Annotated in this window: 51 protein-coding genes and 2 tRNA genes (2 of these 53 cut by a window edge); 29 read left to right on the top strand and 24 right to left on the bottom strand. The window is 72.1% G+C overall.

The genetic code is table 11. The features are described 5' to 3' along the window. From araA to HHX33_RS23965, 5 genes are all read left to right on the top strand, one after another. Window positions 1–1033, top strand: partial view of an L-arabinose isomerase gene (gene araA / locus HHX33_RS23985; RefSeq protein WP_182876589.1) — the 3' portion only. 449 nt of this gene lie to the left of the window's left edge; the window shows 1033 of its 1482 coding nt (coding positions 450–1482); its start codon lies beyond the left edge, outside the window; its stop codon occupies window positions 1031–1033. 97 nt (window positions 1034–1130) lie between these two features. Continuing rightward, window positions 1131–1203, top strand: a tRNA-Ala gene (locus HHX33_RS23980). A gap of 248 nt (window positions 1204–1451) precedes the next feature. Next, entirely contained in the window at window positions 1452–2120 is a 669-nt protein-coding gene (locus tag HHX33_RS23975; RefSeq protein WP_220502137.1) for a class I SAM-dependent methyltransferase, read from the top strand. Between the two features lie 39 nt (window positions 2121–2159). After that, window positions 2160–3608, top strand: a complete 1449-nt coding sequence (locus HHX33_RS23970) for an ATP-binding SpoIIE family protein phosphatase (protein WP_182876587.1) — start codon at window positions 2160–2162, stop codon at window positions 3606–3608. Between the two features lie 66 nt (window positions 3609–3674). Continuing rightward, a tRNA-Ala gene (locus HHX33_RS23965) sits at window positions 3675–3747 on the top strand. 64 nt (window positions 3748–3811) lie between these two features. Here HHX33_RS23965 and HHX33_RS23960 read toward each other — a convergent pair. Further along, window positions 3812–4264, bottom strand: coding sequence for a winged helix-turn-helix transcriptional regulator (locus HHX33_RS23960; RefSeq protein ID WP_182876586.1), 453 nt, complete (start codon window positions 4262–4264; stop codon window positions 3812–3814). Window positions 4265–4380: 116 nt separating this feature from the next. On the opposite strand from HHX33_RS23960, the gene HHX33_RS23955 reads away from it, so the two are divergent. Continuing rightward, window positions 4381–5085: an SDR family oxidoreductase gene (locus HHX33_RS23955; protein WP_182876585.1), complete on the top strand. Its 705-nt coding sequence runs from the start codon at window positions 4381–4383 to the stop codon at window positions 5083–5085. A 45-nt stretch (window positions 5086–5130) separates the two neighbouring features. Beyond that, entirely contained in the window at window positions 5131–5337 is a 207-nt protein-coding gene (locus HHX33_RS23950; RefSeq protein ID WP_111697915.1) for a DUF6203 family protein, read from the top strand. Between the two features lie 18 nt (window positions 5338–5355). On the opposite strand, the gene HHX33_RS23945 is transcribed toward HHX33_RS23950, so the two are convergent. Further along, window positions 5356–6354 (bottom strand): GlxA family transcriptional regulator, encoded by a 999-nt coding sequence (locus tag HHX33_RS23945; protein WP_182876584.1) that lies wholly within the window; start codon window positions 6352–6354, stop codon window positions 5356–5358. Between the two features lie 84 nt (window positions 6355–6438). On the opposite strand from HHX33_RS23945, the gene HHX33_RS23940 reads away from it, so the two are divergent. The 3 genes from HHX33_RS23940 to HHX33_RS23930 are packed head-to-tail and all read left to right on the top strand — an operon-like array spanning window position 6439 to window position 9426. Then, window positions 6439–7698: an MFS transporter gene (locus HHX33_RS23940; RefSeq protein ID WP_220502136.1), complete on the top strand. Its 1260-nt coding sequence runs from the start codon at window positions 6439–6441 to the stop codon at window positions 7696–7698. Further along, a complete protein-coding gene (locus HHX33_RS23935) occupies window positions 7695–8357 on the top strand; it encodes a peptidyl-tRNA hydrolase (protein ID WP_310741498.1) in 663 nt (220 codons plus the stop codon). Before HHX33_RS23940 ends, HHX33_RS23935 begins: the two co-directional genes overlap by 4 nt. Before the next feature lie 46 nt (window positions 8358–8403). Next, window positions 8404–9426: a hypothetical protein gene (locus HHX33_RS23930; RefSeq protein WP_182876581.1), complete on the top strand. Its 1023-nt coding sequence runs from the start codon at window positions 8404–8406 to the stop codon at window positions 9424–9426. Between the two features lies 1 nt (window position 9427). On the opposite strand, the gene HHX33_RS23925 is transcribed toward HHX33_RS23930, so the two are convergent. After that, the gene (locus tag HHX33_RS23925; RefSeq protein WP_182876580.1) at window positions 9428–10327 is read right to left on the bottom strand and encodes a CPBP family intramembrane glutamic endopeptidase; all 900 of its coding nucleotides are present in this window, start codon (window positions 10325–10327) and stop codon (window positions 9428–9430) included. A gap of 145 nt (window positions 10328–10472) precedes the next feature. Here HHX33_RS23925 and HHX33_RS23920 point away from each other — a divergent pair, with 145 nt between their 5' ends. Both HHX33_RS23920 and HHX33_RS23915 read left to right on the top strand, forming a co-directional pair. Next, entirely contained in the window at window positions 10473–12446 is a 1974-nt protein-coding gene (locus HHX33_RS23920) for a sensor histidine kinase (RefSeq protein ID WP_182876579.1), read from the top strand. Next, entirely contained in the window at window positions 12446–13111 is a 666-nt protein-coding gene (locus HHX33_RS23915) for a response regulator transcription factor (RefSeq protein WP_182876607.1), read from the top strand. Before HHX33_RS23920 ends, HHX33_RS23915 begins: the two co-directional genes overlap by 1 nt. 19 nt (window positions 13112–13130) lie before the next feature. On the opposite strand, the gene HHX33_RS23910 is transcribed toward HHX33_RS23915, so the two are convergent. Next, complete coding sequence (locus HHX33_RS23910; protein WP_182876578.1) at window positions 13131–14996, bottom strand: CASTOR/POLLUX-related putative ion channel; 1866 nt, start codon at window positions 14994–14996, stop codon at window positions 13131–13133. A 62-nt stretch (window positions 14997–15058) separates the two neighbouring features. On the opposite strand from HHX33_RS23910, the gene HHX33_RS23905 reads away from it, so the two are divergent. Together HHX33_RS23905 and HHX33_RS23900 are read left to right on the top strand one after the other, a co-directional pair. Continuing rightward, entirely contained in the window at window positions 15059–15646 is a 588-nt protein-coding gene (locus HHX33_RS23905) for a Maf family protein (RefSeq protein WP_111697921.1), read from the top strand. A gap of 10 nt (window positions 15647–15656) precedes the next feature. Beyond that, complete coding sequence (locus HHX33_RS23900; protein ID WP_182876577.1) at window positions 15657–16493, top strand: EI24 domain-containing protein; 837 nt, start codon at window positions 15657–15659, stop codon at window positions 16491–16493. Here the strand turns inward: HHX33_RS23900 and HHX33_RS23895 are convergent. Next, window positions 16466–18058, bottom strand: a complete 1593-nt coding sequence (locus HHX33_RS23895; protein WP_182876576.1) for an ABC-F family ATP-binding cassette domain-containing protein — start codon at window positions 18056–18058, stop codon at window positions 16466–16468. The two genes, HHX33_RS23900 and HHX33_RS23895, sit on opposite strands and share 28 nt — an antisense overlap. A 218-nt stretch (window positions 18059–18276) precedes the next feature. Between HHX33_RS23895 and HHX33_RS23890 the strand changes: the two genes are divergently transcribed. Further along, a complete protein-coding gene (locus tag HHX33_RS23890) occupies window positions 18277–19368 on the top strand; it encodes a DUF4192 domain-containing protein (protein WP_182876575.1) in 1092 nt (363 codons plus the stop codon). Here the strand turns inward: HHX33_RS23890 and HHX33_RS23885 are convergent. Further along, window positions 19347–19697 carry a hypothetical protein gene (locus HHX33_RS23885; protein ID WP_138462612.1) on the bottom strand — a complete coding sequence of 117 codons (351 nt, stop codon included), beginning with the start codon at window positions 19695–19697 and terminating at the stop codon, window positions 19347–19349. The two genes, HHX33_RS23890 and HHX33_RS23885, sit on opposite strands and share 22 nt — an antisense overlap. Window positions 19698–19921: 224 nt before the next feature. On the opposite strand from HHX33_RS23885, the gene HHX33_RS23880 reads away from it, so the two are divergent. Then, window positions 19922–20446 (top strand): DUF1707 and DUF4870 domain-containing protein, encoded by a 525-nt coding sequence (locus HHX33_RS23880; RefSeq protein ID WP_244302322.1) that lies wholly within the window; start codon window positions 19922–19924, stop codon window positions 20444–20446. A gap of 8 nt (window positions 20447–20454) precedes the next feature. Here HHX33_RS23880 and HHX33_RS23875 read toward each other — a convergent pair whose 3' ends face one another. From HHX33_RS23875 to HHX33_RS23855, 5 genes are all read right to left on the bottom strand, one after another. Next, window positions 20455–22017, bottom strand: a complete 1563-nt coding sequence (locus HHX33_RS23875; protein ID WP_182876574.1) for an ATP-dependent DNA ligase — start codon at window positions 22015–22017, stop codon at window positions 20455–20457. A 74-nt stretch (window positions 22018–22091) separates the two neighbouring features. Continuing rightward, window positions 22092–23696: a glycosyltransferase family 39 protein gene (locus HHX33_RS37360; protein WP_182876573.1), complete on the bottom strand. Its 1605-nt coding sequence runs from the start codon at window positions 23694–23696 to the stop codon at window positions 22092–22094. 301 nt (window positions 23697–23997) lie between these two features. Next, window positions 23998–24372, bottom strand: a complete 375-nt coding sequence (locus HHX33_RS23865; protein ID WP_138462609.1) for an FKBP-type peptidyl-prolyl cis-trans isomerase — start codon at window positions 24370–24372, stop codon at window positions 23998–24000. 207 nt (window positions 24373–24579) lie between these two features. Beyond that, window positions 24580–25290: a YrzE family protein gene (locus tag HHX33_RS23860; RefSeq protein ID WP_220502134.1), complete on the bottom strand. Its 711-nt coding sequence runs from the start codon at window positions 25288–25290 to the stop codon at window positions 24580–24582. Between the two features lie 84 nt (window positions 25291–25374). Continuing rightward, on the bottom strand, window positions 25375–26814 hold the full coding sequence (locus HHX33_RS23855) for a GuaB1 family IMP dehydrogenase-related protein (protein WP_182876572.1): 1440 nt from the start codon (window positions 26812–26814) through the stop codon (window positions 25375–25377). A gap of 104 nt (window positions 26815–26918) precedes the next feature. Here HHX33_RS23855 and HHX33_RS23850 point away from each other — a divergent pair, with 104 nt between their 5' ends. Beyond that, complete coding sequence (locus HHX33_RS23850) at window positions 26919–27428, top strand: GyrI-like domain-containing protein (RefSeq protein WP_111697930.1); 510 nt, start codon at window positions 26919–26921, stop codon at window positions 27426–27428. Between the two features lie 80 nt (window positions 27429–27508). On the opposite strand, the gene HHX33_RS23845 is transcribed toward HHX33_RS23850, so the two are convergent. Next, complete coding sequence (locus tag HHX33_RS23845; RefSeq protein WP_182876571.1) at window positions 27509–28627, bottom strand: CaiB/BaiF CoA transferase family protein; 1119 nt, start codon at window positions 28625–28627, stop codon at window positions 27509–27511. A 276-nt stretch (window positions 28628–28903) separates the two neighbouring features. On the opposite strand from HHX33_RS23845, the gene HHX33_RS23840 reads away from it, so the two are divergent. After that, window positions 28904–30274, top strand: a complete 1371-nt coding sequence (locus HHX33_RS23840; RefSeq protein ID WP_111697932.1) for an FAD-binding oxidoreductase — start codon at window positions 28904–28906, stop codon at window positions 30272–30274. A gap of 29 nt (window positions 30275–30303) precedes the next feature. Further along, the gene (locus HHX33_RS23835) at window positions 30304–31560 is read left to right on the top strand and encodes a class I SAM-dependent methyltransferase (RefSeq protein WP_182876570.1); all 1257 of its coding nucleotides are present in this window, start codon (window positions 30304–30306) and stop codon (window positions 31558–31560) included. A gap of 6 nt (window positions 31561–31566) precedes the next feature. On the opposite strand, the gene HHX33_RS23830 is transcribed toward HHX33_RS23835, so the two are convergent. Both HHX33_RS23830 and HHX33_RS23825 read right to left on the bottom strand, forming a co-directional pair. Next, entirely contained in the window at window positions 31567–33102 is a 1536-nt protein-coding gene (locus tag HHX33_RS23830; protein WP_182876569.1) for a long-chain-fatty-acid--CoA ligase, read from the bottom strand. 116 nt (window positions 33103–33218) lie between these two features. Continuing rightward, the gene (locus tag HHX33_RS23825; protein WP_220502132.1) at window positions 33219–33653 is read right to left on the bottom strand and encodes a hypothetical protein; all 435 of its coding nucleotides are present in this window, start codon (window positions 33651–33653) and stop codon (window positions 33219–33221) included. Between the two features lie 98 nt (window positions 33654–33751). Here HHX33_RS23825 and HHX33_RS23820 point away from each other — a divergent pair, with 98 nt between their 5' ends. Beyond that, window positions 33752–34735, top strand: a complete 984-nt coding sequence (locus tag HHX33_RS23820) for a GlxA family transcriptional regulator (RefSeq protein ID WP_310741497.1) — start codon at window positions 33752–33754, stop codon at window positions 34733–34735. Window positions 34736–34798: 63 nt separating this feature from the next. Further along, a complete protein-coding gene (locus HHX33_RS23815; protein ID WP_182876568.1) occupies window positions 34799–36073 on the top strand; it encodes a cytochrome P450 in 1275 nt (424 codons plus the stop codon). A gap of 16 nt (window positions 36074–36089) precedes the next feature. Here the strand turns inward: HHX33_RS23815 and HHX33_RS23810 are convergent, their stop codons facing one another. Then, complete coding sequence (locus HHX33_RS23810; RefSeq protein WP_182876567.1) at window positions 36090–37355, bottom strand: hypothetical protein; 1266 nt, start codon at window positions 37353–37355, stop codon at window positions 36090–36092. A 472-nt stretch (window positions 37356–37827) separates the two neighbouring features. Between HHX33_RS23810 and leuS the strand changes: the two genes are divergently transcribed. Both leuS and HHX33_RS36420 read left to right on the top strand, forming a co-directional pair. Then, complete coding sequence (leuS, locus tag HHX33_RS23805; RefSeq protein ID WP_182876566.1) at window positions 37828–40290, top strand: leucine--tRNA ligase; 2463 nt, start codon at window positions 37828–37830, stop codon at window positions 40288–40290. 179 nt (window positions 40291–40469) lie between these two features. Further along, on the top strand, window positions 40470–42116 hold the full coding sequence (locus tag HHX33_RS36420; protein WP_259402804.1) for a cellulase family glycosylhydrolase: 1647 nt from the start codon (window positions 40470–40472) through the stop codon (window positions 42114–42116). A 9-nt stretch (window positions 42117–42125) separates the two neighbouring features. Here HHX33_RS36420 and HHX33_RS23795 read toward each other — a convergent pair whose 3' ends face one another. Together HHX33_RS23795 and lexA are read right to left on the bottom strand one after the other, a co-directional pair. After that, a complete protein-coding gene (locus HHX33_RS23795; protein ID WP_310741496.1) occupies window positions 42126–43223 on the bottom strand; it encodes a MalY/PatB family protein in 1098 nt (365 codons plus the stop codon). 98 nt (window positions 43224–43321) lie between these two features. Next, window positions 43322–44035 (bottom strand): transcriptional repressor LexA, encoded by a 714-nt coding sequence (gene lexA / locus HHX33_RS23790; RefSeq protein WP_373868689.1) that lies wholly within the window; start codon window positions 44033–44035, stop codon window positions 43322–43324. A 430-nt stretch (window positions 44036–44465) separates the two neighbouring features. On the opposite strand from lexA, the gene nrdR reads away from it, so the two are divergent. From nrdR to HHX33_RS23775, 3 genes are all read left to right on the top strand, one after another. Further along, entirely contained in the window at window positions 44466–44924 is a 459-nt protein-coding gene (nrdR, locus tag HHX33_RS23785; RefSeq protein ID WP_111697938.1) for a transcriptional regulator NrdR, read from the top strand. Window positions 44925–45034: 110 nt separating this feature from the next. After that, a complete protein-coding gene (locus tag HHX33_RS23780) occupies window positions 45035–47905 on the top strand; it encodes a vitamin B12-dependent ribonucleotide reductase (RefSeq protein WP_182876565.1) in 2871 nt (956 codons plus the stop codon). A gap of 125 nt (window positions 47906–48030) precedes the next feature. Beyond that, window positions 48031–48657 (top strand): NADPH-dependent F420 reductase, encoded by a 627-nt coding sequence (locus HHX33_RS23775; protein WP_111697940.1) that lies wholly within the window; start codon window positions 48031–48033, stop codon window positions 48655–48657. Window positions 48658–48661: 4 nt separating this feature from the next. On the opposite strand, the gene HHX33_RS23770 is transcribed toward HHX33_RS23775, so the two are convergent. After that, on the bottom strand, window positions 48662–49771 hold the full coding sequence (locus tag HHX33_RS23770) for a Gfo/Idh/MocA family protein (protein ID WP_182876564.1): 1110 nt from the start codon (window positions 49769–49771) through the stop codon (window positions 48662–48664). Between the two features lie 90 nt (window positions 49772–49861). Here HHX33_RS23770 and HHX33_RS23765 point away from each other — a divergent pair, with 90 nt between their 5' ends. Next, window positions 49862–50497, top strand: coding sequence for a TetR/AcrR family transcriptional regulator (locus HHX33_RS23765; RefSeq protein WP_182876563.1), 636 nt, complete (start codon window positions 49862–49864; stop codon window positions 50495–50497). Window positions 50498–50739: 242 nt separating this feature from the next. Continuing rightward, window positions 50740–52212 (top strand): M48 family metallopeptidase, encoded by a 1473-nt coding sequence (locus HHX33_RS37355; protein ID WP_182876562.1) that lies wholly within the window; start codon window positions 50740–50742, stop codon window positions 52210–52212. A gap of 37 nt (window positions 52213–52249) precedes the next feature. Here the strand turns inward: HHX33_RS37355 and HHX33_RS23755 are convergent, their stop codons facing one another. The 3 genes from HHX33_RS23755 to HHX33_RS23745 form a co-directional block, all read right to left on the bottom strand. Further along, window positions 52250–52684 carry a YbjN domain-containing protein gene (locus HHX33_RS23755; RefSeq protein WP_182876561.1) on the bottom strand — a complete coding sequence of 145 codons (435 nt, stop codon included), beginning with the start codon at window positions 52682–52684 and terminating at the stop codon, window positions 52250–52252. A gap of 102 nt (window positions 52685–52786) precedes the next feature. Then, window positions 52787–53284 (bottom strand): hypothetical protein, encoded by a 498-nt coding sequence (locus HHX33_RS23750; RefSeq protein WP_182876560.1) that lies wholly within the window; start codon window positions 53282–53284, stop codon window positions 52787–52789. Between the two features lie 59 nt (window positions 53285–53343). After that, window positions 53344–54162: an SDR family oxidoreductase gene (locus HHX33_RS23745; protein WP_182876559.1), complete on the bottom strand. Its 819-nt coding sequence runs from the start codon at window positions 54160–54162 to the stop codon at window positions 53344–53346. A gap of 66 nt (window positions 54163–54228) precedes the next feature. Between HHX33_RS23745 and HHX33_RS23740 the strand changes: the two genes are divergently transcribed. Next, window positions 54229–54567 carry a winged helix-turn-helix transcriptional regulator gene (locus HHX33_RS23740; RefSeq protein WP_138462595.1) on the top strand — a complete coding sequence of 113 codons (339 nt, stop codon included), beginning with the start codon at window positions 54229–54231 and terminating at the stop codon, window positions 54565–54567. Window positions 54568–54831: 264 nt separating this feature from the next. On the opposite strand, the gene HHX33_RS23735 is transcribed toward HHX33_RS23740, so the two are convergent. The 3 genes from HHX33_RS23735 to sigJ all read right to left on the bottom strand — a co-directional run. Then, window positions 54832–55455 carry a pyridoxamine 5'-phosphate oxidase family protein gene (locus tag HHX33_RS23735; protein ID WP_182876558.1) on the bottom strand — a complete coding sequence of 208 codons (624 nt, stop codon included), beginning with the start codon at window positions 55453–55455 and terminating at the stop codon, window positions 54832–54834. Window positions 55456–56023: 568 nt separating this feature from the next. Then, on the bottom strand, window positions 56024–56476 hold the full coding sequence (locus HHX33_RS23730) for a carboxymuconolactone decarboxylase family protein (protein ID WP_182876557.1): 453 nt from the start codon (window positions 56474–56476) through the stop codon (window positions 56024–56026). After that, window positions 56473–56677: the final stretch of an RNA polymerase sigma factor SigJ gene (gene sigJ, locus HHX33_RS23725; RefSeq protein WP_310741495.1), read on the bottom strand. It continues 734 nt past the right edge of the window; 205 of the gene's 939 nt are visible here — the last part of the coding sequence; the start codon falls outside the window, past its right edge; the stop codon is at window positions 56473–56475. Before sigJ ends, HHX33_RS23730 begins: the two co-directional genes overlap by 4 nt.

Below are 56677 nucleotides of genomic sequence, written 5' to 3'. Positions count from 1 at the left end.
GCGGATCGGCACCTGGGCGCGGGCGGCGGCCGGCCGCGCCGAGGTCGGGTCGCTGCGCCTGGCCCGTTTCGGCGACAACATGCGCGACGTTGCGGTGACCGAGGGCGACAAGGTCGAGGCGCAGCTGCGCTTCGGGGTGTCGGTGAACACCTACGGGGTCAACGAGCTGGTCGAGGCCGTGGACGCCGCCGCGGACGCCGACGTCTCCGCGCTGGTCAAGGAGTACGACGACCTCTACCGGATGGCGCCGGAGCTGCGCGTCGGCGGCGACCGGCACGAGTCGCTGCGTTACGCGGCGCGCATCGAGCTGGGCCTGCGCCAGTTCCTGGAGGGCGGCGGCTTCAAGGCGTTCACCACCAACTTCGAGGACCTCGGCGGGCTGCGTCAGCTTCCCGGCCTGGCCGTGCAGCGGCTGATGGCCGACGGCTACGGCTTCGGCGGCGAGGGCGACTGGAAGACCTCGGTGCTGCTGCGCACGCTGAAGGTGATGTCGGCGGGCCTGCCCGGCGGCACCTCCTTCATGGAGGACTACACCTATCACCTCACTCCCGGCGAGGAGGTCATCCTCGGCGCGCACATGCTGGAGGTCTGCCCGACGATCGCGTCGGACACCCCCTCCTGCCAGATCCACCCGCTCAGCATCGGCGGGCGCGAGGACCCGGTCCGGCTCGTGTTCGACGCGGCACCCGGCCCCGCCGTGGTGGTCGGCCTGTCCGACATGGGCGAGCGGTTCCGGCTGGTGGCCAACGAGATCGACGTGGTCGCCCCGCCCGAGCCGCTGCCGGCCCTGCCGGTCGCGCGGGCCGTCTGGCGGCCCCGGCCCGACCTGCGCACCTCCGCCGAGTCCTGGATCACGGCGGGCGCCCCGCACCACACCGTGCTGTCCTCGGCCCTCGGCGCCGAGGAGCTGACCGACTTCGCCGACATGCTGGGCGTCGAACTGCTCGTCATCGACGAGGCGACCACTCCCCGGCAGTTCGCGAAGGAACTGCGGTGGAACCAGGCCTACTACCGGCTCGCGCAGGGATTCTGATCGTCCGGACGGGCCCCTCCCCCGGCTTCCCGGGGGAGGGGCCCGTCCGCCGGTTACCCGCCTCCGCGCCGACTCCTATACACTGGCTGCGTCGCACGGGGCTATAGCGCAGCTGGTAGCGCACCTCCATGGCATGGAGGGGGTCTGGGGTTCGAGTCCCCATAGCTCCACAGACAGCTTCACAAGTAGTTTCACAAGCAGGATCGTCGAAGGGCGGTCGGACGGCGCGTCGCGCGGTCCGGCCGCCCTTCGTCGTCGTTCCCGGGCTCGGCGGGCGCGCCGACGGCATAAGGGTTGACAATGATCATTGACTCGTTTTCCTGCTGAAAAGCCTAAATAGCTTCGGTATGTCTTGACTTGATCGGGCGAAGCCCCCTATCTAGAAGAAAGCAAATACAGCTGATCACCAATGGCGGCCATGATGACAATCGAGTCAGGACCGGACAATCCGCGTCGGGAGTACCGGGCCATGCAGGCCGAGGCGTTCAATCGCATCGGAGCCCGGTACGACGAGGCGTTCCCACACAAGGAGGGACAGGTCGCCGCCGGTGAATGGTTGATCAAGCAGCTCCAGCCGGGAGCGCGGGTCCTCGACGTGGGCTGCGGCACCGGCGCTCCCACCGCGCAGCAGTTCGCCGAGGCGGGCTGCGAGGTCACCGGCATCGACATCTCCCCGGTCATGCTCGACCTGGCCAGGAAGAACGTGCCGGTCGGCACGTTCTTCGAGACCGACGTGCTCGACCTCGACGCCTCGCTCGGCACGTTCGACGCCGTGACGGCCTTCTTCAGCCTCCTCATGCTGCCCCGGCCCCAGATCGAGCGGGCGCTCGGCCGGATCCACGCCGTGCTCGCGCCCGGCGGCCTCTTCTCGCTGAGCATGGTGGAGATCGACCTCGACGACGTGCCCTTCCAGTTCCTCGGCGCTCCCGTGCGGGTGACGGGGTATCTGCGCGACGAGTTGCGCGAGGTCGTCGAGGCCGCGGGATTCACCGTGCTGTCGGAGAACCACCTCTCGTACGCGCCGGCGACCACGCAGGCGCCGCCGGAGATCCAGCTCTTCGTCAACTGCCGGCGTGACCATCGCTGAACGGCCGCATCCGTGTCGGGAGGCGGGGAGCCGTCGACCATGCTGCACGATGTCAGCGCGATCGTCCGGGCCGTGGGCGACAGCCCCGGCCCGGAGGAGGCCACCAGGGCCCTGTGTGAGGCGGCGGTGCCGGGGCTGGCCGACGCCGCCGCGGTCTACGTGGACGGCGCCGCCTGGCACCGGGTCGATCCCGGCGGGCGGCTGCCGCCGCACTGGGCCGGCGACGAGGCCGGTGAGACCGGTGAGACCGCCCTGCTCGACGGGCGCCTGCTCGCCGTGCCGCTCCGGGCGTACGGAACGGTCGTCGGCTGCGCGCTCCTCGCGCGCGACGCCGGGCGGCCGCCGTTCGGCCCGGCGGACCTGTTCACCGCGGGACAGTTCGCCGTGCCCGCCGCGCTCACGATCTTCCACGGCCGGCGGGACCGCCGCCAGGTCGAGATCGTCGAGACGCTGGAGCGCGACATGCGCCCGGGCGCTCCGCCCGACCTGCCCGGGCTGGAGATCTCCTACCGGTACCGGCCGGCGGCCGAGCGGGTGGGCGGCGACTGGTACGACGTGATCCCGCTGCCGGGCAGCAGGGTGGCCCTGGTCGTCGGTGACGTGATGGGTCACGGGCCGGCCGCCGCGGCCGTGATGGGCCGGCTGCGCACGGTCGTGCAGACCCTGGCCGCGCTCGACCTCCCGGCCGAGCAGGTGCTCCACTCGCTCGACGAGGTGGCGCAGCGGCTGGCCGAGCAGACCATCACGACCTGCGTCTACTGCGTGTACGACCCGGTGCTGCGCCGGTGCACGATCGCGAGCGCGGGCCACCTGCCGCCGATCCTCGTGGGCGCGGACGGCCGGGCGGAGGTGCTGGCGCCGCCCCAGTGCCCGCCGATCGGGCTGGGCCGCACCCCCTTCGAGACGACGGAGATCGCGGCGGAGGACGGCAGCATGCTCGTCCTCTACACCGACGGGCTCGTGGAGGAACGCGGGGAGGACATCGGCCAGCAGGTGGAGGACCTGCGCCGCCGGCTCTCGGACGGCACCTCGATCGAGGACCTGAGCGACGCCGTGCTGTCGGCCGCCCGGGCCGACGACGTCACGATGCTGGCCATCCGCTTCCGCGGCATCCCGAGCGAGCACGTCGCCCAGTGGATGATGGAGCCGCAGCCGATGACGCCGTCGCGTGTCCGCGGCCTGGTCCGCCGTACGCTCGACGCGTGGGGTCTCGCCTCGATGACCCCGGTGGCCGAGCTGCTCGCGTCGGAGCTCGTCACCAACGCCGTACGGCAGACGTCGCGGCCCGTCACCATCAGGCTGCTGCGCACCGATCACCTGCTGTGCGAGGTCAGCGATGACAACCACCGCCTGCCGATGCAGCGCGAGCCCGGACCCCTCGACGAGGACGGCAGAGGGCTGTACGTCGTCTCCCGGCTCGCCGAGCGCTGGGGGGCGAGCCGGGTCGCGGGAGGCAAGACGGTCTGGTTCTCCCTGGCGATCCCCTGACGCGGGTTACGCTCACGCCGCCGAAGTCCTATACACTGGCGGGGCGCCGCCGACGCGGCGTGGCAAGGGGCTATAGCGCAGCTGGTAGCGCACTTCCATGGCATGGAAGGGGTCTGGGGTTCGAGTCCCCATAGCTCCACCGTCGCCGAATCATCTCAGGAGCCGTCCTCCGTCCGGAGGGCGGCTCTCGGCGTTCCGGCCGGTCAGTGGCCGGTGCGTACGAAGGCGACCGCGTCCAGCGGGACGGTGCGCCCCTCCGGGTCGGTGAAGGACACGTCCAGCCGCGCCCCGGTCCGCCGATCGCGGCGTTCGAACGTCGGTCCCGCGAGCCGGGGCGCGTGACGGTCCCCCCACTGCTGCAGCGCTCCGAGGATCACGAGTGCGTCGCGGCCCGAATCGGTCAGGTGGTACTCGTACCGGGTGCGGGCTCCGGTGTCGCGGTAGGGCCGCTTCTCGACGACGCCCGCGCCGGCGAGCGTCGCCAGCCGGGTGGTCAGCAGATTCGTGGCGATCCCCAGGCGCTGCTGGATGTCGGCGAAGCGGACGACTCCCGTGTGCAGCTCCCGCAGGATCAGCGGCGTCCACCGCTCTCCGAGGAGGGTCACCGCCCGCTCGATGGAGCACGTCATCGAGTCGGGGAGTTCGGTGGTCGTCATCGCACGCCTCGCTCGCTCGTCGCCGGTGGGATCCAGGCTAGCCCGGAAAAGCTAACTTGCAATTTTAAAGTCAGCTCTCTACCGTGGACGCCAGGACGTCGACGGATGGAGACACGATGAGGATCGAAGGATCGGTCGCGCTGGTCACGGGCGCGAACCGCGGGCTGGGACGGCGCTTCGCGGCCGCGCTGCTGGACCGTGGCGCCGCCAAGGTGTACGCGGCGGCGCGCAGGCCGGAGACGGTCGACCTGCCGGGCGTGGTGCCGCTCGCCCTGGACATCACCGACCCCGCGTCCGTCCGGGCCGCCGCCGAGCGGGCCCGCGACGTGAACCTGCTGATCAACAACGCGGGGATCTCCACGGGCTCGTCGTTCCTCGCCGGTACGCTCGACGACATCCGCCTGGAGATGGAGACGCACTACTTCGGCACGCTCGCCATGGCTCGTGAGTTCGCCCCGGTCCTGGGCCGCAACGGAGGCGGCGCGATCCTCAACGTGCTGTCGGTGCTGTCGTGGTTCACCGCACCGCAGGTGGCCGGCTACTCCGCGGCCAAGGCCGCCGCGCTGCAGCTCACCAACAGCCTCCGCCTCGAACTGAAGGAGCAGGGCACGCTCGTCACGGCGCTGCACGTCGGATACATGGACACCGACATGGCCGCCCACGTCGACGGCCCGAAGATCGACCCGGCGGAGGTCGCCGCCCAGGCCCTGCAGGGGATCGAGCAGGGGCGCTTCGAGGTGGTCGCCGACGACACGAGCCGCCAGGTGCGGGCCATGCTGTCCGGCGACGTGGCCGGCCTGTATCCGCAGCTGGTGTCCTGAACGGCGGGCACATGATCACACGCCTGCCGGGTAGGGGCGAGTGCCATGAAGAGAATCCTTCAGCTCGTCGTCACCCGCTGGCTGGCCCGTACGCCGATCGGGATGGTCGTGCTCGGCCTCGGCTGGCTCTTCATGCGCAAGCGGCGCTCGGACCAGCGGCAGCAGGCGCAGACCCAGGTGCGCCGCGCGCCGGGACGCCGGTCGGACGACGCGTACGGCCGGCGGAGGCCGGTCGCGGGCGGCCGCCGCTGACCGGCCGCCGGTCGCCCGTCAGGAGAGCGCAGCGGGGGTGCGGAACGTCTGCCGGTAGGCGAGCGGGGACACCCCGACGGCGGCGTTCAGGTGCTGCCGGAGCGAGACCGCGCTGCCGAACCCCGCCTTCCTGGCGATCGCGTCCACCGGCAGGTCGGTGGTCTCCAGCAGGCGCCGGGCGTGCGCGACTCGCTGCCCGGCGAGCCACCTGGCCGGGCTGAGGCCGGTCTCCTCCCGGAACCTCCGGGTGAAGGTCCGCACGCTCATGCGGGCGTGCGCGGCCAGGGCCGTCAGGTTGACCGGTTCCTCCAGGTGTTCCAGCATCCAGGTCCGGGTGGGGGCGGTGGTCGTCCCCGCCGGGTCGGGCAGCGGCCGCTCGATGTACTGGGCCTGGCCGCCCTCGCGGAACGGCGGCGTCACGCACCGGCGGGCGGTGCGGTTGGCCACATCGGCGCCGTGGTCGCGCCGGACCACGTGCAGGCACAGGTCGATGCCCGCCGCCACCCCGGCCGAGGTCAGCACGTCGCCGTCGTCGATGAACAGCACGTCCGGGTCGAGCCGTACGCGGGGGAAGAGGGCGCGGAAGGCCGCGGCGTTGCGCCAGTGGGTCGTCGCGGGCCGCCCGTCCAGCAGGCCGGCGGCGGCGAGAACGAAGGCGCCGGTGCAGATCGAGATCAGCCGGGCCCGTGGGGCGGCCGCCCGCAGCGCCTCCCGCACCTCCTCGTCGAGCGTGCCGTCCGTCAGCGCGCGCCCGTCGTATATGCCCGGCACCACCACCGTGTGCGCCGTCGCGAGCACGTCCAGGTCGTGGTCGGGCAGGACGCGGTAGCCCGCCCGGGTCCGCACCGGCCGGCCTCCCGGGCTGCAGGTGACGACCTCGTACAGTGCCCCGCGGTTGCGGGCGGCCAGGAACACCTGCCCGGGGATGCCCAGGTCGAGTGACGCGAAGTGGTCCAGGGCCAGTACGGCGACCCGGTGCGGGGCGGGGTGCACGGCGGGGTGCACGGCGGGAAGCATGGCCGGAAGCATGGCCGGATTCTTTCACAGGTTGACCCCCCGGCCACTGTCTCCCCCAAGGGGCGCGACGGGAGGATGCTCGCCATGAAGTCGCTACACCGTGCCTGGACAGTGGCCGCCGTCGCCTTCGTCGCGATCATCGGGGCGGCCGGCTTCCGGGCGACGCCCGGCGTGCTGATCATGCCGTTGCAGGACGAGTTCGGCTGGACGAGGGGCACCATCTCGCTGGCGGTGTCGGTCAACCTCATGCTCTACGGGCTGTGCGCGCCGTTCGCCGCGGCCCTGATGGACCGCTTCGGCATGCGCCGGGTGGTCGCCTGCGCCCTGCTTCTGGTGGCCGTCGGCAGCGGCCTCACCGTGTTCATGACCGCGAGCTGGCAGCTCGTCGCGCTCTGGGGCGTCGTGGTCGGGGCGGGCACCGGCTCGATGGCGCTCGTCTTCGCCGCCACGCTGACCGACCGCTGGTTCGTCCGGCACCGTGGCCTGGTCACGGGCGTGCTCACGGCGGGCGGCGCCACGGGGCAACTGGTCTTCCTCCCGCTGCTCGCCCACCTCGTGGAGGCGCAGGGCTGGCGCCCGGCCTCGCTCACGGTGGCCGGAGCCGCGCTCGCCGTCGTCCCCCTCGTGTGGTTCCTGCTGAGGGACACCCCCGAGGAGATCGGCCTGACCGCCTTGGGGGCCGACGCGCCGGTCGTCCGTACGCCGGGAGGCGGCGCCGCCGCGCGGGCCGTACGGGTGCTGCGGGACGCGGCGCGCACCCGGTACTTCTGGTATCTCGCCGGGGGCTTCGCCATCTGCGGCGCGAGCACCAACGGCCTGGTCGGCACCCACTTCATCCCGGCCGCCCACGACCACGGCATGCCCGAGACCGTCGCGGCCTCGCTGCTGGCCGTCATCGGGGTGTTCGACATCGCCGGCACGATCTTCTCCGGGTGGCTGAGCGACCGCGTGGACGCGCGGCTCCTGCTCGTCGTCTACTACGGCCTGCGCGGGCTGTCGCTGCTGGTCCTGCCGCAGCTCTTCGCCGCCACGACCGAGCCGAGCATGCTGGTGTTCATCGTGTTCTACGGCCTCGACTGGGTGGCCACCGTGCCGCCGACCGTCGCCCTGTGCCGCAAGATCTTCGGCGCGGACGGCGCGGTGGTGTTCGGCTGGGTCTTCGCCTCCCACCAGGTCGGCGCGGCCGTCGTCGCCACCGTGGCCGGCGTCACCCGAGACCACCTGGGGAACTACGACCTGGCGTGGTACGGCGCGGGGGTTCTGTGCCTGTTCGCGGCGCTCATGTCGTCCCGTGTCGTCACGCGTGTCCGGGACCAGCGCGAAGCTGCGATCCTTGTCGGGTGACCGAGCGCGTTCTTCCCCTGGTCGTACGTATCGAGCGGGCGGCGCCGCCGCGCCGCACCGACGCGCTGGAGGCGGCGGCGACCGCCGTGCCGCGACTGCTCGACCACGCCGAGAACGCGGACGAGTGGGGCGAGGAGATCGCCGAGTGGCAGGACGGCCGGATCAGGAAGGTGGTCAGGCGGGCCCGCGGGGCCGAGTGGCGGCGGGCGCTCGCCCTGCCCGGGATCACCGTCACGGTGCGCACGGCCGAGGTGCGGGTGCATCCGCCGGTGCCGCTGGACGACTGGCCGCGTGACCTCGCCCGGCTCCAGGTGTCGGGCACCGATCTGGCGGACGACGCCGTTCCGCCGGAGCCCGACCCGGATGACGTGGTGCTCTGGGTCAACCCCCGGCTGACGATGACGGCGGGCAAGGCGATGGCCCAGGCGGGCCACGGCGCGCAGTTCGCGTGGTGGGGCGCGGGCGAGGCGGACAGGGCGGCCTGGCGCGGCCGCGGCTTCGCCGTACGCGTCCGCACGGCGGGCCCGGACCGGTGGGACGCGCTGGCCGGGAGCGGCCTGCCGGTGGTCCGGGACGCCGGGTTCACGGAGATCGAACCCGGCTCGGCGACGGTCGTCGCGGACGCCCCCTGGCTGCGGGCGGGCGTTCCCGAAGTGTGATGGGGAAGGCACCCGAAAAACCGGGATATGCCGTACGCTCCCGATCGTGTCACCTGGGGACTATGGGACGAAGGCCGTGCCCTCCTACATAGCGGCCGAGGCCGAGACCACGCCACTGCCGAAGATCACGGTCCCGCCGCCGCCGGCGCCGGCGACGAACTCCGGAAAGAGCCTCGGGGACCTGCCGATGCGGGTGGTCTACCGGGCGGTCGCCGTGGCCGCGGGGGTCGGCATCCTGGGCGCGAGCGTCGCCTTCGCCGTGCTCGGCCGGGGCACTCCCGCCCCGGCCGCCGTACGCGCCCCGGCCGCCCAGGGAGTCACTCAGCAGGCGGCGGCGGCAAGCGGTGTGGCAGGCGGCGCCGCGATCGGCACGGCGACCAGCGCGGCGACCGGCGTGGCGACCGGCGCGGTGGCCACGCCCGGCCTGAGCCCGCTGCCCAGTGCCAGTTCGCTCAGTGCCAGCCCACTCAGCGCCAGCCCGGAGCCCTCGTCCGGCCCGGTCGACACCGCGATGGCGGCGGCCCTGCACGACCCCCGGGTGCCGACCCTGCCGGCGAACGAGCGCAAGCTGCGCCGCCTGCACGGTCATCCGGCTCACATCCGCGGCCTGGTCAAGGACCGGCGTTCCGGCGTCGCCCTGCCGCGCTTCACCAAGTCGTGGACGCTCGCCAAGGCGAGCCCGTTCGCCTCCCGGCAGGTGCTGCCGAAGGTCAAGGGCATGTCGTACCGGGGCCTGCTGGTCTCCTGCCCGGTGCCGATCCCGCAGCAGGAGACGCTGCGCGACACGGCCTTCCTGGCCGCGCGGTGGACGCTCAACCACCATCCGTCCGGCGCGACGATCACCTGGACGGCCTCCCAGCCGATGAAGGCGGGCAAGCGGAAGGGCTGGCTGCTGGGCTACACCGTGCACTACACGGTGAAGGGCAAGAAGCGGACCTCCGCGGCGGCGCTGGCCCTCGTGGACGTTCCGGACAGGAAGCCCGCCGTCGTGTTCGTCACGATCCCCGACAGCCAGAAGAAGCGCTGGCGCGACATCAACGCGGTGATGTCCTCCGTGAAGGCGCTCTGACTCAGCGGGAGCGCGGGCGCCGCCACAGGCGGCCGGTCAGGAGCACGGCCACCGCCAGCCCGGCCGTGGTGAGAGCGCCGCCCTCGCCGACCATCCAGGCCGACCTGTCGTGCGTCGAGGTCATCGCCTCGGCCACGAAGTACAGCGACGCGTTCACCGTGGCATGGAACACCAGGACGGGCCAGATGCTCCGGGTGCGCAGCCGCAGCCACACGAGCGGGAAGGCCAGCGTGACCGTCTGGAGCGTGAACATCAGCATCGCGTACGGCACCGCCACGCCCTCTTCCACCGCCCCCGGCACGAACAGCATCAGCGGGTAGTGGAAGGCGGCCCAGGCCAGGCCGAGGATCACCGCCGTCGTGGCCGGGCTCCTGCGCGCGGCGAGCCTCATGACCAGCAGGGAGCTCCAGCCGAGCTGCTCGCCGAGCGCCAGGGCGACGAACGGCACCACACCGGGAACGAGGCCGAGCAGCACGCCGAGCGCCGGATGCAGCCCGGTGGACGCGGCGAGGTTACCCGGGTCGAAGCGGGCGGCGCCGGTCAGCCAGGCCGTGCCGTACGCGAGGCCGACGCCGAGGACGGGAACGGCCCAGGCGGCGGCGAGCGTGCGCCAGGGCACCCGGTGGAAACCCCAGTCCACGGCGCGGACACCCCCGGCGGCCAGGCACGCGACGAGCGCGGCGAGCGCGGGCATGAACGCCTGGCCGTACATGGCGATCTGGGTCCCGATGGGAGCGTCGCCGATCCTGTCGAGGTCGGCGCCCTGCGATACGGCGAGGGCGACGACGGGCAGCACGAGGGCGGCCAGGGTGAGGCCGTAGACCCCGAGCCGCGGCTCGCGGGCGGCGGGAGCGGCGGTCTCGGTGCCGGTGCCGATGACGGTTGACGTGTTCGTTCGCATGGGCCGATTCCAGCGTCCCGGCGGTCCCGCCCGCCTGAGGGTGAGGTCCCGTTCCGTCCCGTGCGACGGACCTGGGCGGGGTCCCGGATGGGACGGGACCCGGGTCCCATTCCCCTCCGTGCGCATAATGTCCAATGATGTCCTGATGCGAAGCGGTGCGTGGCCCCGAGGGCTCTGGGCGATTCCTGTCCTGTGCGGGGCGGCCGTCGTCGCCGGCGTCGCGCTGACCGCGGCCGCGCCCGCGCCGGACACCACCTATCTGGTGCTCGACGCGGTCGCCGGCCTGACCTGCCCGGCGGTGGGCGTGCTGATCCTCTCGCGGTGGCGGCGGCATCCCGTCGGCCGGCTGTTCTGTCTCAGTGGCGCCGGGCTGGCCCTCCAGGCACTTTCCGGGGGATACGCCGCGTACGCCCAGCCGCACGGGCTGCCCGGCGCCCTGGCAGCCGCGTGGGTGACGAACTGGGTGTTCTTCACCGGCTTCGGGCCGCTCCTGCTGCTGCCCATGCTGCTGCCCGACGGACGGCTGCCGTCGCCGCGCTGGCGACCGGTCCTGGTCGCGGCCGTCGCCGGGATGGCGGTGCTCCAGGTCATGCTCATGCTCCGGGACCGCATCTGGGTCTGGGGGCGGGAGGTGCCCAGCTCGTTCGGGTTCGTCCCCACGAAGCCCGCGGCGGAGGTCGCGTTCGGCGTGGTGGCGCTCGGGCTGGCCGCGTCGGGGATGGCGGCGCTGGCCACACGGGTCACCCGATCCGACGACAGGCGACGTCTCCTGCCGGTGTTCGCGGCCGTCGTCGCGGTGGGGCTCGCGGTGGCCGCCGACACGCTGCTGCCGCCGGATCCCCCCGTGGGCGTGTGGCTGCTGGCCGTGGCACTGCCGCTGTTCCCCGCGGCCACGGCGGTCTCGATCTTCCGCTACCGGTTGTTCGACATCGAGGTGCTGATCCGGCGCACCGTCGTGTACGCGCTGGTCACGGTCACGCTGCTGGGGGCTTACCTGGTCACCGTGGCCACGATCGGCACGCTCCTGCGGGCCGGGACCGGGGTGGTCGAGCCGCTGGCCGCCACCGCCGTCGTCGCGGTGGCGTTCGCACCTGCTCGGGACGCCGCGCAGCGGGCCGTCGGCCGTCTGCTGTTCGGCAACCGGGGCGACCCCGCGGCCGCGTTGTCCCTGCTCGGCCAGCGCCTCGAGTCGTCGGCCGACCCGACGCGGCTGCTCGAACGTGCGGCGGAGACCGTGGCGCACACCCTGCGGCTGCCCGCGGTCGCCGTGCTCGCCGCCGACGGCACACCGGTCTGCGCGGAGGGCGGTGTGCCCGGCGACGGCGTACGGCTGCCGCTCGTGGTGGGCGGACGCGTGGAGGGGGAGCTGCGCGCGGCTCCCCGGTCGCCGGGCGAGGCCCTGTCGGCGGCGGACCTGGCGGTGCTCGACGACCTCGCCCGCCAGCTCGCGGTCGCCCTCGCGGCCGTTCGGCTCGCCAGGGAGGTGCAGGCGTCGCGGGAGCGGCTGGTCATCGCCAGGGAGGAGGAACGGCGCAGGCTCCGCCGTGACCTCCACGACGGTCTCGGGCCCGGCCTCGCCGCCATCGGCGTACGGCTCGACGTGATAGAGGCCACCGCCGCGGGGGTGTCGCCGGCCGTGCGGTCGTCGCTGGCGGAGGTCGGGCAGCTCGTCCGGGGGCTCGTCGGGGACGTGCGGAGGATCGTCCACGACCTGCGCCCGCCGGCGCTCGACGAGCTCGGGCTGGCCGGAGCCCTGGAGGACCTGGCCCTGGAGACGGAGGAGACCGCGCAGGGCGGCCCCGCGGTCAGGGTCCGGGTGCCGGAGCCGCTTCCCGAGCTGCGGGCCGCCGTCGAGGTGGCGGCCTACCGCATCGCCCAGGAGGCGCTGGCCAACGCACTGCGGCACGCGCAGGCCCGGACCATCGAGATCGTCGCGCGGATCGAGCGGGGCGGGCTGCTCCTGCGGGTCCGTGACGACGGCCGGGGGCTGCCCGAACCGCTCGTCGAGGGCGTGGGGTCGGGCAGCATGAGGGAGCGCGCCGTGGAACTCGGCGGCGTGCTGCGCAGGACGTCCGCCTCCGGGGCGGGCACGACAGTGGAGGCGGTGCTGCCGCTGTGATGAACTCCGAGGCCGATCCGGAGACCGCCGAGCCGATACGCGTCCTGCTGGTGGACGACCACCCGCTGCTGCGGCACGGCCTGCGGACGCTGCTGGAACAGGTCGGCGGCGCCGAGGTGGTGGGCGAAGCCGGGGACGGCGAGGAGGCCGTCGCCCTCGCCCTGTCGCTGCGCCCCGACGTGGTCGTGATGGACCTGGTGATGCCGGGCACCTCGGGGATCGAGGCCACCCGCCGGCTGATCGACCGCGAGCCCGCCCTCGGCGTGCTCGTGCTGACGATGAGCGAGGACGACGCGTCGGTGTTCGCCGCCCTGCGGGCGGGCGCGCGCGGCTACGTCCTGAAGGGCACGGGCGGGGCGGAGTTCATCGCCGCCGTGCGGTCCGTCGCCCGGGGGGAGGCCGTGTACGGCCCCGCCGTGGCCCGGCGCATCCGCAGGTTCCTGGCGTCCGGCCCGGACGTCACGCCCTTCCCCGAGCTGACCGCCAGGGAACGCGGTGTTCTCGACCTGCTCGCGTCCGGCAAGTCGAACGCGGAGATCGCCCGCGCCCTGTTCCTCAGCCAGAAGACCGTGAAGAACCACCTGACGTCCGTCTTCGCCAAGCTCCAGGTGGCCGACCGGGCGCAGGCCGTGGTGCGCGCCCGCCGCGCGGGCCTCGGCGAGTGAGCGGTGGGGACGGCCGGGCTCAGCATTCGGCGAGGACGATCACGGAGTCACCCGGGGTGAACGTCACCGCCCGGGACCGGTCCGGGTTGAGCACGACGCCGTAGTGGGGCGGCTCCCCGGACTTCGCCGCCACGCGGTAGCCGATCGCGGTCTCGCCACGGCGCAGGGCCGACTCCACGATCGTGCGGAAGGCGACGGGCCGGCCGGTCGTCACGTAGTCCTCCACGGGCCGGGGATAGACCTCCGAGCCCGCGGCGTCGAAGAGGTAGCCGAAGACCTCGGCGAGGTGCGGGCTCTCGGCGAGCTGAGCGAGCAGCAGGCCGATGACGGTGTCGCTGATCACGATGTCGTCGGCCTCGGTGACCTCGGCGAGCGCCCGGTTGTTCTCGTCGTGCATCTCGCTCACGATCGAGTACTTCTCCCCGAGGGTCGCCTGCATGTCCCGCAGCTGCAGCAGCGTCATCAGCGTCCGGTTGTCGGCGTGGCGGGGATCGTACCGGTCGTCGGAGAGCACGATGACGTGCTGGTAGACACCGACGCCGAGGGACTCCAGGGCGTACCTGTCGGTGCCGTCGCACTCCTTGACGTTCACCGTGAGGTTGCGCAGGTCCGCCAGGCCGGCGCCGGCGTCCGGATGGTCGCCGGCGACGTCGAGCACCGACCCGCGGGTCACGTAGCCGTCCAGGTAGCGGATGATCCGCTCGGCCCGGCCGTTCCAGCCGAGCATCAGGGTCCGCTCGGGGGCCGGCTCCGGGGCCGTCGCGGGGACGATGTGCCGTTCGTCCGCGGGAGCCGTTCCGTTCGCCAGGCGGATGAGCGAGTCGTCCTGGGCGAGCACGATGATCTCGTCGGACGTCCCGATCACCGTGTCCGGCGGCGGGTTGAGCACCACACCGCCGGGCGCGCGCAGGCCGAGGACGGTCGCGGTCGCGTACGCGTCGAGGGCCTGGCCGTACGACCTGCCGGCGAGGGCGGGATCGCGGCGCAGGTAGATCTCACCGCCGTCGAAGTTCAGCAGATCCATGCAGACGACGGACACGCCGGACTGCCGGGACGACTGCACGATCAGCCGCGCGGCGATGTCGTCGCTGTCGACCAGGTGGACGCCGGGCCCTCCGGCCAGCCGGGCGGCGGCCATGTTCCGAGAGGAGGCGATGGCGGCGACCACCGGAGGATGCTCGCCCGCCCGCTTGGCCAGCGCGAGCAGGGTCTTGATGACGTGCGCGTCCGGGTCTTCCGTCTCGGGGGACAGCACCACGATCGTTCGCGCGGTGCTCAGGCTCAGCAGGTCGAGGTCGGCCGGCTCGGTGGGCCGGCCGGTGCGGCACACCAGGCGCGTCCTGCCCGTGTCGCCCACCCGGGCCCGGATCGCGTCCTCCATGGCCGGCTTGTCCCTGTCGGCCAGGATCGCGATGACCGAGCCGTGCTGGCTGGCGTGCGCCTTCGTGAGTTCGGAGACGATCGTGTAGAGCTGCTCGGACCAGCCGAGGATGACGGTGTGGCCGCTCTCGATGACGCGGGAGCGGCCCTTGCGCAGCTCCTCGATCTTGCCGCGTAGACCGGCGGAGAGCACGCCCACGAGGATGCTCACGATGAAGATGCCGCCGAGGGACGCGCCCAGCATGATCGCGAGGAAGGGCGCGGTGCCGGCGTCTCCGGCGATCTTGCCCGGGCTGAGGGCGTGCATGAGCGACAGCCACAGCACCCCGGGCCAGCCGTCGTGCCGGAGTGCCTCGTCGGGGACGAGCCACATCGTCAGCGCGCTGACCACCACGATGAGCGCCAGCGACACCAGGGCCAGCCAGCCGATGAGGGCGGTCGTGCCCTTGGACATGGTGTTGTCGAACCAGTAGCGCGCACGCTCTTTGACCGTGGCTTTTGACACCGGCATCCCCCGCATGTGATCGGTAAACGTCAGACATAGTAGAAGCGACTAGGCTTCGTCGTGTGACGGAACTGGTGCTCGCCTCGGCCTCGCCCGCCCGCCTCGGTGTGCTGAGGGCGGCCGGACTGGACCCGAAGGTCATCGTCAGCGGGGTCGACGAGGACGCGATCACGGCCGCCACTCCCGAGGAGCTCTGCCTGAAGCTGGCCGTGGCCAAGGCCGTCGCGGTGTCGCTGACCCTCGGCGACGGCATCGTGATCGGCTGCGACTCGGTGCTCGAACTCGACGGCGTCGCGTACGGCAAGCCGGGGACGCCGGAGGAGGCGGTGCGCCGCTGGCACATGATGCGGGGCAGGACCGGCCGGCTGCTGACCGGCCACTGCGTCAAGGACGTGGCCGCGGGACGCACGCGGTCCGAGGTGGCCGCGACCGTGGTGCGGTTCGGCACGCCGTCGGACGAGGAGATCGGCACGTACGTCGCGAGCGGTGAGCCGCTGCGGGTGGCGGGGGCGTTCACCCTCGACGGACTGGGCGGCTGGTTCGTGGAGGGCATCGAGGGCGACCACGGCAACGTGCTCGGCATCTCGCTTCCGCTGATCCGCCGCCTGCTCGCCGATCTCGGCGTGCCGGTGACGAGCCTTTGGCGCTAGCCTGCCCGCCATGAGTGGCAACGAGCGGCCCGCCGGGCGGCGTGGCGTCGGCGGTTTCGCCGAGGGGATCGGCTTCTGCTTCCGTGGGCTCGGATGGGTGGCCCGGCATCCCGGCTGGTGGTTGTTCGGGCTGATCCCGGCCCTGATCGCGCTCGCGCTCTACATCGTGGCGCTGGTGTGGCTGGGCACGCACGCCACCGATGTCGCGGCCTGGGTGACGCCGTTCGCCGACGACTGGGGCTGGCGGGACACGTTCCGCGCGCTGGTCGGCTTCATGATCTTCGTGGTGGGGCTCGCGCTCTCCGTGCTGACGTTCACCGCCGTCACCCTCGTGATCGGCGACCCGTTCTACGAGAAGCTCTCGGAGAAGGTCGAGGAGGACCTGGGCGGGCTTCCTGGGGGCGACCTGCCCTTCTGGTCGTCGCTGTTCCGGTCGGTCCGCGACAGCCTCGTGACGCTGTGGTACGTCCTGCTGTTCACGGTGCCGCTGTTCGTGCTCGGGTTCGTGCCGGTCGTGGGCCAGACCGTGGTGCCCGTGGTCGGCGCGTTCGTCTCCGGGTTCTTCCTCACGGTCGAGCTGACCGCCCTCGCCATGGAGCGGCGGGGCCTGCGGCGCAAGGAGCGCTTCGCCCTGCTCCGCGCGAACCTGCCGGTCACGCTCGGGTTCGGCGTGCCGCTCTTCCTCTCGTTCATGGTGCCGCTCGTGAGCGTGGTCGCGATGCCGGGCGCCGTCGCCGGCGCCGCCATGCTCGTCCGCCTCCGGCTCGCGCCGGCGCCCGCACCGGAAGACCAGGCATCAGGAGGTCGGGTGCCGGGAGGTCAGGCCAGGGACACGAGACCGGCGTAGCCGGCGTTCCACATGTCCTCGGCCCCGTCGGGCAGCAGCAGGACGCGGTCGGGACGCAGGGCCTCCACGGCCTTCTCGTCGTGGGTCACCATCACGACGGCGCCCTGGTAGGAGGCGACCGCCGCCAGCACCTCGTCCCGTGACGCCGGGTCGAGGTTGTTGGTGGGCTCGTCGAGCAGCAGCACGTTGGCCTGCGAGCTGACCAGGGTGGCGAGCGCCAGACGGGTCTTCTCGCCGCCGGACAGCACGCCCGCGGGCTTACCCGCGTCGTCCCCCGCGAACAGGAACGAGCCGAGGATCCGGCGCACCTCGCCGTCGCCCAGGTGCGGCGCGGCGGCGGCGAGGTTCTGGGCGACGGTGCGCGCCGGGTCGAGGGTGTCGTGCTCCTGCGCGAAGTAGCCCAGCCGCAGACCGGGCCCGTGCACCACGCGGCCTGAGTCGGGGCGCTCCCGCCCGGCCAGGATTTTCAGCAGCGTGGTCTTGCCCGCGCCGTTGAGACCGAGCACGACGAGCCGGCTGCCCCGGTCCACGGCCAGGTCCACGCCGGTCAGCACCCGCAGGTCGCCGTACGCCTTGGCCAGGCTGATCGCGCCGAGCGGGGTGCGGCCGCAGGGGGCGGGCTCGGGCAGCCGGATGCGGGCGACCTTCTCGGCGCGGCGGACCGGCTCCACCGCGGCCAGCATGCGGTCGGCCCGGCGCGCCATCTCCTTGGCCCGCACGGCCGTCGACTTGCCGGCGCGCATCCTGTCGGCCTGGGCGTGCAGCGCGGCGGCCTTGCGTTCTGCGACCGCCCGCTGCCGGGCGCGCCCGCGCTCGGCGGCGTCACGGTCGGCCAGATAGGTGCGCCAGCCGGTGTTGTGCACCTCCAGCGCGGCCCGGTCGGCGTCGAGGCGCCAGATCCTGTTCACGGTGTCGTCGAGCAGCGCGGTGTCATGGCTGATCAGGACCAGCCCGCCGGTCCGGCTCGCGAGGAACGACCGCAGCCAGGCCACGGAGTCGGCGTCCAGGTGGTTGGTGGGCTCGTCGAGCAGCAGCGTGCCCTGCCCGGCGAACAGGGTGCGGGCGAGTTCGACGCGGCGGCGCTGCCCGCCGGACAGGGTGCCGACCGGCTGGGTCATGACCCGGTCGGGCAGGCCGAGCCCGGCGGCGATGCGGGCGGCCTCGGCCTGCGCGGCGTATCCGCCGCGGGCCTCGAACTCCGCCTCGGCCCGGACGTACCGCCGCATCGCCCGCTTCTGGTCGGCGGGGTCGGCCAGGGCCGCCCCGGCGGCGCGCAGCGCGCGCTCGGCCTCGTCGAGGCCGCGGGCCGACAGGATGCGGGCGGCGACGGAGAGGGACGGATCGGCGGTCGCGGGATCCTGCGGGAGATAGCCGACCTCCCCGGTCCGGGTGATGGTGCCCGCGACCGGCTGCAGTTCGCCGGCCAGGGTCTTCAGCAGGGTGGTCTTGCCCGCGCCGTTGCGGCCGACCAGGCCGACGCGGTCGCCGGGGGCGACGTGGGCGCTGACGTCCGACAGCAGGAGACGGGCGCCGACGCGCACGTCGACACCGCGAAGGGTGATCATTTGTTGACGCTCCGGAGAAACTCGAGGACACACGGGTGGCGTGGAAGCGGGTGTCCGAGCTAAGAGATCCGGGGCAGAGACATGGCGCCGAGCGTAGGCCGAGTGCCCGGCCCGGTGCCAACGGTTTTCCGGCTGCCGGGTTGTCCACAGGGGACGGCTGTCCCCAGAACGCGCTTCGGCCGTCTTGGGGGCGCGACGGTCCGGAGAGGCTGTCCGCCATGACGACTCCGAAGCTCGTGCTCTCGACCCCGGCGGACATCCTCTCCGCCGTGCCCTACCTCGTCGGTTTCCACCCGTCCGACAGCCTCGTGGTGACCGGGTCCACCGGCCCGGAGGTGCGGCTGACGACGCGGTGGGACCTCCCGGCCGATCCCCGGGACATCGACCGGCTGGTCCCGCTGCTCCGCCGTGAGGCGGTGACCTCCGCGTTCCTCGTCGGGTACGGCCCGGGCGCCCTCGTGACCCCCGTCGTCGACGAGGTGACCCGGCTCCTGCGGGCCGGGGACATCCGGGTGACGGAGAGCCTGCGCGCCGAGGGCGGGCGCTACTGGTCCTACTCCTGCACGGGCGCGGCCTGCTGCCCCGCGGAGGGCACGCCGTACGACACCGGCGGCAGCCGGGTGGCGGCCACGGCCGTGATGCACGGGCTGGTCGCGCTGCCCGACCGGGGCAGCCTGCGCCGCTCCGTCCAGCCGTCCGGCGGGACGCGGATGCGGCAGGCCACGCTCCGCGTCACGGCGGCCCTGCGCACGCGCCTCGCGGCCCTCGATGCGGCGACTGCGGCGGAGAGCGAGGCGGCGACGGACCTGGATGAGGAGGCCGCGCGGTTCGTCGGCGACGCGCTGGAGCGGGTGCGCGCCGCGATCGGCCTGTACGCCTCGGGGGGCAGGCTGGGCGACGAGGAGGCCGCGCGGCTCGGGCTGGACCTCGCCGTGGTCCGGGTGCGGGACGAGGCGTGGGCGCTGATCGACGACCGGGACGCGCATCTGGCGTTGTGGCGTGACCTCACCCGGCGGCTGGAGCCGGGCCACGCCGCTCCCGCGGCCTCGCTGCTGGCGGCGGCCGCGTGGCAGCGGGGGGAGTGCGCGCTGGCCGGCATGGCGCTGGAGCGGGCCCTCGACGCCGATCCGGGCTACTCGATGGCGCTCCTGCTGCGGCAGGCGCTGACACACATGATGTCCCCCGCCATGCTCCGCGACCGCATGCCCACTCCCGAGGAACTCGACGACGAGATGGGCGCCCCGAGAGCGGTCTGGCTCGCGCCGCTGCGCGCGCTGCTGGCCCCGGCTCAGACCGGGTCGCTGTCCTGAGCCTGACGACGGCGCTCGTTGTAGGCGCGCATCCGCGCGGGATACCCGGTGAGCTGCACGTCGTAGACCGGCAGGGCGAGATCTCTGGCGACCTTGGCGATGACGGCGGGCGACCCGACGCGGCGGCGGGTCCACTCCCCGTCGTGGGCCACGGCCACCGCCGTGGTGTCGGTGGCGAAGGTCTCGGGCTCGACGTAGAACTCCACGCCACGGCGGGTCTTGGCGAACTCGATGAGCGCCTCGATGTCGGCGTCGGTCGCCTCGCGGTCGAACTTGGCCACGCGGAGGCCGCGCCGCCGCCGGAGCCCGTAACGATCTCGCCATCTCATAGTGCTTGTATACCGCGTCGCAGATCACGATGGCGTTAAGGGAACGGTCTCGGGGCCATGTCGGGGATGTCCCTGATGCCGGGGCCGCCTCTCCGGAGCAGGATGGAGGCAGACTTGAGACAAGCCGAGCAGGCCGTCGACGGAAGGCGATGTTTGTGATGCCCGCGACAGCGACACCACCGTGGCAGGGCCGCCCGGCCCCGATGCCGCACCCTCAGTTGCGCGTGACGAACCAGGACCGTGAGCAGGTGGTCGAGCACGTCAAGGCGGCCTACGCCGAGGGCAGGCTCGACAAGCACGAGATGGACGAGCGGCTGGACCGGGCGATGACCGCCCGCACCCACGCCGACCTCGCGCCGATCATGAACGACCTGTACGGCGCCCGGCCGGCGTACGTGCCCCGGCCGCCCGCGTACACCGGCCGCGCCTCCGCCCTGGAGGGGGGCGACCGGGCCGGAGCGGCGGCCTCGCACCTGTTCGCGCTGGCGGGCTTCTTCGTCATCGGCCCGCTGCTGATGATGGTGACGGCGGGCCGCACGTCCCCCTACATCAGGCGGCACGCGGTGGAGGCGCTCAACTTCCACCTCACCGTGCTCGGCGCGACCGTCCTGCTGCCGTTCACCGTCATCGGGGTCGTGCTGGTGCCGGTGGTCTGGGTCCTCGGGCTGGTCCTGTCCGTCGTCGGCGGGGTGTCGGCCATCGCCGACACCGAGTTCCGCTATCCCCTGACGGTCCGCCTCGTCAAGTAGGCGGGCGGCTAGGGCATGATCGCGCGGACGGTGGCGACGGTGTCGGCCTCCTCCGGCCGCTTGTCCGGGCGGTAGCGCAGCACCCGGGCGAACCGCAGCGCCATGCCCCCGGGGTAGCGGCTGGACCGTTGCACTCCGTCGAAGGCGATCTCCACGACCAGCGTGGGCGTGAGCGTGACGACGTGGCCGTCCCCAGGGCTCTCGGCAGGGCCATCGGCAGGGCCGTCCGCAGGGCTCTCCGCGATCCGCAGGAACTGCTCGGTCTGCCAGGTCAGCAGTTCGTCGGTGAGGCCCTTGAACGTCTTGCCGAGCATCACGAAGCCGCCCGTCTCCGGGTCGTAGGCGCCGAGGTGCAGGTTCGACAGCCAGCCCCGGCGTCGTCCGCTGCCCCACTCGGCGGCCAGCACGACCAGATCCAGGGTGTGCCGGGGCTTCACCTTGATCCAGCCCGCCCCCCGCCTGCCCGCGGCGTACGGCGTGCCCAGCGACTTCACGACGACGCCCTCGTGCCCGCGGCGTACCGCGTCGCCGAAGAAGGCCTCGGCCTCCTCGGCGTCCGCGGTGACCAGGCGCGGGGTGATCAACCCGGCCGGCACCGCCGTCTCCAGCGCGGCGTGCCGCTCCTGGTCGGGCAGGTCGAGCAGGTCGGCCCCGCCCACCCGCAGGGCGTCGAAGAAGAAGACGGTCAGCGGCACGGTCTCCCGCAGCGACGCGACGCCGGTCCTGCTGGCCACCCGGCCCGAGGTGACCTGGAACGGCTCGGGACGGCCGTCGGGGCGCAACGCCAGGACCTCGCCGTCCAGGACCAGGTCGGTGCCCGGCAGGCCCAGCACCGCCTCCACCAGCTCAGGCACCTGACCGGTGATGTCGTCGAGCGTACGGGTGAAGACGGCGACGTCGTCGCCCGACCGGTGGGCCTGGACCCGAACGCCGTCGAGCTTCCACTCGACCGCGGCGGGAGCGCCGGCCTTCTCCAGCGCGGCGGTCACGCTGGCCGCGCTCTGCGCGAGCATCGGCGCGACGGCCCGCCCGACCTCCAGATGGAACGCCTTGAGCTCCGCCACCCCGCCGCGCAGCGCCGCCGCGCCGACGGCGGGCAGCGAGCCGCGCAGGGTCAGGGCCCGGCGCACCTCGGCGGAGGGCACGTCCGCCGCCCTGGCGATCGCCTCGATCATCACGCCGTCGAGCGCCCCCTGGCGTAGCTCGCCCGTCAGCAGCCGGTGCAGGAACGACTGCTCCTGCCGTGTCACGGCGCCGAACAGCTGACCGAGCAACTCCCGGCGCGCGGCCTGCGAACCCGTCCCCGTCTGGGCCTTGATGCGTTCGAGTAGCGCGTCGACCTGGCCGAGGGTCGCCGTGGCGATCTGGCGCGGCTCGGGGAGGTCGGAAAGGCTCCGCCAGCCCACGCCGATCTGACGCTGCGGCAGTTCCCCCGACAGGTAGGCGATGGCGATCTCGGCCTCGTCCGGGCCCACCCTGCCGAGCAGCTCGGCCAGGTGCCTGATCTTGGCCAGCCGCGCCGAGTCCGCCGCCACGGCCGCGGACGTCCGGGCAAGGTCGATCAGCAACACAACGTAATCCTGCCTTACCGGATGGGCACCTGCCCAGGCAGGGGGGCGAGTCGCCGTCAGATGCAGTGTCGCCGTCAGCTGTAGTGGCGCGCGAGCGGCCACAGATCGCGCCAGGGCCGGAGGGGATCGCGGCAGACCGTGATCGGCACGCCCTGCTCCTCGCCCGGCATCCCGGTCACCGTGCCCGCGACGGAGCAGTCGGCGAAGACCGTGCGGAGACGGCCGGGCGGATAGCCGACGGAGACCGCCACCCGGGTCCCCTCCGGCGGCGGGCCCCACCACCACAGCTCGTTGTGGCCGCTGTAGACGGCGGGCAGGCCGAAGTCGCCCGCCCAGCGGCGCAGCGCGCCGGCCTCGCCGTAGTTCCCGGCGAGCAGCACCGCCCCCGCCCGCTCATCGGCGGGCAGCGTGCCCACCACCTGTCCGACCTGCGCCGCCAGGTCCCGCATGCCCACCGACTCGCGGGCGACCTCGTTGATCGCCGCGACCGGCGTCCCCGCGAGCGACGCGGCCGGGACGACCGGCAGCGCCAGGACCACCGCGACCACGGCGTTGGCCGCCAGCGCCACGACCAGCACGGTCCGCCTCCGCCATCCGGCGGCCGTCACGCACCCGGCCGCGAACAGGTAGAGCAGGAAGGCGCCGGTGTAGTCGGGGCGGCCCCCCGAGAGCAGGACCAGCGCGCAGGCCACGGGGTAGGCCAGGGCGAGCGAGCGGACCCGCCGGTCCCGCCAGAGCCGCAGCCAGCCCGCCACGCACACCACCGCCTGCGGGGGACCCAGCAGCAGGATCTGCAGGGGGACGAAGGCGATGCGGTTGTCCGCTCCCTCGTCGGCGCGCAGAGCCTCGGCCATCTGCAGTTGCGGCCAGTCATGGGTGACCTGGTAGACCAGGTTGGGCGAGGCGATCGCCAGGGCCAGGAGTGCCCCGAGCCACAGGCGCCTGTCCCGCAGCACCTCGCGCGGACCGGTGACGAGGAGGCCCAGCCCGGCGCAGGCGAGCAGCAGCACGATGAGGTCGCGGTTGTAGGACGCGATCCCGGCCAGCAGGCCCGTCCAGAGCCAGTAACGGCCGTCGCCCCGCAGCAGCACCCGGAGCAGGCACAGCGTGACCGCGAGCCACAGCACGAGATCGGGAGTGAGGGTCAGCAGCGAGTGCCCCGCGATCAGGGGCAGCACCGCGCCCGCCGTGCCGGCCGCGGCGAGGACCTGCGCGGCCCGGCCCGCGTCGAGATCCCGGGTGCTCAACTCCCGGGTGCTCAGCTCCCGGGCGATCAGTGCGGCGAGCAGAACCAGCGTCCCGGCGCACAGGGCGGGGACGATCCGGAGCGCGACGACGGTGTCCCCGAAGACCGCCGTCGACAGCCGGGCGATCATCGGGGTGAGCGGCGGAGTGTCGAAGTATCCGAGCCGGGGGCGTTCGCCCAGCATGCGGAAGTACAGTTCGTCGCGGTGGTAGCCGTACCAGGGGCTCACCGCGAGCAGCACGGCCACGACCGCGCCGGCGAGCGCGATCACCGCCCGGGGCAGCCCGATGGAAGGCAGCCGGGCAGAGGGCAGCCGGGCAGAGGGCGGCCGGGCAGAGGGCGGCCGGGCAGAGGGCGGCCGGACGGGGTGCGGCCGGACAGGAGGCACGGCACTCGCCGGGCCGCCCGCGGCGGCGCTCTCCTGCTCGGCCACGCGGTGACCGTCATGAGAGGGACCGCCGTGAAGGGGACCGCCGTGAGAGGGGCCGTCGTGAGGGGGGACGCCGTGAGAGGGGCCGTCGTGAGGGGGGACGCCGTCCATGCGGCCATCATCCACGACGCGGCCGGGACCTCATAGGCTCCGCCGGACGGCGTCCATCCCGCAGTACCGGGCCCGCATCAGGCCCGCACCGGGCTCGCACCGGACCCCCGATCCCCGGCCCCTGAACCCGGGACGCCGGCCCAGGACGCCCGGACGTCCCGGGGGCACGCGTGACAGGGCGGCGGGGGAGGGGTCAGCCGACCCCGAGCAGGTCGACGACGAAGATGAGCGTCTCGCCCGGCTTGATGACGGCGCCCGCGCCGCGGTTGCCGTACCCCAGGTGCGGGGGGATCGTCAGCCGCCGGCGGCCGCCGACCTTCATGCCCGCCACGCCGCGGTCCCAGCCGGCGATGACCCGGCCGCCGCCGAGGGGGAACTGGAACGGCTGCCCGCGGTTCCAGGAGGCGTCGAACTCCTCGCCGGTGGAGAACGCCACCCCGACGTAGTGCACGGTCACGTTCTGCCCCGGCCTGGCCTCCGGGCCGGTCCCCTCCACGAGATCGGCGATCTCCAGGTCGGCGGGCGGCTCGCCCTCGGGGAAGTCGATCTCGGGCTTCTCCAGTGCCACGTGGGTCTCCTGTTCTGTCCGTGCCGGACGTTCCGGCCGGCTGACGACTCTACCGGCAGGCCCGCTCGCCGATCTCGCGACTGCGGCCGACACGACGGCCGACACGACGGCCGACGCGACGGCCGACGCGACGGCCGACGCGACGGCGCCTTCCCCGCACCGGGCGGGGAAGGCGCCGTCGTTTGTGCCTGAGAGCGCGGGCGGGCGTCACATGCGGCGGCCCCTCGACAGCCCGGCCTCGTCATGCGCCTGCTCGTCGCGCACCTGCTCGTCACGGGCGTCCTCGTCGCGGGCGTCCGCGCGCTCCGCGTCCGTACGGAGGTCCGCCTGCGGGGCGGTGTCGCCGGAGACCGGCGAGGGCGGCGTCACGGGCGTGGTCACGGGCGGCGTGGCGGGCCCGGCGGACGGCGGCCGCTGGAGGACGACGGTGTCGGCCGGCCGAACCCCGCCCTGCAGCAGGGCCTGGGCCTGGTCCAGCATGGCCGAGGCCACCAGCACGTCGTAGCGCCCGGCGACGATCGAGCTCCGGGAGGAGAAGTCGCGCGTCCCGCCGGTGAAGGCGTGGCCGACGAAGCCGAAGGCGGCGCCCGCGACGGCCCCCCACAGGATCGACCACAGCACCAGCCCGAAGAACGAGGTCGTGGTCGAGGTGAACAGCCCGAGGAACATGCCGACGATGAGCCCGAAGACCGCGCCGCTGATAAGGCCCGTCAGCGCGGCCCTGCCGTTGGTGAGCCGCCCGGTGACGGTCTCCTCCAGGCGCAGGTCGCTGCCGATGATCGCGCTGTTCTCCACCGGGAAACCGGCGTCGGACAGCGTGTCGACGGCGCGTTGCGCCGCGGCGTAGTTGTCGTAGCTGACCAGCAGCCGTCTGTCGACCGCCGGACTGGCCGGCTCTGCGGCCGGTGAGTACTCCATGAGCGCCTCCGCGGGATAGTGCGGCCGGTACGAGGAACGCACTACCCCGAGAGAGCCCGATATTCCTGCCGGGAATCGGTGGGGTCACCAGCTCTGGTGCAGCGGCATGCCCTCGCTGTAGCCCGAGGCGCTCTGCACGCCGATCACCGCACGCTCGTGGAACTCCTCCAGCGTGGTGGCGCCCGCGTAGGTGCAGGAGGACCGGAGGCCGGCCACGATGGCGTCGATCTGGTCCTCCACGCTCGGCCGCGCGGGGTCGAGGTACATCCGGGAGGTCGAGATGCCCTCCTCGAACAACGCCTTGCGGGCCCGCTCGAACGGCGTGTCCTCGGCGGTGCGCAGCCGTACGGCGCGGGCGGAGGCCATGCCGTAGTTCTCCTTGTACTTGCGGCCGTCGGCGGCGGTGCGGGTGTCGCCGGGGGACTCGTACGTGCCGGCGAACCACGAGCCGATCATGACGTTGGCGGCGCCCGCCGCGAGAGCGAGTGCGACGTCGCGGGGGTGACGCACGCCGCCGTCGGCCCAGACGTGCCGCCCGAGGCGGCGGGCCTCGGCCGAGCACTCCATGACGGCGGAGAACTGCGGGCGCCCGACGCCGGTCATCATCCGGGTCGTGCACATGGCGCCCGGGCCCACCCCGACCTTCACGATGTCGGCCCCGGCCTCGACCAGGTCGCGTACGCCCTCGGCGGTGACGACGTTGCCCGCGGCGACCGGCACGGCGGGGTCGAGCGCGCGTACGGCCCGCAGCGCGCCGATCATCTTCTCCTGGTGGCCGTGCGCGGTGTCGACCACCAGCACGTCGACGCCGGCGTCGAGCAGTTCCTTGGACTTGGCGGCCACGTCGCCGTTCACCCCGACCGCGGCCGCGATCCGCAGCCGGTTCCGGGCGTCGACGGCGGGCTGGTAGAGGGTGGAGCGCAGCGCCCCGGTGCGGGTGAGGATCCCGACGAGCCGGCCGTCCTCGTCCACGACGGGGGCGAGCCGGTGGCGGCCCCCGTGCAGCGCCTCGAACGCCGCCTGCGGGTCGATCCCGCGCGGCAGCGTCTGCGGCGAGGGGCTCATCACCTGGGAGAGCTGGGTGAACATGTCGACGCCGTGACAGTCGGCCTCGGTCACCACGCCGACCGGGCGGTTCTCCCAGTCGACCACGATGACCGCGCCGTGGGCCCGCTTGGGCAGCAGGGTCAGCGCCTCTCCGACGGTGTCGTGCGGGGTGAGGGCGATCGGCGTGTCGTGGACCAGGTCGCGGTTCTTGACCCAGTCGACGACGTCGGCCACGACCTCGATCGGGATGTCCTGGGGGATGACGGCGAGGCCGCCGCGCCGGGCGATCGTCTCGGCCATCCGGCGGCCCGCGACGGCCGTCATGTTGGCGACGACGACGGGGATCGTGGTGCCGGTCCCGTCGACCGTGGACAGGTCGACGGCCAGGCGGGACCCGATCGCGGAACGGGACGGCACCATGAAGACATCGCTGTACGTGAGATCGTAGGGCGGCGTCACATCGTTGAGGAATCGCACGTTTGTCCAGCCTACGTTGTGAGCGGTCATTTCCGGCATTCCCGCCCGCCGATGAGAGCAGACCCGCACACGGGATACATTGACCTCGCCTGAGAGGAGCACAAGTGATCATCGTTGACCGTCCGGAGACGCTTGTCGTCGGCTACGTCGTACGGACGACCAACGCGGCGGAGGCGGACCCCGCCCTCGCCCGGCTGCCGGCCCTGTGGGCCCGCGCCGGAGCGCCGGGGGCGTTCGCCCATGTGCCGGGCCGGGTCGACGAGAACCTGTACGCCGTGCTGACGGACTACGAGAGCGACCACAACGGCGCCTACACCCAGATCGTCGGCGTGGCGGTGCGCACGGCCGCGCGACTGCCGGAGGGCATGGTCGCCGTACGGGTGCCCGGCGTGCCCTCGCTGCTGGCCGAGGCGCGGGGACCCATGCCCGGAGCGCTGATCGACGCCTGGCAGCAGGTGTGGAAGCACACGGAGTCGGGCGCGACCCCCGCCCGCGCCTTCACCACCGACCTGGAGATCCACCACCCCGACGGAGCCGACCTCTACGTCGCGACCCTGCCGTCCTTCGGCGAACCCTCCGGGCCCCCGGCGCAGGCTCAGGCCGCGCCTGCCTGATCATCCGGCCTGATCCGGCTCGCCGGTGTTGGCCTTCGTGTAGGCCCGCAGCCGATCCGCGACCTGGCCGGTCCACGTGATCAGGCCAGCACGCCGGCGGCGCGCAGGGCCTCCGCCTCGTCGCCGGACAGCCCCCAGGCGCTCAGGTCGTGCAGCCGGGTGGCGGGGGACAGGTCACCGTGCCCGGCGCCGGCCAGCCGCGGCGCGGGCGCCGCCTGCGGCACGCCGCCGACCTCCACGAACGTGCCGCGCGCCCGGTTGTGCGGGTGCCCGGCGGCCTCGCGCGGGTCGAGCACCGGGACCACGCAGGCGTCGGAGCCCTCGAAGACCGCCTCCCACTCGGCCCGCGTACGGGACCGGAACGCCTCGGCCAGCCGTTCGCGGATGACCGGCCAGTTGGCCCGGTCGTCGCGGGCGGGCAGGTCGGCGACGCCCATGCGGTCGAGCATCTCCGCCCAGAACCGCGGCTCCAGCGCGCCCACGGCGAGGAACCCGCCGTCGGCCGTCTCGTACGTGTCGTACATGGGGGCGCCGGTGTCGAGGAGGTTGGTGCCGCGCGGACCCCAGTGGCCGCCGTGCACCGCGCCGTGGAACATGGAGAACAGCAGCGCCGCGCCGTCGACCATCGCGGCGTCCACCACCCGGCCGCGGCCGGTCCGCTCCCGCTCGATCAGGGCCAGCAGCACGCCGTACGCGAGCATGAGCCCGCCGCCGGCGAAGTCGCCGAGGATGTTGATGGGCGGGGTGGGCTTGTCCCCCGCGCGGCCCAGCATCGACAGCACGCCCGCGATCGCGATGTAGTCGATGTCGTGCCCGGCGGTGTGGGCGAGCGGGCCGTCCTGGCCCCAGCCGGTCATCCGGCCGTACACGAGCCGCTCGTTGACGGCGTGCAGGTCGTCCGGCCCGATGCCGAGCCGCTCGGCGACGCCAGGGCGGAACACCTCGATCACCACGTCGGCCCGCTCCGCCAGCCGCCGGAACGCGGCCACCCCCTCGGGTGACTTCAGGTCGAGGCCGATCGTCCGCTTGCCGCGGTCCATCACCTCCCGCCGGGGCTCGTCGCCCACCGCGGCCACCCGGTCGACGCGCAGCACCTCGGCGCCGTGGTCGGCGAGCATCATCCCGGCGAACGGCCCCGGCGCGAGCCCGGCCAGCTCCAGCACCCGGATCCCCGCCAGCGGCCCCCGTGACCTCTCCATGCGTTCCTCCTCACCGCCCGGTGGAAGCCCAGTGAAGCCCAGTGAAGCCCAGTGAAGCCCAGTGGAACACACTCGTCGGCCCAGGTCGTGACGGTTTCCACAGTTACGGCAGGGGCGCGCGAGGCGAAGAACACGGGAAGGATACGATCTGTGCCGACGGGGTGTCGCGAGACTACTCGATAGTTTTCGCGGGCGTAACGTGTCTACTCTGGTCTGCGTCCCCGTCCGGGGATAGCGTGCCAAGAGGCGATCACTACGATCCATGGGGGTGGTGTCATGCCAGAGCGCACGGCCAGTATGACCGCCCATATAAAGGCCGTCGAGCAGATCAGGGACTCCTACGCCGCCATCCCCGAAGACGCCGCTCCTCGGCTGGCCAAGGCCACGACGAACCTGTTCCGCTTCCGGGCCCCGGCCAAGACGGCGTCGCTGTCGGCCCGTGACCTGGACCAGGTCATCCACGTCGACCCGGTGACCATGACGGCCGAGGTCCAGGGCATGACGACGTACGAGAACCTGGTGGACGCCACGCTGCCGCACGGGCTCATGCCGTACGTGGTGCCGCAGCTGAAGACGATCACGCTCGGCGGCGCGGTCACCGGTCTCGGCATCGAGTCGAGCAGCTTCCGGGACGGCCTGCCGCACGAGTCGGTCGAGGAACTGGAGATCCTCACCGGCGACGGGCGGATTCTGGTGGCCCGGGCCGACAACGAGCACGCGGACCTGTTCCGGGCCTTCCCCAACTCCTACGGCACGCTCGGCTACGCCCTGCGCATCCGCATCAAGCTGGCCCGGGTGAAGCCGTACGTCAAGCTGACCCACATCCGCTTCAACGACGCCGACAAGTGCATGCTCGCCATGCAGGAAATCTGCGAGAGCCGGGAGCACGACGGCGAGCCGATCGACTTCGTCGACGGCACGTTCTTCAGTCCCGACGAGCTGTACGTCACCGTCGGGTCGTTCTCCGACCGGGCGCCCTACACCTCCGACTACACCGGCATGCGGATCTACTACCAGTCGATCCGCAGCCGCGCCCGCGACTGGCTCACCGTCCGCGACTACCTGTGGCGCTGGGACACCGACTGGTTCTGGTGCTCGCGCGCCTTCGGGGTGCAGCAGCCGCTGGTCCGCTCGCTCCTGCCGCGCCGGTGGATGCGCTCGGACGTCTACCGCAGGCTCGTCGGCCTCGACCAGAGGTACGGGCTGACGGCCAGGATCGACCGCTGGCGGAACAACCCCGTGCACGAGTCGGTGATCCAGGACGTCGAGGTCCCGGTCGAGCGGGGCGCGGAGTTCCTGGAGGTCTTCCACCGCGAGGTCGGCATGACCCCGGTGTGGATGTGCCCGCTCAAGGCGACCGGCGAGTGGTCGCTCTATCCCCTCGAACCCGGCCGCCTGTACGTGAACTTCGGCTTCTGGGGGATGGTGCCGCTGCCGCGGGGCCAGTACGACGGGTATCACAACCGGCTGATCGAGCGCGCCGTGCACGCGCTCGACGGCCACAAGTCGCTGTACTCCACCTCCTTCTACGGTCGTGAGGAGTTCTGGCGGCTCTACAACGGGGACGCCTACTGGCCGGTCAAGAGCGCCTACGACCCGGGCGGCCGGCTGCTGGACCTGTACGACAAGTGCGTCAGGGCCAGGTAGGTGGGCGTCGATACGTCGGGAGAGGTTTAATGGCTCTTGCGGAGATCTTCGAGAAGATCGTCGGTCCTGACGCGGGCGTCGAGTTCGTCGCCTACGACGGCAGCAAGGCGGGATCCCCGGGTGCGGACATCCGCATCGAGGTGAAGACGCCGGCGGCGGTGGCCTACCTCGCGCAGGCGCCGGGGGAGCTCGGTCTCGCCCGCGCGTACATCGCGGGGCACATGGACGTGCACGGTGACATGTACACCCTGCTCGACCGGATGTGGTCGCTGACGCTCAACGACCTGCCGCTCGGCGAGAAGATCGCCGCGGCCCGCTCGCTCGGGCTCAAGCCGCTGCTGATGCGCGTGCCGCCGCCGCCGCAGGAGGCGCGGCAGAGCACGCTGGCGAAGCTGGGCAGCCGGCACGCCAAGCAGCGTGACGCCGAGGTGATCCACCACCACTACGACGTCTCCAACCGGTTCTACGAGTGGGTGCTCGGCCCCTCCATGGCGTACACCTGCGCGGTCTTCCCCCGGCCGGACGCGACGCTGGAGGAGGCGCAGCACACCAAGTTCGACCTGGTCGCCAAGAAGCTGGACCTCAAGCCCGGAATGCGGCTGCTCGACGTCGGCTGCGGCTGGGGCGGCATGGTCATGCACGCGGCCAAGGAGTACGGCGTCAAGGGCCTCGGCGTCACGCTGTCGCGGCAGCAGGCCGAGTACGCGCAGAAGGCCATCGCCGAGGCCGGGCTGTCGGAGCTCGCCGAGGTCCGGTTCATGGACTACCGCGACGTCGCCGAGACCGGGTTCGACCGGGTCAGCTCGATCGGCCTGACCGAGCACATCGGCAAGGACAACCTGCCGTCGTACTTCTCCTTCCTCTACGGCAAGCTCAAGCCGGGCGGGCGCCTCCTCAACCACTGCATCACCCGCCCGACCAGCACGGAGAAGACCCTGAACAAGGGTGGTTTCATCAACCGCTACGTCTTCCCCGACGGCGAGCTCGAGTCGGTCGGCCACCTGATCCGCCAGATGGAGGACATCGGCTACGAGGTCCGGCACGAGGAGAACCTGCGCGAGCACTACGCGCTGACCCTGCGCGAGTGGTGCAAGAACCTCGACGAGCACTGGGACGAGGCCGTGGAGGAGGTCGGACAGGGCACCGCCCGGGTCTGGCGGCTCTACATGGCCGGGTGCGTGGTCGGGTTCGAGCGCAACAAGGTGCAGCTCCACCAGGTGCTCGGCGTCCGGCTCGACGAGGGACGGTCGCACGTGCCGCTGCGCCCGTCCCTCGACTGGCCGTGACGGTTCCTACCGAAGCTCGCGCTTGAGGATCTTGCCGGTGGCGGTCATCGGCAGGGACTCGCGGAACTCCACGATCCGCGGGTACTTGTAGGCCGCCATCGTCTCCCGGCCCCACGCCACCAGTTCCTCCTCGGTGGTCGTGTCGCCGGGCGTGCGGATGACGTACGCCTTGACCTCCTCGCCGTGCGACTCGTGGGGGACCCCGACGACCGCGGCGAGCGAGACCGCCGGGTGGGTCATGAGGACCTCCTCGATCTCCCGGGGATAGACGTTGAACCCACCCCTGATGATCATGTCCTTGGCCCGGTCGACGATGAAGTAGTAACCGTCCTCGTCGCACCGGGCCATGTCCCCGGTGCGGAACCAGCCGTCCCGCATGACCTCCGCGGTCGCCTCGGGCCGGTTGTGGTAGCCCTTCATCACGTTGTGGCCGCGGACGGCGATCTCGCCGATGCCGCCGGGGTCGCCGACCGTGTTCCACTCGGCGTCCACCAGCTTCATCTCGACGCCCCAGATCGGGGTGCCGATCGAGCCGGCCTTGGCGGGATGGCCCGGCTGGTTGAACGAGGCCACCGGCGAGGTCTCCGACAGGCCGTAGCCCTCCAGGATGTCCACCCCGAACGTCGCGCTGAAGTCCTTGAGCACCTCGACCGGCAGCGCGGACCCTCCGGAGGCGGCGGTGACCAGCGAGGACGGCACCGCGGCGGCCCCGGCACGCACCGCGGTGAGCATCGCCCAGTACATCGTCGGCACTCCGGCGAACAGCGTGACCTTCTCCCGCTCCATCAGGGCGAGCGCCTCGGCCGGCTCGAAGCGCGGCATCAGCACGAGCGTGGCGCGGCGCCGGAACCCGGCGTTCATCAGCACGGTCTGGCCGAAGGAGTGGAACAGCGGCAGCGCCACGAGGTAGGTGCTGCGGTCCTGGCGCGGGAACATCTCGTCGCTGACGACGGCGTTCATCACCATGTTCTGGTGGGTCAGTTCGGCGCCCTTGGGCTGCCCGGTGGTGCCGCTCGTGTAGAGGATGACCGCCGTGTCCCCGGGGGAGGTCTGCACGGTCTCGAACTCGCCCGGCACCCCGTCGAGCGCCGCCCACAACGTCTCGCCGTACGCCGACTCGGTGGCGAACGGCGTGGCCGGCAGCACGATGAAGTGCTCGGCCCGCCCGGCCTCGGCGAACCCGGCCCGGCCGCGCTCGCCCAGCGGCAGTTCCGGCGTGCCCTCGAAGCAGAAGAACGCCTTGGCGCCGGAGTCGTCCAGGTGATAGGCGATCTCCCTGGCCTGCAGCAGCACGTTCAGCGGGACCACGGTCGCGCCCGCCTTGAGGATCCCGTAGTACACGAACGGGAAGTAGGGCAGGTTCGGGCAGGCGAGGGCGACCTTGTCGCCCCTGCCCACGCCGCGGGCGGCGAGCAGGTTGGCGACCTGACCGGCGATGGTGTTCACGAGCGAGTACGGCAGGCGGAGGTCTCCGAAGACGACCGCGGTGGCGTCGGGCTCGTCACGTGCGCTGTCCTCCAGCACGACGGCCAGGTTGAGCATCTGCCGCTCCCTCTTTCTGTCGGACGCGTGGTCCATACCAACCGGTAGGTACCTCAGCGTAACGGCTGATCCGTCCGATTTTGAGTGCCCGGTCAGCAGCGTGTTCAGCAGCGTGTTCAGCAGTGGGCGTACTCGTCGCGCCGGTGGAGCATGGCCGCCAGCATCAGCGGGAACATCGCGACGTGCGCCAGGATCATCACGGTCATCCCGTCGATCAGGCCCAGCCACAGGAGAGGGAACAACGGCACGACCGGGACGAACATGGCGGCGCACATCTCCAGCGTCCCGGCCCAGGCGTGGCCGCGCACGCGCATCCACACGGCCATGCCCGCCGACATGTCGAACGCCATCAGCAGGTAGGCGAGCTCGGGGTCGCGGGTGTGGGAGAACCCGATCCCCAGGGCGGACCACAGCAGGCCGAGCGCGAACATCCCGGCGAACATCGCCACAACCATTTCGAGGTAGTGCAGGGCGAAGCGTCTCCATCGCCGGGGGCCGGACGGAGAGCCGGACGGGAGGCCGGTGTGCCCGGCGGGCGTCGTCTGTGTCATGGCTCGACTGTCCCGGCGGCCGGGGGCTCCGCGAAGTACGGGACCGGCGACAGGTCCGGAAACTTGGGATACCGGTCCCTGTGACGTACAGTCCCGGTGTGATCTCGCGGCGGGTGGTCGTGGTCGGGTACCACGCGGCGGAACTCCTGGACATCGCGTGCGTGACGTCGAGCCTCGTCATGGCGAACGTCCAGGGCGCCGCGCCTCCGTACGACGTGTGCCTGGTGACCCCCTCCGGGCTGCCCGTCACCTGTGGCAGCGGGCTGACGCTGCAGGCGCAGCAGGCCCTCGAACGCGTCACCGGGCCGCTGGACACGCTCGTGCTGTCCGGGGGCATCGGGCACGAACTCGCCGCCGCCAACCGGGTGATCGTCGGGCACGTCCGCCGTCTGGCCCGGGAGAGCCGCCGCGTCGCCTCGGTGTGCACGGGCGCGGCGGTGCTGGCCGCCGCCGGGCTGCTCGACGGCCGGCGCGTCACCACGCACTGGGGGTACGCTTCCACGCTCGCCTCGCGCCACCCCGAGATCACCGTGGACGCCGCGCCGATCTTCATCCGGGACGGCAACGTCACCACGGCCGCCGGCGTCACCAGCGCGCTGGACCTGACCCTCGCCTTCATCGAGGAGGACAACGGCTCCGCCCTGGCCCGGGAGGTGGCCCGCCACCTGGTGACCTATCTGCAGCGTCCCGGCAACCAGGCGCAGATGAGCATGTTCACCGAAGGCCCGCCCCCCGGCGACGACCTGGTCAGGCGGGTCGTCGACCACGTCACCGGCCACCTCGGCGCCGATCTGGGCACCGCCGCGCTGGCGGCCGGGGCGGGGGTGAGCGAGCGTCACCTGACCCGCCTGTTCCTCCGGCACCTCGGTCAGACGCCGGGCCGGTTCGTCCGCCGGGCGCGGGCCGAGGCCGCCGCCCATCTGCTGGCCACCACCTCGCTGCCGGTGGCCGCCGTCGCGGCCCGGTGCGGCTTCGGCACGGCCGAGACCCTCCGTCAGGCCTTCGTCGACCTGTACGGCATCCCGCCCTCGCGCTACCGGCAGGCGCAGGCCTCCGCCCTGCCGCAGTCCTTCCGCTCCTGATCCCGGCGCTGTGGCAGACTGACCACCGAATGTCGTTCTAGTCTTCGTCGAAGGGGCGGGTCCATGACCACGCGGCCCACGGGGCGGGCGCCCATCACCTCCGTGCCGGACATCGACCTGTCGAGCTGGGACTTCTGGGCCCGGCCGGACGAGGAGCGGGAGCACGCCTTCCGGCTGCTGCGCGACCTGGGCACGCCGGTCTTCTTCGCCGAGCCCGAGATCAACTTCGCCGGGACGCGCGGCCCCGGCTACCACGCGCTCGTACGGCACGCCGACATCCTGGAGGCCAGCCGCGCGCCCGAGATCTTCTGCTCCGGCGACGGCGGGGCGACCAACATCCCCGACCTGCCCGCGGAGTTCACCGAGTACTTCGGCTCCATGATCAACATGGACGACCCGCGGCACGCCCGCCTGCGGCGCATCGTCTCCCGGGCGTTCACCCCCCGCATGATCAGGCAGTTCGAGGCCGACGTCGAGGCGGCGGCCGCCCGCATCGTGGACGACCTGCTGGAGACCGGACCGGGCTGCGACTTCGTGACCGAGGTGGCCGCCCGGCTGCCCCTGAAGATCATCTGCGACATGGCGGGCATTCCGGAGAAGGACTACGGCTTCGTCTTCGACCGGTCGAACGTCATCCTCGGCGCCACCGACCCCGAGTACGGCGGCGACCCGCAGGGTATCGCGCACGCGCTGCTCACCGCCGCGATGGAGCTGCAGCAACTGGTGCAGGACCTCGCCGTCCACCGGGCCGAGCGGCCCACCGGCGACCTGATCTCGTCGCTGGTCAACGCCAACATCGACGGGGAACGGCTGACCACGCAGGAGCTCGCCTCGTTCTTCATCCTGCTCGTCGTGGCGGGCAACGAGACGACCCGCAACGCCATCTCCTCCGGCATGCGCCTGCTCACCCTCAACCCCGATCAGCGGCGCCTCTGGACGGAGGACTTCGAGGGCCGCGCCCCGCGCGCCGTGGAGGAGATCGTCCGGCTGGCGGCACCGGTCAACTTCATGCGCCGGAAGGTCACCCGGGACCACGAGATGAACGGCACGCGCTACCGCGTGGGCGAGAAGGTGCTGCTGTTCTACTGGGCGGCCAACCGGGACGAGCGGGTGTTCGACGACCCGCTGCGGTTCGACATCCTGCGCGACCCCAACCCGCACGTCGGATTCGGCGGGCCCGGCCCCCACTTCTGCCTCGGCGCCCACCTGGCCCGCCGCGAGATCACCGTGATGTTCCGCGAACTGCTGCGCCGGGTCCCCCGCATCGAGGCGGGCGAGCCGGAGCGCCTGCTGTCCAGCTTCATCAACGGCATCAAGCACATGCCCTGCACGTTCTGACGGCGGGAGGGGGTCCTCAGCGGATCGGCTTGATCGACCGGACGACCGTGTTGATGTCGGGCAGCAGGTCGTTCTTCAGCTCCGGCACCGCCATGTAGACGATCGTGGGAAGGTCGGCGCCGGTGTCGACGGCGGCGATCACGACCGTGGTGGAGCCGCCGTCGGCGGTCACCTTGTAGGCGGCCAGCAGACCGGTCAGGCCGCCCCGCGACAGGCGCTGCTGGGCGGTCTTGGTGACCTTGTTGTCCTTGGGGAACTGCGTCTGCCGCGCGCGGTACATCACCGCGCTGAGGACGGGGCCCAGCTTGTCGGGCGTGGTGTACTTCACCGCGAGCGACTGCGCCAGCGGCCCCGACATCACCACGGCGAACTCCCGCTTGCCCTTGGTGGTCATGCCGGCCGGCACGTACTGCCGGGTGGTGAAGCCGTACGTCGCCTTGGTCTGGGCGGGGTCGGCGTCCGCCTGCCAGGGGCCGCCGAGCCTCGGCAGCGTGATCCGGCCGGCGGTGTCGGTGAGCACGCCGTTCACCGGGGAGGCGGTGCCCTTGTAGACGGGCAGCTGCGGCACCTGTGCCTGTGGCCGGGCACTGGAGCGGGAAGCGGGGGTGGAGGCCGAGGGCTTGGGCGGCGGGGTCGCCGCCTCGGCCGACCTGCCCGAGCTGAGCGGCCCGGCGCCGAACGCCCAGACGAGCACCGCCACGAGCGCGGCCACGACGGAGGCCACCAGCGCGTACAGCCAGACGGGGCGGCCGGGCCCGTCGTCCTCGTACTCGTCGATCGCCCGGTAGTTCTCCCCGAACACCGTGTTCCACAGCTCCTGCTGCCGGTGCGCCGGAGGCGTCTTGGGCCCGCTGATCTGCCCCGCCGTCACGAACGGCCGGTACGGGTCGTCCGGCTGGGGAGGCGGCGGCGGAGCCGTGGACGCGTGCGGAGAGGCGGGCCGGGAGGGCGGGGGGAGGGGCGGGGAGGTCTCGGCGTACGACCGGACCGAGGGGGTGAACGGGGCGGCCGGGGTGAACGGGGTGGCCGGACCGGCCGGCGCGGCGGGGCCGGCGGGGGACCGCGGCGGCGGGCCGGGCTCGCCGAAGGCGGGGGTGGGCATGCGCGGAGCCGTGCCGGGCACGGGGCCCGCCATGGTCGCCGCGTCCGCGTCCCGTGGCGCCCCCTCGACGAAGGAGCGCACTGTGGGTGTGAAGGAGGCCGGCGGAGGGATCTCGGGCCAGGCCGGGGGGACCTCCGGCCAGGCCGGCGCCCGCTGGGGCTCACTGCGGTCCGAGGGCACGCTACCTCCCGAGATCATGCCCGAATTGGGGGTGCCTGGCATGATCTCATGGGAGCCGGGGGCTGCCGCAGTGAAATCGGAGAATGCCCCGCGGAACTGCTCACCGGTGGGGTCGGTGGGCGGGTCCTGCATCGGCAGGTCCGGAGGCGGGAAAGTGTTGGCCACGGAAGCACAGTAAAGGAGCGGACATAAGAGGTCACAACGGAACTATCACCATCGGGTATCGCACTCTGACACGCGAGGTCAGCCCCGGATGATCGAAACCGCGGCCACATGGGCGACTGCGCTACGCTTGACACGCGTGCCGCCACCCTGCACTGCGTCACCTGCACTGGGCCACCCCGTACTTGGGGCATCCGTCTCACAGCTCGGCGCGTGAGAGCGCGCAGGCGAGGGCTGCCCCGATCGTACGACAGGGGTTGCCCGGGCGGGCGTCATCAACCCTGATTCTGCCGCCGGGCGAGGAGTGGAAGTGGACGAGCCGGTGTACGACCCGCAGGCGCTGCAGGCCAAGTGGCTGCCGCGGTGGGAGGAGTCGAACCCCTTCGCGGCGGTCGAGGACGCCGCGGACACCAGGCCGCGCAAGTACATGCTCGACATGTTCCCCTACCCCTCCGGCGACCTCCACATGGGACACGGCGAGGTCTTCGCGATCGGCGACGTCGTCGCGCGGTACTGGTTCCAGAAGGGCTACAACGTCCTGCACCCCATCGGGTGGGACTCCTTCGGCCTGCCCGCCGAGAACGCCGCGATCAAGCGCAACGCCCACCCGGCCGAGTGGACGTACGCGAACATCGAGACGCAGGCGAACTCGTTCAAGCGGTACGCGATCTCCTTCGACTGGTCGCGCCGCCTGCACACCAGCGACCCGGAGTACTACCACTGGAACCAGTGGCTGTTCACCCGCTTCTACGAGCGGGGCCTGGCCTACCGCAAGGGCGGCCTGGTCAACTGGTGCCCGCAGGACCAGACCGTGCTGGCGAACGAGCAGGTCGTGGGGGGCAAGTGCGAGCGCTGCGGAGCCGACGTCGTCCGCCGTGAACTGACGCAGTGGTACTTCAAGATCACTGAGTACGCCGACCGGCTGCTCGACGACATGGCGCGGATCGAGGACGGCTGGCCCGAGCGCATCCTCACGATGCAGCGCAACTGGATCGGCCGCTCCACCGGCGCCGACGTCCGGTTCGAGATCGAGGGCCGCGACGAGCCGGTCACCGTCTACACCACCCGCCCCGACACGCTGTACGGCGCGACGTTCTTCGTCGTCGCGGCGGACGCCCCGCTGGCCGAGGAGATCGTCGCCCCCGAGCAGGCCGAGGCGCTGGCCGCCTACCGCGCCGAGGTCGCAAAGCTCTCCGACATCGAGCGGCTGTCCACCGAGAAGGAGAAGACCGGCGTCTTCCTGGGCACCTACGCGGTCAACCCGGTCAGCGGAGAGCGCATCCCGGTCTGGGCCGCCGACTACGTGCTGTCCGACTACGGCCACGGCGCGATCATGGCGGTGCCCGCCCACGACCAGCGCGACCTCGACTTCGCGCGGAAGTTCGGCCTGCCGGTGAAGGTCGTCGTGCACACCGGCCTGGCCGACCCCGGTGAGACCGGTGTCGCCACCCCCGGCGAGGGCACGCTGGTCAACTCCGGCCCGCTCGACGGGCTGACGAAGGCCGAGGCGATCCAGAAGATCATCGAGGTCCTGGAGGAGCGCGGCACCGGCAGGGCAACGGTCAACTACCGCCTGCGCGACTGGCTGCTGTCGCGGCAGCGGTTCTGGGGCACGCCGATCCCGATCATCCACTGCATGGACTGCGGCGAGGTCCCGGTGCCGGACGACCAGCTGCCGGTCACGCTGCCCGACCTGCGCGGCGCGGACCTCCAGCCGAAGGGCGTCTCGCCGCTGGCCGCCGCCACGGACTGGGTCAACGTCTCCTGCCCCAAGTGCGGGGGCCCCGCCCAGCGGGACACCGACACGATGGACACCTTCGTCGACTCGTCGTGGTACTTCCTGCGCTACTGCGACCCGGGCTACACCGACGGCCCGTTCGACGTGGAGAGGGTCCGCGAGTGGGGCCCGATCGACCAGTACGTCGGCGGCGTCGAGCACGCGGTGCTCCACCTGCTGTACGCGCGGTTCTTCACCAAGGTCCTGCACGACATGGGCCTGGTCGGCTTCACCGAGCCCTTCGAGCGCCTGCTCAACCAGGGCCAGGTGATCAACCAGGGCAAGGCGATGTCCAAGACGCTGGGCAACGGCGTGGACCTCGGCCAGCAGATCGACAACTACGGCGTGGACGCCGTCCGGCTGACGATGATCTTCGCCGGGCCGCCGGAGGACGACATCGACTGGGCCGACGTCTCGCCGGCCGCGTCGCAGAAGTTCCTGGCCCGCGCGTTCCGCGTGATGACGGAGGCCGGAGCGGCGTCCGCCCCGGGCACGGGCTTCGCCGGGGGCGACGTCGAACTGCGCAAGGTCACCCACCGGACCATCGACGAGGTCACCCGGCTCATCGACGGCCACCGGTTCAACGTCGCGGTGGCCCGCATGATGGAGCTGACCTCCGCCGCGCGTAAGGCGATCGACGCCGGCCCCGGCGCCGGCGACCCCGCCGTCCGCGAGGCCGCCGAGACCCTGGCGGTCATGCTGTCGCTGGTCGCGCCGTACGTCGCGGAGGAGGGCTGGGAGCGGCTCGGTCACGCGCCGTCGGTCGCGAAGGCGGGCTGGCCGCAGGCCGACCCGGCGCTGCTGGTGCAGGAGTCGGTCACGGCCGTGGTCCAGGTGGCGGGGAAGGTCCGCGATCGGCTGGAGGTGTCCCCGGACATCTCCGAGGCCGACCTGGAGGCGCTGGCCCTGGCGTCGGAGAAGGTCAGGCCCTACCTGGACGGCGCGCCGCGCAAGGTCATCGTGCGGGCGCCGAAGCTCGTCAACATCGTCCCGTGACCGGACGTTGACGATCGGGCAGCTGTCCGGACAAAATTACGCCCGAGCCACAAAACACTCATACAGATGAGGCGTGCGGTCAGGGCATGCCGCGACCACCACCGCTCCGGCGGTGGTCTGGGGTGCGCGCCTGACCGTACGGCTCACCGGTGGCGTGCGCCCCTCGTGGGAGGCACGTCTTGTACAGACGCATTCTCGGCGGGCTGGCGACCGCCGTCGCGATGGCGGCGACCGTGCTCGTCGCCACCGGTTCACCGGCGAACGCGGCCGGCACGGGCACCGGCTACCTGCACACCAGCGGGAACAAGATCGTCGACAGCACCGGAGCCACCGTCCGGCTGACCGGCATCAACTGGTTCGGCATGGAGACCGACAACAAGACCTTCCACGGGCTGTGGGCCAACAACCCGTGGAGGAGCCAGCTCGACCTCATGGCGAACCTGGGCTACAACACGATCCGGGTGCCGTTCTCCGACGACGCGCTGAAGCCGGGCGCGCAGGCGACGAGCGTCAACACCGCATCCAACCCCGATCTCATCGGCCTGTCGCCGCTGCAGATCCTCGACAAGGTCGTGGACTACGCGGGCCAGAAGGGCATGCGGATCATCCTCGACCGGCACCGGCCGACCAGCGCGGGCCAGACCGCGCTGTGGTACACCTCCGGCGTTCCCGAGTCGACCTGGATCGCCGACTGGAAGTCGCTGGCCCAGCACTACGCCGGCAACACCACGGTCATCGGGGCCGACCTGCACAACGAGCCGCACGCCGACGGCACCAACCCGAACGCGACCGGCTCCTGCTGGGGCTGCGGCGACCAGGCGCGCGACTGGCGGCTCGCGGCCGAGCGGGCGGGCAACGCGATCCTGTCCGTGCAGCCCAACTGGCTGATCTTCGTGGAGGGCGTGAGCTGCCCGAGCGGCGGCCTGTCCAACATCTGGGACAACGACACCAGCAACGACGAGGACTGCGGCTGGTGGGGCGGCAACCTCACCAAGGCCGGGCAGTTCCCCGTCCGGCTGAACGTGGCGAACCGGCTCGTCTACTCGCCGCACGAGTACGCCACGTCGGTCTACCACCAGCCGTGGTTCGACGACCCGACGTACCCGGCGAACATGCCGGCCATCTGGGACAAGTACTTCGGCTACCTGTACAAGCAGAACATCGCGCCGATCATGGTGGGCGAGTTCGGCACCACGCTGGCCAGCAACACCGACAAGATCTGGCTCCAGGAGCTCATGAAGTACCTGGGCACCGGGGTGAACGGCATGTCGTTCACCTACTGGTCGTGGAACCCCAACTCGGGTGACACGGGCGGCATCCTGAAGGACGACTGGGCCACGGTCGACCAGGCCAAGCAGAGCATCATCTCGCCGTACCTGATCCCGCCGGTGGGCGGCAGGCCGCAGTCGCCTTCGGCCTCGCCCTCGGCGTCCCCGTCCTCCTCGCCCTCGACCTCTCCCTCGGCGTCACCGTCGGTGTCTCCGTCGGCCTCGCCGTCCGCGTCCCCCAGCGGGAACGGGGGCAAGTCCTGCACCGCCACCTACAAGGTCGTCAACCAGTACAGCGGCGGCTTCCAGGGTGAGGTCACGGTGAAGGCGGGCAGCTCCGCCATCTCCGGCTGGACCGTGAAGTGGGCCTTCCCGAACGGGCAGACCATCAGCCAGCTCTGGAACGGCTCGCTCAGCGCCAGCGGGTCCAACGTCACGGTGACGAACATGTCCTACAACGGGGCGCTCGGTGCCGGGGCGTCCACGGCGTTCGGGTTCAACGCGAGCTGGTCCGGCACCAACGGCGTGCCGTCGCAGGTCACCTGCGCGGCGAGCTGAGCGGGCGGATCACTTCAGCGCGGCGGCGATCCTGGCCAGGATCTCCTCCAGGATCGGCGCCGACGTCGCGAAGTTGAGGCGGGCGAACGTGTCCCCGCCTCCGTAGTTGGGGCCCGGGTTGAGCTTGACCCGGGCCTCCCGCTCGACGAAGGAGGCGGCGTCGGGGATGCCGAAGTCGAGCCACGCGAGATAGGTGGCCTCGGGCATGCGGTACCCCACCCCGGACGGGAGCCGCTCGGCGATGAGCCGGCGGTTGCGGTCCAGGATCGCCAGCACCTCCTCCAGCCACGCGTGGCCGTGCCGCCACGCGGCCACCGTGGCCTCCACGCCGAGGACGCTCGGCGCGCCGTAGATGTGGGCGGGCTGGCGGCCGACCGCGTCCCTGACGCCCCTGGCGCCCAGATGGGCCACCGAGCAGTGCAGCCCGCCCATGTTGAACGCCTTGCTGGCGGAGGTCAGCGTGACCGTACGCTCCGGGAGGATCGTGGCGAACGGGATGTGCCGGGCCGGGGCGTACGTCAGGTCGGCGTGGATCTCGTCGGCGATCACCAGCGTGCCGTGCCGGTCGGCGTACGCGGCGACCGCCTCCAGCTCCTCCCGGGTGAACGACCGGCCCGACGGGTTCTGCGGGTTCACCAGCAGGAGCACCCGTACGGGCTCGCCGGGGACCTCGAACCGGCCCTCGGCCGTCAGCGGCATCGGCACCAGGCGGCGGCCCATCCCCGTGATGGTGACGAGGAAGGGGTCGTAGGCCGGGACGTGCAGCGCCACGGCGTCGCCGGGCTCGGTCATGAGGTGCAGCAGCACCTGGAGGGCCTGGTTGAGGTCGGTGTAGGACCGCACGTGCCCGGGATCGGCGCGCCAGCCGTATCTCGCCTCCATCCGCTCGGCGAACGCCTCCGCCAGCGGCCCGGCGGCCGGCTGGTCCAGCCACTCGGGATAGCCGAGATCCGTGGCCGCGCGTCGCGCGACGGCCTCCCGGACCGCGTCGGGCACCGGGAAGTCCATGTCGGCGACCCAGGCGGGGATGACGTCGGGCGCGGCCAGGGCCCACTTGATCCCGTCACGGGCGCGGGCGGCCTCCAGGGAGAGCGAGTCGAGTTTCACGGGACTCACCCTAATCGCCGGATATCGGTCATCCGGGAAGCAGCCATACCGGCGTCCCGCGGCGGGACGCCGGCACGGGCGTGACTACAGCCGCGTGACTACAGCTTGCGCAGGACGGCCGTGACCTTGCCGAGCACGGTGGCCTCGTCACCGGGGATCGGCTCGTAGTTCGGGTTGTGCGGCACCAGCCACACGTGCCCGTCCTTGCGCTTGAACGTCTTCACGGTGGCCTCGCCGTCGATCATCGCCGCGACGATGTCGCCGTTGTCGGCCACCGGCTGCTGCCGCACCACGACCCAGTCTCCGTCGGCGATGGCGGCCTCGATCATCGAGTCGCCGGAGACCTGGAGCAGGAACAGCGTGCCCTCGCCGACAAGCTGCTTGGGGAGCGCGAACACGTCCTCGATGCTCTGCTCGGCGAGGATGGGGCCACCGGCGGCGATGCGGCCGACCAGCGGCACGTACGCCGCGGTGGGCCGGTTGAAGCCGCTCTCCTCCTCGGCGGCGTCCGGGTCCACCCACAGGACCGGCTCACCGGGGAGCCTGACCTCCAGCGCCCGGGGGCGGTGCGGGTCCCGGCGGAGGTAGCCCTTACGCTGGAGCGCCGTGAGCTGGTGCGACACGCTGGAGGTGCTGGTCAGCTGGACAGCCTCCCCGATCTCCCGCATGGACGGCGGATAGCCGCGCTGCTGGACCGAGTCGCGGATCACCTCGAGGATCTTCCGCTGCCTGGGGGTGAGGCCAAGCGAGTCACGCCGACGAACCGCGAGGTCGCCGACGCCATTCGCCTGCTCACTTCGGTCACTCACGATGCCACCTCTCAATCCGTGTTCCTCATGTCGCACAGAGCGACCGTACCGCGATTCAAGATCAGCGTCAAACAATTGTTCGATATCCAGCGAAATCGCCGATCTCGCCGTTCTCCTCATCGTACGGGAGTTCGATCGATCCCGTGTTCGATTTACCCGATCTTCTCGGCCGGTCGTACGCCCAGCTCAGAAGGAATGGGGAAATCGGGGCGCGAAAAAGCCGTACGGCCTATTCCTTCGTGCCCGGGGCAGGGGAGGCGGGTGGGACGGATGGGGCGACACGCCCGCCGAGCAGGAACTTCCCCCGCCACGCCCGGTTCGACTTGCGTTCAAGGACGGGCACTTCTACCGTTGGACCCCAACATCTAGTAGTCACAGCGGTGTAAGTTCACTACACCTTGTGTTCGGGATGGGCGTTCAGGGAGGCGATGAAGTGCACTGTCCGTTCTGTCGCCACCCGGACACACGGGTCGTGGACAGCCGCGCAGCCGAGGACGGCGCGGCCATCCGCCGCCGCCGCACCTGCCCCGAATGCGGGCGCAGGTTCACCACGCAGGAGACCGTCCTGCTGATGGTGAGCAAACGCAGCGGGGTCACCGAGCCGTTCTCCCGGGAGAAGGTCGTCGCGGGCGTACGGCGCGCCTGTCAGGGACGCCCGGTCGGCGAGGACTCCCTCGCCCAGCTCGGGCAGCGCGTGGAGGAGACCATCCGGGCCACCGGCGCCGCGGAGATCGCCTCGCACGAGGTGGGGCTGGCCATCCTGGGCCCGCTCCGCGACCTGGACGAGGTGGCGTACCTGCGGTTCGCGTCGGTCTACCGGAGCTTCGAGACGCTGGCGGACTTCGAAGCGGAGATCGAGCGGCTCAGGGCGGCCCACGGCGGCGGGGAGTAGCCGCCGGCGCCGGCGGGCGGGGCGAGGAGCGAGCCGTGCGGCGCGACGATGAGGGTGTAACGAGCGTGGTCGGAAAGAGGGGCTCCATCGGGCCCCGGGAGGGGGAAGTCATGACGGAGACCGTGAGCGGCACAGCGGCGGGTGCGGGAGGCCGGGGAGCGAAGCGTCCGCGCAGGGGCCTGAAGATGAAGCGCATCTTCACCACGCCGGGCGTCCACCCGTACGACGAGGTCCGCTGGGAGCGGCGCGACGTCGTGATGACCAACTGGCGCGACGGCTCGGTCAACTTCGAGCAGCACGGCGTGGAGTTCCCCGCCTCCTGGTCGGTCAACGCGGCCAACATCGTGACCACCAAGTACTTCCGGGGCGCGGTGGGCACCCCGCAGCGCGAGTCGAGCCTGCGGCAGCTCGTCGACCGGGTGGTGGGCGTCTACACCAGGACCGGCGTCGAGAACGGCTACTTCGCCTCCGACGAGGACGCGGAGATCTTCGACCACGAGCTCAAGCACGCCCTGATCCACCAGGTCTTCAGCTTCAACTCCCCGGTCTGGTTCAACGTCGGCACCCGCTCCCCCCAGCAGGTGAGCGCGTGTTTCATCCTCGCCGTGGACGACACGATGGAGTCGATCCTCGACTGGTACAAGGAAGAGGGCGTGATCTTCAAGGGCGGCTCGGGCTCGGGGGTCAACCTCTCCCGGATCCGCTCGTCCAAGGAGCTCCTGTCCAGCGGCGGCACGGCCAGCGGCCCGGTCTCCTTCATGCGCGGCGCCGACGCGTCCGCCGGGACCATCAAGTCGGGCGGCGCCACCCGCAGGGCGGCGAAGATGGTCGTCCTCGACGTGGACCACCCCGACATCGAGGAGTTCATCGAGACCAAGGCGCGCGAGGAGGACAAGGTCCGCGCGCTGCGCGACGCCGGGTTCGACATGGACCTCGGCGGCAAGGACATCGTGTCCGTCCAGTACCAGAACGCCAACAACTCGGTCCGCGTCTCGGACGAGTTCATGCGCGCCGTGGAGGCCGGGTCGAACTTCGGCCTGCGGGCCCGGCTGACGGGCGAGGTCATCGAGGAGGTGGAGTCCCGGTCGCTGTTCCGCAAGATGGCGCAGGCCGCCTGGGAGTGCGCCGACCCGGGCGTGCAGTACGACGACACGATCAACGACTGGCACACCTGCCCGGAGACCGGGCGCATCACGGCGAGCAACCCCTGCTCGGAGTACGTCCACCTGGACAACTCCTCGTGCAACCTCGCCTCGATCAACCTGCTGAAGTTCCTGCGCGACGACGACAGCTTCGACGTCGCGAACTTCGTGAAGATCACCGAGCTGATCATCACGGCGATGGACATCTCCATCACCTTCGCCGACTTCCCGACGCGGAAGATCGCCGAGACCACCCGGGCGTACCGGCAGCTCGGCATCGGCTACGCCAACCTGGGCGCGCTGCTGATGGCGACCGGCCACGCGTACGACTCCGACGGGGGCCGGGCGATCGCCGCGGGCATCACCTCGCTGATGACCGCCGTCTCCTACCGCCGCTCGGCCGAGCTCGCCGGGATCGTCGGCCCGTACGACGGCTACCAGCGCAACGCGGAGCCGCACAAGCGGGTCATGCGCAAGCACGCCGCGGCCAACGACAATCTGCGCACCCTCGACGACATGGACAAGGGCCTGCACGCCGAGGCCACCCGGCAGTGGCAGGAATGCCTCCGCACCGGTGAGAAGAACGGTTACCGGAACGCGCAGGCCTCGCTGCTGGCGCCCACGGGAACCATCGGGCTCATGATGGACTGCGACACCACCGGCATCGAGCCCGACCTGGCGCTGGTCAAGTTCAAGAAGCTCGTCGGCGGCGGCTCCATGCAGATCGTCAACCAGACGATCCCGCGCGCGCTGCGCCGGCTCGGCTACCTGGAGGAGCAGGTCGAGGCGATCGTCGAGTACATCGCCGAGCACGGTCACGTCGTGGACGCCCCCGGCCTGCGGCCGGAGCACTACGAGGTGTTCGACTGCGCGATGGGGGAGCGGGCCATCGCCCCGATGGGCCACGTCCGGATGATGGCGGCGGTCCAGCCGTTCCTGTCCGGCGCGATCTCCAAGACCGTGAACCTGCCCGAGGCGGCCACGGTCGACGACATCGAGCAGGTCTACCTGGAGGGCTGGCGGCTCGGCCTCAAGGCGCTGGCCGTCTACCGCGACAACTGCAAGGTCGGCCAGCCGCTGTCGATCGCGAAGAAGACCTCCGAGGACGCCTCCGAGGAAGCGGCTCCGGAGTCGAAGGAGCCGGTCGTCCAGGTCGTGGAGGTCGCGCGGCCGACCCGGCGGCGGATGCCGAACCAGCGGCCCAGCACCACCACCCGCTTCACGGTGGGCGGGGCCAAGGGCTACATGACCGCCTCGTCCTACCCCGACGACGGCCTGGGCGAGGTCTTCCTCAAGATGTCCAAGCAGGGCAGCACGCTCGCGGGGGTCATGGACGCCTTCTCGGTGGCCATCTCGATCGGCCTCCAGTACGGCGTGCCGCTGGACACGTACGTGCAGAAGTTCGTCAACATGCGGTTCGAGCCCGCCGGCATGACCGACGACCCGGACGTCCGGATGGCGCAGTCCGTGATGGACTACATCTTCCGGCGGCTCGCGCTCGACTACCTGCCGTACGAGGACAGGGCGGCCCTGGGCATCTTCTCCGCCTCCGAGCGGGCCGCGCAGCAGCGCGGGGAGGACCCGGCCGCGATCCAGGACGTCGACACGGCCGCACTGGCCCAGTCGGCGCCCATCGAGAAGCGTGCCGACGCGCCGGCCGAGAACCACGTGGAGCAGCCGGTGGCGGCGCCCGAGCCGCGCCGGGCCGGGGCCTCGCTGGAGAGCCACCAGGGCCGTACGGCGGACGCGCCGCTGTGCATGACCTGCGGCACGAAGATGCGCCCGGCCGGAAGCTGCTACGTCTGCGAGGGCTGCGGCAGCACCAGCGGCTGCAGCTGACCTACGGTTCGAACCCCGTGAGCGAAGGGGGCCGGCGGACTCGCCGGTCCCCTTGGCGCGTGCCGGAGAGGACCGGACGCCCTCCGGCGGGGAATGACACCGGTGGTTCCCGTGTTGCCGCAGCCATGGTCATCGGATTCATCGGCAGCGGGAAGATCGGCGGCACCCTGGCGAAGCTGGCGGTCGACGCCGGCCACTCAGTGGTGCTGAGCAACTCCCGCGGGCCCCAGACGCTCACCGAACTCGTGGCCCGGCTCGGCCCGGACGCGCGCGCCGCCACCCCGGCCGAGGCCGCGGAGGCGGGCGACATCGTCGTCGTCACCATCCCCTTCGGGCGGTACCGGGAGGTCCCGGCCGAGCCGCTGAAGGGCAAGACGGTGATCGACACGAACAACTACTACTTCGAGCGGGACGGCCGTTTCCCCGAGATCGACTCGGACGAGACCAGTGACAGCGAGGTGCTCGCCGCGCATCTGCCGGAGGCCCGCGTCGTGAAGGCCTTCAACTCCATCGCCCATGTTCACCTGGCCGAGCAGGGTCTGCCCGCCGGCGCGGAGAACCGGCGGGCGCTGCCCATCGCGGGTGACGACGCCGAGGCCAAGCGGCAGGTCGCCGAGCTCATCGACTCCTTCGGCTTCGACGTGGTCGACGCGGGCCCGCTCGCGGAGGGACGCCGCTTCCAGCGGGACAAGCCCGCCTACGGCCCCCGTCTCACCGTCGCCGAGCTGCGCGACGCCCTCGCGCGAGGCTGACGGATCAGGCAGGGGCGACCGTCTGGCGGGTGCCGGTCTCGGCGGAGCGGCGGATCGCGTCGAGCAGGCCGTGCAGGCGCAGGCCGTGCGCGAAGTCCGGCACCCTCCCTCCGCCGGTGCGGAGGTCGGCGGCGAGAGCGGCGTAGAGCCCGGCGACGTTGCGCGCGTCCCCCGCCGCCTCGGGCACCGGGACGTACTCCTCGGGAACGGGCAGCTCCTTCCACGCGCCCCCCGCCGTCCCGTGCAGGCGCAGCTCGCCGATCTGCACGCCGTACGGGCTGCCGGGGCCGGTGGACACGAGCGCGAGGTCGCCCTCGGTGCCGGAGATCTCGATCCGTGTGCCCGGCTCGGTGACCTTGCCGCTGTGGAGGTGCAGGGAGACCGCGGCGCCGCTCGTCATGGTCGCCGAGAGCAGGAGCTGGTCGGGGGTGTCGGCCTCGATCGTCTCGCCGCTGTCCTCGATCGTGTACTGCGGGCGCTGGACGGAGAGGGTGGCGGACAGGGAGGCGACGCCGCCCAGAAGGTGCTCCACGACGTCGAGCGTGTGCCCGCCCACGACCTCCAGCAGGCCGGCCGCGCCGGCGCGGGTGACGGTGTACGCCGACCAGGACGGCAGCCTGCCGTTCGCGCCCTTGCCGACCGCCGAGTGGACGTTCACCGAGGTGACCCGGCCCACCGCGCCGTCCCGGAGCAGGTCGCGGGCGTACGTCACGGCGGGGGCGAACCGGCCCTGCAGCCCGAGCGCGTGCCGTACGCCGGCCGCGCGTGCCTGGTCGAGCAGGTCGCGCGCCTCGGTGGTCGTCCGGGCGAGCGGCCACTCGCACAGCACGTGGGTGCCGGCCTCCAGGGCGGCGCCGACGAGCTCCGCGTGCCGGGGGACCCTGACCGTGACGACGACGAGGTCCACCTCGGGATGCGCGGCCAGGGCCCGGGGATCGGTGAACGCGTGCGCGGCGCCGAACCTGCGCGCGGCCTCCCGGGCGCTGTCCTCCCGGCTGGTCGCCACGGCCGTGATCTCGTAATCCGGCAGCGTCCGCAGTGCCGGGACGTGCGCGCGCACCGCCCAGCCGCGCTCGGGGTTGGCGCCGACGATGCCCACACGGATACTGCTCATTTCCCGCCTCCACCCAATAAGCGGACCTCTGTCGTCCGGTTACGACCAAGCATAACCGGACGCACCGAGTCCGGTTGGTAGGCTGCGGTCATGAGCAGTCGGGACGGAGCGGTCGGCGCCCTGCTGGCGGCGGAGCAGGGGCGGACGCCACGTGCCGACGCGCGGCGCAACATGGAGCGGCTCGTGGAGGCCGCCCGGGCGGCGGTGGCCGAGATAGGAGTCGAGGTCACGGCGCACGAGATCGCCCGCAGGGCCGGTGTGGGCATCGGTACCTTCTACCGGCGCGTGTCCTCCCGCGAGGCGCTGCTGGAGGCGGTCCTCGACGAGGTGTTCGCGGAGATGGCCGACCTGGCCGCGAACGCCGCCGCCGATCCCGACCCCTGGCACGGATTCGAGACCTTCGCCGTCGCGTACGTGCGGCTGCGCGCGGAGAGCTGCGGTATCCGCGAGGCCGTCGGCGGCGCGTGCGGGCCGAACCTCTACCCGGTCCTCGGCCGAATCCAGGAAAGCGTGCGGCTTCTGGTGGAGCGCGCGCAGGAGGCGGGGGTGATGCGGAGCGACGTGGCCTGGCAGGACGTGCCGTTCCTGCTGGCGGCCGTGGCGACCGGCCCGCGCACACTCAGGCTCCGGGCCGGGGACGAGCAGTGGGGCCGGAACCTGCGCGTCGTGCTCGACGGGCTCCGTGCGCCGCGGTCGCAGGGGTTGCCGGGGACGCCGCCCGCCTGACGTTGTCGTAGATCCGCTCGTCGGCGATGCCGACGAGATCGACGTGGGCGCGATTGCGACCGCTCCCTGAAGACACCCTCCGCCCCGGTGGGCGTTGCCACGGCGAGGACGGTACCGGCAAGGCGATGATCTGCTTTCCGCCGGCAGGTGCGCGGGCCGCACGGCCTTTGCCATCTGGATGACAAATCCGACAAGATCCGTTAATTTCTGCCTCTCGTCCTCATCATCACCGGAGTCATGGCATGGTCACCGCCTTCCGCGCCACAGTCGCATTCGGCCTGCTGGCGGGCTTCTACGTGCTGGTCGCAGCCGTGCTCGGGGCTGCCGTGCTCGTCGACGTCGCCGTCATGCGGCACGTCACCGCGGGTTCGGTGAAGGTCGCGATCGTGCTCACCCTTGCCGCCCTGGCGCTGCTGCGTGGCCTCATCCTGGTCAACCGCCGCGGACGCCAGGAGGAGCCGGGCGTCGCGGTCGGCCGGGGGGACGAGCCGGTGCTCTGGCAGACGGTCGAGGAGCTGGCCGCGCGGGTGGGTACCCGCCCGCCGGACGAGATCAGGCTGGTCGCCGAGGTGAACGCGGCGGTGAGGGAGGACACGAGCTGGCTGGGGCTGCGGGCGGGCCGGCGCGTCATGTACATCGGCCTGCCCCTGCTGATGACGCTTTCGGTGGACGAGATGCGCGCGGTGCTGGGACACGAGCTCGGTCACTACAGCGGTGCGCACACGCGGCTGGGCGCGCCGGTGTACCGCGGCAGGATCGCCGTGCTGGCGGCGGTCGCATCCCTGCGCAACCACGCCTTCATCCAGAAGCTCTTCTCCCTGTACGCCAGGCTCTTCCTGCGGGTCTCCCAGGCCGTCTCCCGTCGGCAGGAGCTGGAGGCCGACCGGTTCGCGGCCGCTGTCGCGAGCCGTGAGGCCGCCGCGAACGCCCTGCGCAAGGTGCATGGCACGGCGGACGCCTGGAACCTGTTCATGGAGCGGTACGTCGGCATGACCGGCATGGCGGGCGGCCGTCCGGCCGACCTGTTCGGCGGCTTCCACGCCCTCACCGACGCGCGTCGGACGGAGATCGCCCAGGCGGACGGAGGCGGCGAAGGGGCCGGGCCGTACGACTCCCACCCGAGTCTGCCGGAGCGGCTGGCCGCGATCGCTGTCCTGCAGGACGTTCCGCACGCCCGTGACCCGCGTCCCGCGCTGGCGCTCCTGCGGGACCCCGCCATCGCCGCGCACGCTGTGGAGCAGACCTTCTGGACGGAGGAGGCACTGAGACTGCGCCCGCTGCCCTGGGAGGAGATGGTCGCCCAGGGGATGTACATGGGCGTCAACGACGAGGCGCTGCAGGACCTGTCGGTCGCCGGCCAGCGGATCGCGGGCGGGCCGGAGCCGTCCCTGGACGCCGCTCTGGAGGCGCTGGCCCGGGGCCAGGCCGCCGCCCTCCACGAGGAGCTCGTCCACCTCGGATGGCAGCCGTCGCCGGACCTGGTGGCCAAGGTCCTCGCCCGCGCCGTCGAGGGCGTGCTGATCGGCGGCGGAAGGGCCCGGTGGACGCTGTCGTGGACCGGCCCCGCCACCTTGCGCGACGCGACGGGCAGGGAAGTCGACGTCGATGAGTACGCGGCCCGGGTGGCGGCCGATCCCGCGCAGGTGCCGGGTGTGCGCCAGTGGTTCGCCCAGATGGGCGTGTCGCCGCGGCCGCGGACGCCCGTCACCCCCTGACGCCGGCCGCGGGCCGGGACAGGTCGCGGTGCGGGTACTAGTCGGTCTCGAAGGCGATCCGGCCGGTGAGCCAGCGGTAGAACTTGATCGAGAACCTGACCCAGTGGGCGATCACCGTGCTCAGGTGCTCCCTGGTCACTCCGGCGCCGATGTAGAGCTGGGAGTCTCCGACCAGCCGGAGGGCGCCGTTGTCCTGGGTGAAGGTGTAGACCTTCGGCCACATGGTGTCGGCGTTCCACTCGTTGAGCGCGGTGAGCAGCATCGGCTTGTCGTCCACCGAGTACGGCCTGTCGTAGAAGGTGCGGACCGTGAACAGGTCTCCCTCCTTGCCGAACAGGAAGAAGATGGTGAGGTGGGCGGTGGAGATCGCCAGGTCGCCCTCTGCGTCTATGGTGTGCTCGATGTCCAGCTCGTCCAGGATCTCTTCGACGAGTTCCCGGTCCGGCTGGACGACCGCTGGGGAAGGCGTCACGGGTTCCATCCTGCCGCATCGTGCGGACGGCACGGGGGCGGTCGTGACAGCCGAGCCGGCAGAGAAACGAGGTGACCACCGATCCGGCGGGCGGGCGGGCGGTCACCCCGGCACGGGGGCGTCCTGCCGCAGGCGGCCGGTCTCCGTCCGTGCGTCGACCTTCCCCGTCACGCCGCGTACGGTGACGTCGCCGTGATCGCTGCGGATCGTGACCTCGACGTCGCGCGGCACCACGAACGCGTAGTCGGTGTGGCTTTCCGCCGTGTCCCTGATCGGGCCGCAGATGGAACCCGTGTCGTCGCACACCAGTCCGACCGTCAGCGAGCCGTCGCCCCACGACTCCACCCGGGGGCCCGCCCCCCGCGCGCGACGGGTCACCCGCACCTCGGTCACGTCGGCGCCCACGACCTCGACGTCTCCGTGGTCCGTACGCACGTCGAGGGTCCGGACGCCGTCGAAGGAGGAGGGGGAGCCGAGCATCGTGTCCGTCGTCGACACGACGAGCACCACCAGCAGCGCGACGAGCAGCGGCACCGCCGTCGCCGCCCACACGAGGGTGCGGCCCGTCCGCCGATCGCCCGTCCACATGTACAGGTCCATGGCCTATTCGTACGGCGGGCCGCCTGCGCGGAGGTTGCAGTCCGCTTACCGGGCTGGCCTCACCGCCACGCCTGGCGCGCGGCCCACCGCTCCACCGTCGTCGTCCCCCGGTGGAGCCGCCCCTCCGGGATCGGCGGCGGCGCGGCCGCCGCGGCCGGGGCGTAGAACCCGGCGATCCCCTCGGCCGCCTCGCGGCCCACGACCGGCGTGATGAGCCGGGCGTAGTCGGCGGGCTCGACCCGCAGGTAGCGCACCGGCCTTCCGGCGGCGGAGGCCACGGCGGCGGCGATCCGGTCACCGGTGACCTCCTCCGGGCCCGTCACGACGAGCCGCGCGGGCGGCTCGGCCCCCGTCAGCGCCGCGCCGACGGCGTCCGCCAGGTCGTCGAGCGCCGACCACGGCACGGGGGCCTCCGCCGGGAGCGGATAGACGAGTTCGCCGTGCTCGCGGACGCGCCGGGCCGACCAGGGCTGCGCCAGGTTCTCCAGGTACGGCCCCGCGGGGCCGATCACGGACGCGGCCACCCGTACGGGCAGGTCCCGGGCGAGCAGGACCCGGGCGTCGACGAACGGGACGCCCACCGGGGCCGGCGGCAGAGGCATCCCCGGATTGAACACAACCCGCGGCACGGCGGCCTCGCAGAGAGCGGCGAGCACCGACGCCGCGTGCCGCAGGGCGATCTCGCCGAACACCTGCGGAAGCTGCACGACGACGGCGTCGGCGCCCTTGTACGCCGCGGCGAGGGAGGCGGCGTCGGCCAGATCGGCGGAGGCGGAGTTCAGCGGCCGGACCTGGTGCCCGAGCGCGCGCAGCCTCCGTACGACGGGAGAGCCCTGGGTTCCGGTGGCTCCGTGCACGGCAACGATCATCTTCGTCATGCGGCCGACGGTAAGGCCGATGTTTCATCTTTTGAAGTAGGCACTTTTCCTGTAGTAACTACAGTCATGGAAACAGACCAGGCACCGCGGCCGATCACGCCCGAAGAATGCGTCGTCACCCGGACGCTGACCTTCGTCGGCAGCAGGTGGACGCCGCTGGTCATCTGGCACCTGCTCGACGGCGTCAAGCGGTACGGCGAGCTTCGGCAGGCGCTGCCCGGGATCAGCCCCAAGACGCTGGCCGACCGGCTGCAGGCCCTGGAGGAGCGCGGACTGGTCACCCGAACGGTGCACCCGGAGAAGCCGCCGCGCGTGGAGTACGCCCTGACGCCCCGCGGCTTCGCGCTCGGGCGGATCCTCGACGACGTCGCGCGGTGGGGCGAGGAGTGGGAAGATGCGGACTGACGACAGCGAGAAGCGGTCCGCGGCGACTTCCCGCGTGCTCGCTCACCCGAGCCCGCGGCAGGTGTTCACGATGCCCTCGCCACTCACTCGACGCGGGGACACGAGCCGAGTACCATGAGTGACGACGCCGCCGCTTTGCGGAGTGGTTGGAAGTGAGCCCGGGAAGATCCCTCCGGAGGTGGGGTCCCGGGCTCGCGGTTTTTCACCCGCCGATCCGGTGTATCTCCGCCGCCTCGGACAGTCGTAGGGGGCCCGCCGTGACCGTCAGCGGGGTAGGCGGGTGAGGATGTGCGGGGGGACGGGGTGGTGGGCGGCCCGGGGGTCGGTCACGGGAGGCTGCCACGACGTGGCGAGCGGCAGGATTCCGGCCCAGACGTCGTGCGGGTCGTCGGCGTCGTCCGGGTGGCCCTCCCGCACCTTCACCGACGCCTCGTCGAGCGGGACCGCCAGGATCGTGGTCGCGGCGAGCTCCCTGCGGTCCGGCCGCCGGGCGTGGTCCCACTGGCCGGGGGCGACGTGCTCGGTCAGGCAGCGCAGGGCGGCGAGCTTCTCGTCGCCCTCCAGCACGCGCGGCACGCCGTAGATCATCGCGCTGCGGTAGTCGACCCCGTGCTCGAAGACCGAGCGGGCCAGCACGAGGCCGTCCACGTGGGTGACCGTCACGCAGACGGTCGCGCCCCGGGTGAGGCTCCGGCTGGCCACCGAGCCGTGGACGTAGAGATGCTCGGCGTCGAAGCCGTAGACGGTGGGCACCACCATCGGGTCGCCGTCCACGACCACGCCCAGATGGCAGACGAACCCGGCCCGGAGCACGTCGAACAGCGCCTCCCGGCCGGTGCGGCCCTGCTCGCGCAGGCGGCGGTGCCGGGTCCGCTCCGTGCCGGACAAAGGGGCGGACGAAGAGGCGGACGGATCACTCACAAGGGGACATTCAACCAGTCGTCGGCGGGAAACGCGCGGCCCGCCCGGCGGGCACGCCGGGCGGGCCTCACGCCGCGTGTCACGCAGGTTCGGGCCGCGAGGCGGGACCCGACGTCCGTGGAAAACGGATGACGTTCCCGCCCGTGTAGGCCCTGAGGTCGACGATCTTCCTCTCCTGCTTGGGCCTACGGCGCAGTGCGGACCTGATGTCCCTGACCTTGGCGAGTGACGGCACCACCGTGACCATGTTGCATCCCCCCGACCGTGATGGTTCCGTTACCTTTCCGAATAGATACAGGAGGACGGGTAAAGCGGGCGTAAAGCTTCAGCCGTCACAGGAGTCTCAGTAGGGCAGCCGTCGTCCGGAGGGGGTGCGCAGGTCGAGATCGGCGGCGGGACGGCGGATTCGGCGAGGCCGGTGGATCCTGGTACGTCTCATGGCCCTTGTCCTTCCGTGACACCTGCAGACTATTCGCCCCGCCCGCCGCCGTCCTCCCGTTTTCCCACGACCGGCCGTTCTCCCGGTCCGGCCAGGTCAGACCCCCGAGCCGGGGACCGTACGGCTGATGACGCAGATCCGGTTCCAGGCATTGATCTGCGCGACGGCCACGACCAGCGAGGCCAGCTCCTCCTGGGAGTAGTGCAGTGCGGCCTCCGCCCAGACTTCGTCCGGCACCGGGTCGGGCCGGTCGGCCAGCCGGGTCCCGGCCTCGGCCAGCGCCAGCGCGGCCCGCTCGGCGTCCGTGTAGTACGGCGCCTCCCGCCAGGCGGCCACCGACCACAGCCGCTCGTCGCTCTCCCCGGCCTTCTTCGCGTCCCGGACGTGCATGTCCAGGCAGAACGCACAGCCGTTGATCTGGCTGGCCCGGATCTTCACGAGCTCCAGGGTGGCGTGCGGCAGGCCGCACCCGTGCAGGAACCGCTCCACCCCCCGCATCGCCTCGATCGCCTCCGGGGCCAGCTCACGCACACTGATTCTCGCGGTCATCGTCGCTTCCTCGTCTCGTCGGCCCGCGTCAGGCGGGCGAGTTTCTCCGGGTTCAGGACCATGTCGACGGCGGTGATCCGGCCGTTCGCGACGGTGAGCCCGATCACGGTCACCAGCCGGCCCTCGCGGTAGCGCAGCAGCCCGGGCCGGCCGTTCACCGAGGCGGGCACCAGCTCGAATCGGCCGAACCTGCGCAGGCCG

The organism is Microbispora sp. H10670, assembly GCF_014161385.1.
GTDB lineage: Bacteria > Actinomycetota > Actinomycetes > Streptosporangiales > Streptosporangiaceae > Microbispora > Microbispora triticiradicis.
The sequence above is the reverse complement of the archived record's forward strand: the minus strand, read 5'-3'. Positions and strand labels throughout refer to the sequence as shown.

Excerpts from the sequence above, each read along its gene's own strand:
- HHX33_RS23975 (WP_220502137.1), top strand. The coding sequence starts at position 1,452 with ATGATGACAATCGAGTCAGGACCGGACAATCCGCGTCGGGAGTACCGG.
- HHX33_RS23970 (WP_182876587.1), top strand. The coding sequence starts at position 2,160 with ATGCTGCACGATGTCAGCGCGATCGTCCGGGCCGTGGGCGACAGCCCC.
- HHX33_RS23960 (WP_182876586.1), bottom strand. The coding sequence starts at position 4,264 with ATGACGACCACCGAACTCCCCGACTCGATGACGTGCTCCATCGAGCGG.
- HHX33_RS23955 (WP_182876585.1), top strand. The coding sequence starts at position 4,381 with ATGAGGATCGAAGGATCGGTCGCGCTGGTCACGGGCGCGAACCGCGGG.
- HHX33_RS23950 (WP_111697915.1), top strand. The coding sequence starts at position 5,131 with ATGAAGAGAATCCTTCAGCTCGTCGTCACCCGCTGGCTGGCCCGTACG.
- HHX33_RS23945 (WP_182876584.1), bottom strand. The coding sequence starts at position 6,354 with ATGCTTCCCGCCGTGCACCCCGCCGTGCACCCCGCCCCGCACCGGGTC.
- HHX33_RS23940 (WP_220502136.1), top strand. The coding sequence starts at position 6,439 with ATGAAGTCGCTACACCGTGCCTGGACAGTGGCCGCCGTCGCCTTCGTC.
- HHX33_RS23925 (WP_182876580.1), bottom strand. The coding sequence starts at position 10,327 with ATGCGAACGAACACGTCAACCGTCATCGGCACCGGCACCGAGACCGCC.
- HHX33_RS23920 (WP_182876579.1), top strand. The coding sequence starts at position 10,473 with ATGCGAAGCGGTGCGTGGCCCCGAGGGCTCTGGGCGATTCCTGTCCTG.
- HHX33_RS23915 (WP_182876607.1), top strand. The coding sequence starts at position 12,446 with ATGAACTCCGAGGCCGATCCGGAGACCGCCGAGCCGATACGCGTCCTG.
- HHX33_RS23900 (WP_182876577.1), top strand. The coding sequence starts at position 15,657 with ATGAGTGGCAACGAGCGGCCCGCCGGGCGGCGTGGCGTCGGCGGTTTC.
- HHX33_RS23895 (WP_182876576.1), bottom strand. The coding sequence starts at position 18,058 with ATGATCACCCTTCGCGGTGTCGACGTGCGCGTCGGCGCCCGTCTCCTG.
- HHX33_RS23890 (WP_182876575.1), top strand. The coding sequence starts at position 18,277 with ATGACGACTCCGAAGCTCGTGCTCTCGACCCCGGCGGACATCCTCTCC.
- HHX33_RS23885 (WP_138462612.1), bottom strand. The coding sequence starts at position 19,697 with ATGAGATGGCGAGATCGTTACGGGCTCCGGCGGCGGCGCGGCCTCCGC.
- HHX33_RS23860 (WP_220502134.1), bottom strand. The coding sequence starts at position 25,290 with ATGGAGTACTCACCGGCCGCAGAGCCGGCCAGTCCGGCGGTCGACAGA.
- HHX33_RS23845 (WP_182876571.1), bottom strand. The coding sequence starts at position 28,627 with ATGGAGAGGTCACGGGGGCCGCTGGCGGGGATCCGGGTGCTGGAGCTG.
- HHX33_RS23840 (WP_111697932.1), top strand. The coding sequence starts at position 28,904 with ATGCCAGAGCGCACGGCCAGTATGACCGCCCATATAAAGGCCGTCGAG.
- HHX33_RS23835 (WP_182876570.1), top strand. The coding sequence starts at position 30,304 with ATGGCTCTTGCGGAGATCTTCGAGAAGATCGTCGGTCCTGACGCGGGC.
- HHX33_RS23830 (WP_182876569.1), bottom strand. The coding sequence starts at position 33,102 with ATGCTCAACCTGGCCGTCGTGCTGGAGGACAGCGCACGTGACGAGCCC.
- HHX33_RS23825 (WP_220502132.1), bottom strand. The coding sequence starts at position 33,653 with ATGACACAGACGACGCCCGCCGGGCACACCGGCCTCCCGTCCGGCTCT.
- HHX33_RS23815 (WP_182876568.1), top strand. The coding sequence starts at position 34,799 with ATGACCACGCGGCCCACGGGGCGGGCGCCCATCACCTCCGTGCCGGAC.
- HHX33_RS23780 (WP_182876565.1), top strand. The coding sequence starts at position 45,035 with ATGACGGAGACCGTGAGCGGCACAGCGGCGGGTGCGGGAGGCCGGGGA.
- HHX33_RS23775 (WP_111697940.1), top strand. The coding sequence starts at position 48,031 with ATGGTCATCGGATTCATCGGCAGCGGGAAGATCGGCGGCACCCTGGCG.
- HHX33_RS23770 (WP_182876564.1), bottom strand. The coding sequence starts at position 49,771 with ATGAGCAGTATCCGTGTGGGCATCGTCGGCGCCAACCCCGAGCGCGGC.
- HHX33_RS23765 (WP_182876563.1), top strand. The coding sequence starts at position 49,862 with ATGAGCAGTCGGGACGGAGCGGTCGGCGCCCTGCTGGCGGCGGAGCAG.
- HHX33_RS37355 (WP_182876562.1), top strand. The coding sequence starts at position 50,740 with ATGGTCACCGCCTTCCGCGCCACAGTCGCATTCGGCCTGCTGGCGGGC.
- HHX33_RS23750 (WP_182876560.1), bottom strand. The coding sequence starts at position 53,284 with ATGGACCTGTACATGTGGACGGGCGATCGGCGGACGGGCCGCACCCTC.
- HHX33_RS23745 (WP_182876559.1), bottom strand. The coding sequence starts at position 54,162 with ATGACGAAGATGATCGTTGCCGTGCACGGAGCCACCGGAACCCAGGGC.
- HHX33_RS23740 (WP_138462595.1), top strand. The coding sequence starts at position 54,229 with ATGGAAACAGACCAGGCACCGCGGCCGATCACGCCCGAAGAATGCGTC.
- HHX33_RS23730 (WP_182876557.1), bottom strand. The coding sequence starts at position 56,476 with ATGACCGCGAGAATCAGTGTGCGTGAGCTGGCCCCGGAGGCGATCGAG.